This window comes from Streptomyces antarcticus (assembly GCF_026627255.1).
In the GTDB taxonomy this organism is placed as follows: domain Bacteria; phylum Actinomycetota; class Actinomycetes; order Streptomycetales; family Streptomycetaceae; genus Streptomyces; species Streptomyces antarcticus.
In genome coordinates this window covers 1-53945 of record NZ_JAPNLM010000038.1, presented here as the reverse complement: position 1 = coordinate 53945, position 53945 = coordinate 1, and the positions used below count along the sequence as shown (strand labels likewise).

The 53945-nt window shown below is 73.6% G+C and carries 47 protein-coding genes, 2 rRNA genes and 1 pseudogene; 13 read left to right on the top strand and 37 right to left on the bottom strand.

From position 1 onward, the window contains the following. A partial coding sequence (locus tag OTB16_RS35135) for a DUF5685 family protein (protein WP_267726454.1) occupies positions 1–1115 on the bottom strand: 1115 nt, incomplete at its 3' end. A 283-nt stretch (positions 1116–1398) separates the two neighbouring features. On the opposite strand from OTB16_RS35135, the gene OTB16_RS35130 reads away from it, so the two are divergent. Continuing rightward, a complete protein-coding gene (locus tag OTB16_RS35130) occupies positions 1399–1851 on the top strand; it encodes a cell division protein SepF (protein ID WP_267726452.1) in 453 nt (150 codons plus the stop codon). 9 nt (positions 1852–1860) lie between these two features. Here OTB16_RS35130 and OTB16_RS35125 read toward each other — a convergent pair whose 3' ends face one another. Together OTB16_RS35125 and OTB16_RS35120 are read right to left on the bottom strand one after the other, a co-directional pair. Next, positions 1861–3033 (bottom strand): acyl-CoA dehydrogenase family protein, encoded by a 1173-nt coding sequence (locus tag OTB16_RS35125; protein WP_267726450.1) that lies wholly within the window; start codon positions 3031–3033, stop codon positions 1861–1863. A gap of 270 nt (positions 3034–3303) precedes the next feature. Next, positions 3304–5004 (bottom strand): MFS transporter, encoded by a 1701-nt coding sequence (locus OTB16_RS35120; RefSeq protein WP_267726448.1) that lies wholly within the window; start codon positions 5002–5004, stop codon positions 3304–3306. Between the two features lie 281 nt (positions 5005–5285). On the opposite strand from OTB16_RS35120, the gene OTB16_RS35115 reads away from it, so the two are divergent. Further along, entirely contained in the window at positions 5286–6419 is a 1134-nt protein-coding gene (locus OTB16_RS35115; protein ID WP_267726447.1) for a glycosyltransferase family protein, read from the top strand. Between the two features lie 295 nt (positions 6420–6714). Continuing rightward, a complete protein-coding gene (locus OTB16_RS35110; RefSeq protein WP_267726444.1) occupies positions 6715–7839 on the top strand; it encodes a phosphatase PAP2 family protein in 1125 nt (374 codons plus the stop codon). A gap of 306 nt (positions 7840–8145) precedes the next feature. On the opposite strand, the gene OTB16_RS35105 is transcribed toward OTB16_RS35110, so the two are convergent. Both OTB16_RS35105 and OTB16_RS35100 read right to left on the bottom strand, forming a co-directional pair. Beyond that, positions 8146–9126, bottom strand: coding sequence for a helix-turn-helix transcriptional regulator (locus OTB16_RS35105; protein WP_267726442.1), 981 nt, complete (start codon positions 9124–9126; stop codon positions 8146–8148). 67 nt (positions 9127–9193) lie between these two features. Further along, positions 9194–10072 (bottom strand): LysM peptidoglycan-binding domain-containing protein, encoded by an 879-nt coding sequence (locus OTB16_RS35100; protein ID WP_420717863.1) that lies wholly within the window; start codon positions 10070–10072, stop codon positions 9194–9196. Positions 10073–10368: 296 nt separating this feature from the next. On the opposite strand from OTB16_RS35100, the gene OTB16_RS35095 reads away from it, so the two are divergent. Both OTB16_RS35095 and OTB16_RS35090 read left to right on the top strand, forming a co-directional pair. After that, positions 10369–11172, top strand: a complete 804-nt coding sequence (locus OTB16_RS35095; protein WP_383906624.1) for a hypothetical protein — start codon at positions 10369–10371, stop codon at positions 11170–11172. A gap of 156 nt (positions 11173–11328) precedes the next feature. Continuing rightward, positions 11329–11742 (top strand): hypothetical protein, encoded by a 414-nt coding sequence (locus OTB16_RS35090; RefSeq protein ID WP_267726440.1) that lies wholly within the window; start codon positions 11329–11331, stop codon positions 11740–11742. A 31-nt stretch (positions 11743–11773) separates the two neighbouring features. Here the strand turns inward: OTB16_RS35090 and der are convergent, their stop codons facing one another. From der to OTB16_RS35065, 5 genes are all read right to left on the bottom strand, one after another. Beyond that, a complete protein-coding gene (gene der, locus OTB16_RS35085) occupies positions 11774–13231 on the bottom strand; it encodes a ribosome biogenesis GTPase Der (protein ID WP_267726438.1) in 1458 nt (485 codons plus the stop codon). Between the two features lie 75 nt (positions 13232–13306). Then, positions 13307–13894, bottom strand: a complete 588-nt coding sequence (locus OTB16_RS35080; protein ID WP_384130113.1) for a lysophospholipid acyltransferase family protein — start codon at positions 13892–13894, stop codon at positions 13307–13309. Between the two features lie 52 nt (positions 13895–13946). After that, entirely contained in the window at positions 13947–14681 is a 735-nt protein-coding gene (gene cmk, locus OTB16_RS35075; protein WP_267726435.1) for a (d)CMP kinase, read from the bottom strand. A 188-nt stretch (positions 14682–14869) separates the two neighbouring features. Next, positions 14870–15958: a prephenate dehydrogenase gene (locus OTB16_RS35070; protein ID WP_267726433.1), complete on the bottom strand. Its 1089-nt coding sequence runs from the start codon at positions 15956–15958 to the stop codon at positions 14870–14872. 126 nt (positions 15959–16084) lie between these two features. Then, positions 16085–16546 carry a YidB family protein gene (locus OTB16_RS35065; protein WP_267726430.1) on the bottom strand — a complete coding sequence of 154 codons (462 nt, stop codon included), beginning with the start codon at positions 16544–16546 and terminating at the stop codon, positions 16085–16087. A gap of 149 nt (positions 16547–16695) precedes the next feature. On the opposite strand from OTB16_RS35065, the gene OTB16_RS35060 reads away from it, so the two are divergent. The 3 genes from OTB16_RS35060 (at position 16696) to OTB16_RS35050 (ending at position 18316) form a co-directional block, all read left to right on the top strand. Next, complete coding sequence (locus tag OTB16_RS35060; protein ID WP_267726428.1) at positions 16696–17034, top strand: DUF952 domain-containing protein; 339 nt, start codon at positions 16696–16698, stop codon at positions 17032–17034. Between the two features lie 82 nt (positions 17035–17116). Then, the gene (locus OTB16_RS35055; RefSeq protein WP_267726426.1) at positions 17117–17575 is read left to right on the top strand and encodes a Rieske (2Fe-2S) protein; all 459 of its coding nucleotides are present in this window, start codon (positions 17117–17119) and stop codon (positions 17573–17575) included. A gap of 27 nt (positions 17576–17602) precedes the next feature. Then, positions 17603–18316 (top strand): nucleotidyltransferase domain-containing protein, encoded by a 714-nt coding sequence (locus OTB16_RS35050; protein ID WP_267726424.1) that lies wholly within the window; start codon positions 17603–17605, stop codon positions 18314–18316. Positions 18317–18430: 114 nt separating this feature from the next. Here OTB16_RS35050 and OTB16_RS35045 read toward each other — a convergent pair whose 3' ends face one another. From OTB16_RS35045 to OTB16_RS34980, 14 genes are all read right to left on the bottom strand, one after another. Further along, positions 18431–19201: a nucleotidyltransferase domain-containing protein gene (locus OTB16_RS35045; RefSeq protein ID WP_420717864.1), complete on the bottom strand. Its 771-nt coding sequence runs from the start codon at positions 19199–19201 to the stop codon at positions 18431–18433. Positions 19202–19208: 7 nt separating this feature from the next. Continuing rightward, complete coding sequence (locus OTB16_RS35040; RefSeq protein ID WP_267726420.1) at positions 19209–20228, bottom strand: ADP-ribosylglycohydrolase family protein; 1020 nt, start codon at positions 20226–20228, stop codon at positions 19209–19211. Continuing rightward, entirely contained in the window at positions 20225–20968 is a 744-nt protein-coding gene (locus tag OTB16_RS35035) for an NUDIX hydrolase (protein WP_267726418.1), read from the bottom strand. The genes OTB16_RS35040 and OTB16_RS35035 overlap by 4 nt, the downstream gene beginning before the upstream one ends. Beyond that, a complete protein-coding gene (locus tag OTB16_RS35030; protein ID WP_267726416.1) occupies positions 20965–22044 on the bottom strand; it encodes an AAA family ATPase in 1080 nt (359 codons plus the stop codon). The genes OTB16_RS35035 and OTB16_RS35030 overlap by 4 nt, the downstream gene beginning before the upstream one ends. Continuing rightward, complete coding sequence (gene pnuC / locus OTB16_RS35025; RefSeq protein WP_267726414.1) at positions 22041–22649, bottom strand: nicotinamide riboside transporter PnuC; 609 nt, start codon at positions 22647–22649, stop codon at positions 22041–22043. The genes OTB16_RS35030 and pnuC overlap by 4 nt, the downstream gene beginning before the upstream one ends. Before the next feature lie 126 nt (positions 22650–22775). Then, positions 22776–24197, bottom strand: a complete 1422-nt coding sequence (locus OTB16_RS35020; RefSeq protein ID WP_267726412.1) for a pseudouridine synthase — start codon at positions 24195–24197, stop codon at positions 22776–22778. A gap of 27 nt (positions 24198–24224) precedes the next feature. Continuing rightward, positions 24225–24869 (bottom strand): SMC-Scp complex subunit ScpB, encoded by a 645-nt coding sequence (gene scpB / locus OTB16_RS35015; protein ID WP_267726410.1) that lies wholly within the window; start codon positions 24867–24869, stop codon positions 24225–24227. Continuing rightward, complete coding sequence (locus OTB16_RS35010) at positions 24866–25993, bottom strand: segregation and condensation protein A (protein ID WP_267726408.1); 1128 nt, start codon at positions 25991–25993, stop codon at positions 24866–24868. The genes scpB and OTB16_RS35010 overlap by 4 nt, the downstream gene beginning before the upstream one ends. Before the next feature lie 62 nt (positions 25994–26055). Beyond that, on the bottom strand, positions 26056–26565 hold the full coding sequence (locus OTB16_RS35005) for a hypothetical protein (protein WP_267726406.1): 510 nt from the start codon (positions 26563–26565) through the stop codon (positions 26056–26058). Next, positions 26550–27710: a ParA family protein gene (locus OTB16_RS35000; protein ID WP_267726404.1), complete on the bottom strand. Its 1161-nt coding sequence runs from the start codon at positions 27708–27710 to the stop codon at positions 26550–26552. Before OTB16_RS35000 ends, OTB16_RS35005 begins: the two co-directional genes overlap by 16 nt. A 326-nt stretch (positions 27711–28036) precedes the next feature. Next, positions 28037–29152, bottom strand: coding sequence for an alanine dehydrogenase (gene ald, locus OTB16_RS34995; protein WP_267726402.1), 1116 nt, complete (start codon positions 29150–29152; stop codon positions 28037–28039). 152 nt (positions 29153–29304) lie between these two features. Further along, on the bottom strand, positions 29305–31278 hold the full coding sequence (locus OTB16_RS34990; RefSeq protein ID WP_267726400.1) for a tetratricopeptide repeat protein: 1974 nt from the start codon (positions 31276–31278) through the stop codon (positions 29305–29307). A gap of 323 nt (positions 31279–31601) precedes the next feature. Then, positions 31602–32234 carry an NUDIX domain-containing protein gene (locus OTB16_RS34985; RefSeq protein ID WP_267726463.1) on the bottom strand — a complete coding sequence of 211 codons (633 nt, stop codon included), beginning with the start codon at positions 32232–32234 and terminating at the stop codon, positions 31602–31604. Positions 32235–32317: 83 nt separating this feature from the next. Beyond that, on the bottom strand, positions 32318–33955 hold the full coding sequence (locus OTB16_RS34980) for a CTP synthase (protein WP_267726398.1): 1638 nt from the start codon (positions 33953–33955) through the stop codon (positions 32318–32320). Between the two features lie 489 nt (positions 33956–34444). Between OTB16_RS34980 and OTB16_RS34975 the strand changes: the two genes are divergently transcribed. The 3 genes from OTB16_RS34975 to OTB16_RS34965 all read left to right on the top strand — a co-directional run bounded on the left by OTB16_RS34975 (position 34445) and on the right by OTB16_RS34965 (position 39470). Beyond that, positions 34445–36256 carry a glycoside hydrolase family 15 protein gene (locus OTB16_RS34975; protein ID WP_267726462.1) on the top strand — a complete coding sequence of 604 codons (1812 nt, stop codon included), beginning with the start codon at positions 34445–34447 and terminating at the stop codon, positions 36254–36256. A 183-nt stretch (positions 36257–36439) separates the two neighbouring features. Next, a complete protein-coding gene (locus OTB16_RS34970) occupies positions 36440–37822 on the top strand; it encodes an FAD-binding oxidoreductase (RefSeq protein ID WP_267726396.1) in 1383 nt (460 codons plus the stop codon). Between the two features lie 22 nt (positions 37823–37844). Continuing rightward, positions 37845–39470 (top strand): PucR family transcriptional regulator, encoded by a 1626-nt coding sequence (locus OTB16_RS34965; RefSeq protein ID WP_267726394.1) that lies wholly within the window; start codon positions 37845–37847, stop codon positions 39468–39470. Positions 39471–39721: 251 nt separating this feature from the next. On the opposite strand, the gene OTB16_RS34960 is transcribed toward OTB16_RS34965, so the two are convergent. The 5 genes from OTB16_RS34960 to OTB16_RS34940 all read right to left on the bottom strand — a co-directional run bounded on the left by OTB16_RS34960 (position 39722) and on the right by OTB16_RS34940 (position 44911). Then, complete coding sequence (locus OTB16_RS34960) at positions 39722–40840, bottom strand: glycosyltransferase family 4 protein (RefSeq protein WP_267726393.1); 1119 nt, start codon at positions 40838–40840, stop codon at positions 39722–39724. A 208-nt stretch (positions 40841–41048) separates the two neighbouring features. Then, entirely contained in the window at positions 41049–42767 is a 1719-nt protein-coding gene (gene recN, locus OTB16_RS34955) for a DNA repair protein RecN (RefSeq protein ID WP_267726460.1), read from the bottom strand. 104 nt (positions 42768–42871) lie between these two features. Further along, the gene (locus OTB16_RS34950) at positions 42872–43789 is read right to left on the bottom strand and encodes an NAD kinase (RefSeq protein WP_267726391.1); all 918 of its coding nucleotides are present in this window, start codon (positions 43787–43789) and stop codon (positions 42872–42874) included. After that, positions 43786–44601 (bottom strand): TlyA family RNA methyltransferase, encoded by an 816-nt coding sequence (locus tag OTB16_RS34945; protein ID WP_267726389.1) that lies wholly within the window; start codon positions 44599–44601, stop codon positions 43786–43788. Before OTB16_RS34945 ends, OTB16_RS34950 begins: the two co-directional genes overlap by 4 nt. A 7-nt stretch (positions 44602–44608) precedes the next feature. Then, a complete protein-coding gene (locus OTB16_RS34940) occupies positions 44609–44911 on the bottom strand; it encodes a hypothetical protein (RefSeq protein ID WP_267726387.1) in 303 nt (100 codons plus the stop codon). A 64-nt stretch (positions 44912–44975) separates the two neighbouring features. Here OTB16_RS34940 and OTB16_RS34935 point away from each other — a divergent pair, with 64 nt between their 5' ends. Beyond that, positions 44976–45323: an SCP2 sterol-binding domain-containing protein gene (locus OTB16_RS34935; RefSeq protein ID WP_267726385.1), complete on the top strand. Its 348-nt coding sequence runs from the start codon at positions 44976–44978 to the stop codon at positions 45321–45323. On the opposite strand, the gene OTB16_RS34930 is transcribed toward OTB16_RS34935, so the two are convergent. The 4 genes from OTB16_RS34930 to OTB16_RS34915 all read right to left on the bottom strand — a co-directional run bounded on the left by OTB16_RS34930 (position 45307) and on the right by OTB16_RS34915 (position 49492). Then, positions 45307–46227 (bottom strand): ABC transporter ATP-binding protein, encoded by a 921-nt coding sequence (locus OTB16_RS34930; RefSeq protein WP_267726383.1) that lies wholly within the window; start codon positions 46225–46227, stop codon positions 45307–45309. The genes OTB16_RS34935 and OTB16_RS34930 overlap by 17 nt on opposite strands. Beyond that, a complete protein-coding gene (locus OTB16_RS34925; RefSeq protein WP_267726458.1) occupies positions 46224–47225 on the bottom strand; it encodes a FecCD family ABC transporter permease in 1002 nt (333 codons plus the stop codon). The genes OTB16_RS34930 and OTB16_RS34925 overlap by 4 nt, the downstream gene beginning before the upstream one ends. 68 nt (positions 47226–47293) lie before the next feature. Beyond that, positions 47294–48358 carry a FecCD family ABC transporter permease gene (locus OTB16_RS34920; protein WP_267726381.1) on the bottom strand — a complete coding sequence of 355 codons (1065 nt, stop codon included), beginning with the start codon at positions 48356–48358 and terminating at the stop codon, positions 47294–47296. Positions 48359–48394: 36 nt separating this feature from the next. Further along, complete coding sequence (locus OTB16_RS34915) at positions 48395–49492, bottom strand: HAD-IIA family hydrolase (protein WP_267726379.1); 1098 nt, start codon at positions 49490–49492, stop codon at positions 48395–48397. A gap of 88 nt (positions 49493–49580) precedes the next feature. Here OTB16_RS34915 and OTB16_RS34910 point away from each other — a divergent pair, with 88 nt between their 5' ends. Continuing rightward, entirely contained in the window at positions 49581–50852 is a 1272-nt protein-coding gene (locus OTB16_RS34910) for a DUF1015 domain-containing protein (RefSeq protein WP_267726377.1), read from the top strand. 73 nt (positions 50853–50925) lie between these two features. On the opposite strand, the gene OTB16_RS34905 is transcribed toward OTB16_RS34910, so the two are convergent. The 4 genes and pseudogenes from OTB16_RS34905 to OTB16_RS34890 form a co-directional block, all read right to left on the bottom strand. Next, positions 50926–51843, bottom strand: coding sequence for a tetratricopeptide repeat protein (locus OTB16_RS34905; RefSeq protein WP_267726456.1), 918 nt, complete (start codon positions 51841–51843; stop codon positions 50926–50928). Between the two features lie 681 nt (positions 51844–52524). Beyond that, positions 52525–53253, bottom strand: a pseudogene (locus OTB16_RS39850) (DEAD/DEAH box helicase); the annotation flags it as partial. A gap of 372 nt (positions 53254–53625) precedes the next feature. Then, positions 53626–53742 (bottom strand): 5S ribosomal RNA (gene rrf / locus OTB16_RS34895). Positions 53743–53849: 107 nt separating this feature from the next. Continuing rightward, positions 53850–53945, bottom strand: a 23S ribosomal RNA gene (locus tag OTB16_RS34890); the annotation flags it as partial.

Sequence of the window (53945 nt, the reverse complement as noted above, 5' to 3'; positions counted from 1 at the left end):
GGGGGGGGCGCCCCGCCGAAGCCGCCGCCACCGAAACCACCGCCACCGCCGCCGCCCGGGCCCGAGGGCGGCAGGCCGGGACCGCCGGGCGCTCCCCCGCCGTACGGGGCGCCGCCTTGGGGCGGGCCGCCGTAGGGGTGCTGCGCGTACGGGTTGCCGGCGCCCTGGCCGCCGTACGGCTGGCCCCCGTACGGCTGGCCCCCGTACGGGCTGCCGCCCTGCCCGGCGGATGCCGTGCCGGTGTGGTCGTGCCCGCAGCCCCGGGTCCCGAAGGCCCGGTCCACGGAAGTCCGCAGCTCGTGCACGAGCAGCCGGTGGGCGAGGCCCGCGTCGGTGAACTCGACCTCCTCCAGCGCCAGCCTGATGCCCCGGAGGGCGTCGTCGCACAGCCGCCGGGCCTCGGCGAGCGGGGTCCCGGTGGCGGTGAGCGGGTTCCAGGCACCGGCCTCGGCGTCCGCGCCCCGGTCCTCCACCGCGTCCAGCAGGTGCGCGAGCCGCCCGAAGTACCGGCCGGCCTCGGCGAGCGCGGGGGCGTTGCCTGGCCGTCCGGCCAGCAGCGCGGTATGCGCGAAGGCGGCGGCGGTGGCGGTCTCCGTCGGCTCGGTCACCACGAGCACGGGCGTGCCGGGGCCGGCCAGGGTCTCGATGCCCCCCTGCCGGTCCACGGCGTCGACGAGCACCGCCGTGTCGAAGCCGAGCGAGGCTCCGGTGCGGGCGCCGGCCCGGTCCCAGCCGCGGGCGACCTTGCGGGCGGCCAGGGCGAGGGGCGCCCGGGCCAACAACCCGTCCCGGTCGGCCACGTGGTCCCGTATCTTCGCGGAGGCCAGCACGAGCGAGACGGCGGCCGCGAGCCGCGCCCCCTCGCCCTGGGCGACCGCGGCCGTGCGCATCCCGCGCAGGGGACAGGGTCCCGCGGTGCGCCGGGCGCCGGGGGCGGGCCCGGACTGAGCCTCCGTCAGAACGGAGACCAGCAAACCGTCATAGTTCGTGACGATCCGGGCGAACTGGCCGTGGTCCCCGCGAAGTGCCAGGCACAGCCCGCACAGATGGGCCGTCCACTCGGCCTTGAACCGCTCCCCCAGCCGGTGCGCGCAAGGTCTGACGATGCCGAACAATCTGCTCCCCCGTGGGTCGTACGTGTGCCTGCCGGGCATCGTAGCGAGCCCCCCGCGTCACCCGTACGTCCGCACCGGTCACCCGTAAGGGCGCAGCAATCGTATTTTCACTCAGTCAGCAGCGGTAGGCGCCTGGATCCTTGACCGTGCAACGGATGTTCTGCACCAGTACCGTCACGAAACCCGTGCGCGCCGACTATCCACTTGGCGCGTTGTCAGCATCATGGACGACCATAGGGGCAGCGGAGAGAAGACAGACTGACCGCGGTGAAAGGAGGCGTCCATGGGTTCGGTGCGCAAGGCGAGTGCCTGGCTGGGTCTCGTGGAAGACAGCGACGACGAGCGTTACTACGACGACGACTACGCGGAGGCCGCCCAGGGTGGTTCGGTTTCCGGCCCCGGCGACGCGTGGGTCACCGACCCCCGGGTCAAGGTGGTCTCGGAGTCGGCCGTCGACCAGGGACGCCGGATCGCCACGGTCACCCCGGACGGCTTCCGTGACGCACGGGGCATCGGCGAGCTGTTCCGCGAGGGCGTCCCGGTGATCGTCAACCTGTCGTCGATGGACCCGGGCGACGCGAAGCGCGTGGTCGACTTCGCGGCCGGACTGACCTTCGGGCTGCGCGGATCGATCGAGCGGGTGGCGACCAGGGTCTTCCTGCTGACCCCGGCCGACACCCAGATCGTGAGCGGCGAGTCCGGCGGCCGTTCGCGCGACTTCTTCAACCAGAGCTAGGCAGGGCCCTCACCGGAAGGCGTCGAGCCCGGTGAGCGCCTTGCCCAGCACCAGTTGGTGCATCTCGGCGGTGCCCTCGTAGGTGAGGACCGACTCGAGGTTGGTGGCGTGCCGCATGACGGGGTATTCGAGGGAGATCCCGTTGGCACCCAGGATGGTCCGCGCGGTCCGGCAGATTTCGATGGCCTCGCGGACATTGTTGAGCTTGCCGAAGCTGATCTGCTCCGGCCGCAGGGTCCCCGCGTCCATGCGCCGGCCCAGGTGGTGGGCCAGCAGGATGCCCTTGTGGAGCTCCAGGGCCATGTCCGCGAGTTTGGCCTGCGTGAGCTGGAAGCCACCGATCGGCTTGCCGAACTGCTCCCGGGTCCTGGAGTAGTCGAGCGCGGACTCGAAGCTGGAGCGCGCCGCGCCCATGGAGCCCCAGATGATCCCGTACCGCGCGTGGCTGAGGCAGCCGAGCGGACCCTTGAGCCCGGTGACGTTCGGAAGGACCGCGTCCGCCGGCAGCCGTACGTCGTCCATGACCAGCTCGCTCGTCACCGAGGCGCGCAGCGACCACTTGTGCCTGATCTCGGGGGCGGAGAACCCGGCGCTGCCGGTGGGCACCGCGAAGCCGCGGATCCCCTCGTCGGTCTGCGCCCACACCACGGCGACCGCGGCCACCGATCCGTTGGTGATCCACATCTTGCGCCCGTTCAGCACCCAGTCGGCGCCGTCGCGCTTCGCGTACGTCCGCATGCCCGCGGGGTCGGAGCCGTGGTCCGGCTCGGTCAGGCCGAAGCAGCCGATCAGCTCGCCGGCGGCCATGCCGGGCAGCCAGCGCTGCTTCTGCTCCTCGGAGCCGTACTTCCAGATCGCGTACATGGCCAGCGAGCCCTGTACGGACACCAGCGAGCGGATCCCGGAGTCGGCGGCCTCCAGCTCCAGGCAGGCGAGGCCGTACTGGACGGCGTTGGCGCCGGCGCAGCCGTAGCCGGTCAGCGACATCCCGAGGGCGCCGAGCGAGCCGAGCTCGCGGGCGATCTCGCGGATTTCCGGCAGCTCGCCCTTCTCGTACCACTCGGCGACGTGCGGCAGCACCCGGTCGGCGGCCCAGCCGCGGACGGTGTCGCGGATGGCGAGGTCCTCCGGACCGAGGAGCTCGTCGAGCCCGAGCGGATCGTGGGGCTGGAACGCGGACACGGGGCCTCCCGGCGGCCTGAGTCAGAACCTAGCAGCGCAAGTTTTCGCGCGCCCCCCGACGCTAGACGCCCCCTTCCCCACCCGTCCACCCCCTCCACGATCAGCCCCGCCGGCGTTCGAGGCGCACCCCCACCAGCCCCGCCGACGTTCGAGGCGCGGGGGTCCGGGGGCAGCGCCCCCGGCAACGGCGCCGCACGCGAGCACGCACCCGGGCCTGGCCCACAGCGGCACCGCGGCCCGGCAGCCCGGCGGCCCAGCGGCCCAGCACGATCAGCCCGCGCGCTCAGCAGGAGCCGGATACGACTCACCGGCGGACGGCGAAGGCACCCCGCCGACCCGCTGCCCGCCCCCCTGGGCAGGCAGTCGCACCGCCACGTCCCCGCCCGGCTCGCCGCCAGGCGCCCCGCACTCCATCACCCGCGGCAGCCTCAGCGCCATCACCGCGCCCGCCAGCAGCAGCCCCGCGCTGACCAACAGGGTCACGTGCAGCCCGTGCACGAAGGAGTGCCGGGCGGCGGCGTACAGCGACGCCCCCGCGGGCCCGCCGAGCTGCGCGGCGATCTGGTAGGCCTCGCCCAGGGAATGGGCGGCGCCCTCCGACTGCGCCGCCGAGACCCCCGGCACCCGCGCGAGCCCCGGTGCGTACGCGGCGTTCATCACGCTGCCCAGCAGCGCGATGCCCATGCCCGCGCCCAGCTGGTACGAGGTCTCGCCGATGGAGGCCGCGCCGCCCGCGGTGTCCGCGGGGGCCTCGCTCAGCATGGACTCGTACGCGGCGAACAGGGTGGTCTGGAGCCCGAAGCCGAGCAGGATGAAGCCCACCGTGAGCAGGACGGGCCGGTCCTGCTGCCCCATGAAGGTCAGCAGCAGCACGGCGAAGGCCGTGAGCACGAAGCCCAGCGAGACCATGGTCCGCGGGCCGATCCGGGTCAGGGTGTAAGACCCGGTGGCGCCGGCGGCCATGGCGGCGAAGGTGAGCGGCAGCAGCCGCAGGCCGGTCTCCAGCGGGCTGAGGTGCAGCACCAGCTGGAGGTACTGGACGGCGATCAGCTCCAGGCCGACCAGCGCCAGCATGGCGAGCACGATGCAGCCGACGGAGGTCGTGAAGGCGGCGCGGGAGAACAGCCGCATGTCGATCAGCGGGTGCGTACGCCGCTTCTGTCGCCGTACGAACAGCACGAGCAGCGCCGCCCCGAGGAACAGCGGGACCATCGCCTCGGCGTCGAGCAGCTGCCGCTCGGCGCCCAGCCGCTTGACGCCGAGCACGGAGCCGAGCACCCCGGCGGCGGCCATCAGCGCGCCGAGCACGTCCCAGGGCCCGTCGGAGGAGCCCTTCGACTCGGGGAGCAGCCAGCGGCCCAGCGGGAGGATCAGCGCCATCAGCGGGATGTTGATGAGGAAGACGGAGCCCCACCAGAAGTGCTGGACGAGGAAGCCGCCGAGCACCGGTCCGCTGGCGGCGCCGACGGCGGCGACGGCGGTCCAGATGCCGATGGCGAGGGCCCGCTCGCGCCGGTCGGGGAAGACCTGGCGCAGGATCGACAGCGTGGCGGGCATGATCATCGCGCCGCCGATGCCGAGCAGCGCGCGGGCGGCGATGAGCACTTGGGCGTTGTCGGCGAGGGCGGCCAGCGCGGAGGCCGCGCCGAAGAGCCCGTAGCCGAGGAGCAGGATGCGGCGGCGGCCGACGCGGTCGCCCAGGGTGCCGAAGAGGATCAGCAGGGCGGCGCAGACGAGCGGGTAGGCGTCGACGATCCAGAGGAGTTCGATCGAGCCGGGGCGCAGGTCCTCGGTGACGGAGGGGACGGCGACGTGCAGGATCGTCGCGTCGAGCGCGACGAGGACCAGGCTGACGCAGAGCACCGCCAGGACGACCCAGCGGTTGGCCCCGCCGGAGGCGGCGCGGAGCCGCTGCCAGGGGGTAGGGGTTCCGCGGTCGGTCCTGCGGTCGGCCGTGTTCGTCCCCGACATGCATGTACCTCCCAGGTGATCCCCCCGCACTCGGCGGACCAGCGTCTGTGGGGCCGCGGGGATGGTGCGCTGTGCGGCTTCCGACGGGTCCGGCATCGACACGCGAGTGAACGGTCAGCGTACGCGAGTTCGCTTGTCGCTCACGTGGTCAAGCTCTCATCCCGGAGGCGGCCGCCGTGTGGCGTACGCCACTCGCCGAACGGGTCTTCCTCCCCCGCGTACACGCGCGCTCACGGCTCGTGGTGCTCGGCCGCGCCCACAGGGCGCCGCCACCGATAATCATGCCCGTGGAAGATCTTGGATTTCGCCGGGCCGCGCCCGCGCTGGCCGTCTTCGCGGCGGTCAGAGTGCTCGCGCTGACCGTGCTCGCCGGCTGGAGCGCGGCCGCGGGAAGCAGCCCGCACACGCTGCTGTCGGCCCGCTGGGACTCGCTCTGGTACGCCCGCACCGCGGCCGGGGGGTACGGGTACGAGGTGGTCCTCCCGAACGGGGACGTCCACTCGAACCTGGCCTTCTTCCCGCTCCTGCCCTGGCTGGAGCGGCTGGTGTCGGCCGCGACCGGGCTCTCCTACGGCTCCTCGGGCCTGGTGGTGTCGGCGTTCGCGGGACTCGCGGCGGCCTGGGGGATCTTCGCCGTCGCCGACCTGCTGCACGGCCGCCGGGCCGGGGTGCTGGCCGTGGCGCTGTGGGCGGTGCTGCCGGTCGGGATCGTGCAGTCCATGGCGTACAGCGAGGCCCTGTTCACCGCGCTGGCCGCCTGGGCGCTGTACGGGGCCCTGCGCGGCCGGTGGCTGACCGCGGGGCTCCTCGCGGCGGGGGCGGGGCTGACCCGCCCGGTCGGGGCCGCGGTGGTCGCGGCGGTGTGGGTGGCGGTCGCCCTGGCCTGGCGGCGCGGGGAGCGGTCGTGGCGGATGGCGGCGGGCGCCGTACTGGCCCCGCTGGGGGCCGCGGCGTACGTGCTGTGGGTCGGCGCGCGCACCGGGGGCGGGCTGTTCGGCTACCTGGACGTCCAGGCCGGCTGGGGCAACGGCTTCGACGGCGGCTGGGCCTTCGCCCGTTTCGTCGGGGCGAAGCTGGCCTCCCCTGGCTCCCCGGCCTCGGCGGGCTTCGCGGCCGGGGCCGGGCTGATCGCCGGGGTCGCGCTGGTGCTGTGGCTGTACGTGCGGTGCGTACGGCAGCGGCAGCCGGTGCCGCTGCTCGTGTACGGCGGGATCGTGGTGGCGCTGGCCCTGTGCGCGTCGGGGTACTTCGGCTCCAAGCCGCGGCTGTTGCTGCCCGCCTTCCCGCTGCTGCTGCCCGTCGCGGTGGCGCTGGCCCGGTGGCGGACGCGGTGGGCGGCCCTGGTGCTGGGGGCGGCCGCCCTGGCCTCGGCGGTCTACGGGGCGTTCTGGCTGAACGGCTCGGGGCCTCCGTAGCCTCCGCGGGCCCGTGCGGACTGCGTGCCGACCCCGCGCGGATCCCGCCGGCCGGGGCCCCGCCGATAACGGAATGGAACATTCCGATACATCTTTCAGCAAAAGACTTGAGCTGCGGCGATAGAGCACAGATAAGTGTGCGAAACAATTCCCGTGACCGTGGATCAAGTGGGCTCCAACAGCGCTCGAAATAGCGCCGATTAAGTCCCGCGTGAGACCAACTCCACATCACATGGTCATCACAAAGCGCGTGATTCGCCCGGGGTGCCCGGCAACGCGCGGTAACGTCGATTGAGTGCGTACCGACCTAATCCTGCCCCGTCTGGAGCGGGTGTTCGCCCGGCTGGACCGGGAACCAGAGCGACCGGCTCATCTGCAAACTCCGCGGATGAGCCGGCACCGCGTCGTGCTCCTGGGATCGACCCTCGCCTTCTACCTCGCGATCGTGGTGGCCGTACTGACCACGTCCTGGCTCGTCCGGCTGGACTGGCAGGTCATGTTCTTCCGCCCCTACGAGCAGTGGCCGCAGCTGCACGCCTTCCTCGACTACCTCGTCGTGCTCGGCCAGCGCGGACCCACCGCGGTGATGGTCGCCGCCTGGCTCGGCTGGCGCTCCTGGCGCCAGCACACCCTCCGCCCGCTGATCACCCTCGGCGTGGCCCTGCTGCTGCTCAACGTCACCGTCGGGGCCGTCAAGATCGGCCTCGGCCGCCTCGGTCCGCACTACGCCACCGAGATCGGCTCCGCCGAGCTCTTCGCGGGCGGCGATATATTCCCTTCCGGCCACACCGCCAACGCCGTCGTGACCTGGGGAATCCTGGCCTACCTGGCCTCCACCGTGGTCACCCGGCGGGTGCTGTCCGTGGTGTCGGCCGTCGTCTCGCTGAGCGTCGGCGCCACCACCGTGTACCTCGGGACCCACTGGATCAGCGACGTCCTGCTCGGCTGGACCGCGGGGCTGCTGATCCTGTTGGCGCTCCCCTGGTTCGAGCCGCTCATCGCCCGCGTCGAGGCCTACGTCTTCGAGCTGCGCGAGCTGCTGCGCCGCCGCGCCGAGACCGGGCGGATGCCCGCGCCGGTCGCCGTCGCGCTCACCCCGCTGCTCTCCGCGGGCGGCAAATGGCAGCTCACCCTGGACACGGACACGGCTGCGGTGGTGGCCACGGCCGCGGCCACCACCGCGGAGCAGGCACCGGCGCCCGCCGCGCCCGCGACGGCCACCGCACCCCCCGCCCTCCCCGCCGCGGCCCCGTCCGCCGGGCACTCGCCGGCACCCCGGCCCGCCGCGCACGCGGCGACGAGGCCGCACGTGATCCGCTCCGAGCGGACGCCGGTCACCCCCGTCGGCAGCCGCCGTCCGGCGCACACCGAGCGGTCCGCCGCACGGGGCGCCACGGCGCGTCCGGTGGCCGGCGGCTGACGACCGCGGAGCGGTACGCACCACCTCCTCCGCGACACCGAGGCGGGCCGGGTCGACGACCCGGCCCGCCTCCGCCGTTCCCGCCGCGGGACCGCCGGATACCGCCGGCCCGTCAGCGGCGCACCGGGACGTTAGTCCGTCCCGGGTCACGCTTGTGTCACAGAATATCGACAGCTCCCAATTGTTTTCCCGTGCGCGACACGCCCGCCGGGAAGACCGCACGGAATTCCTGCCGGAAGCAGGGTAATTCCCCCCGGAGATTCCGCGCCCTCTTGGACCAGACCAGGTGATCACCCCTCAGTTCCCTTACATTTTCTCCACGTGAGCGGAGTCGACGGCCCGCCCCAGGAGATCCCGCGCGGCCCTGATCCGGTCCGTCAGCTCCGGCGGCTCGACGACTTCGAACTCACAGCCGAGCAACATGACGTGAATCACCAGAACGGTCAGGTTCACCGCCCCGGTGCGCAGCAGGCAGCTCTCCGCGTCGACCGGTTCGAGGGTCCCGTCGCTCGGCCCGACGACCAGTGCCGCCTGTTCGGCCGGGACCTTCAGCCGGATGAGGGCCCGGGCCGCGTACACGCCCTGCGACACGCCCTGGGAGACGTACGCGGCGAGGTCCTCGGCCGGGGGCGGGCGCGGGGTGAACCGGGGCCCGTGCGGGGGCCTGGGCTCGATCCGGTCGGCCCGGAAGGTCCGCCAGGCCTCCCGGTCCAGGTCCCAGGCGACGAGGTACCAGCGGCGCTCGGTGCACACCAGCCGGTGCGGCTCGACGGTACGGCGGCTCACGTTGCCGCCGTGGTCCCGGTACCCGAAGCGCAGCCGTTCGGCGTCCCGGCAGACGGCGGCCAGCTCCGTCAGGACGGAGGGGTCGACGGTGGAGCCCTGGGGGTCGCGCAGCATGGAGACGGTGAACTCGTTGAGCGCCGAGACCCGGCGCCGCAGCCGCGACGGCAGCACCTGCTCCAGCTTCGCGAGCGCCCGTACGGATGCCTCCCCGATCCCCTCGACCCCGTTCCCGGCGGCGGTGCGCAGTCCGACGGCGACCGCCACGGCCTCCTCGTCGTCCAGCAGCAGCGGCGGCATCTCGGCCCCCGCCCCCAACTGGTAGCCACCGCCGGTCCCGGGACTTGCGTTGACCGGGTACCCCAGCTCCCGCAGCCGGTCGACGTCCCGCCGCACCGTGCGCGGGGTCACCCCGAGCCGGACGGCGAGATCGGCCCCGGTCCATTCCCGGTGGGCTTGCAGCAGGGACAGCAGGCGCAGCAGTCGTGCGGAGGCATCAAGCATGCGGAGCAGTCTGCCGGTCGCCCGTCCGGCGGCCCCACCCGAACCCCGCGTCGCGCGGACGCCGTGCTCAGCGCGAGCGCGAGCGCAAGCGCGACGGCGCGGGCGGGGAAAGGGGCGCGGACGAAGGCGAGGGCCCGGCGGCGGCCGGCGGCGCCACCGGCACGGCCTGCCCCGGCGCGGGAGCCGGCACGGCCGGGCCGGGCACTGGAGCCGGAGCGGCCGAAACCGCCGACGACCGGCCCGACGGGCCGCCCGGGGCCGGGACCGGGGCCTTGGCCGGGGCCGGGGCCGGGACCGGGGCCGGGACCGGGGCCGGGACCGGGACCGGCGGGGCGGCGGCGGCCGGGGGCAGGGCCAGCAGCGTGCCCACGGCGAGCCGTTCCGGCCGCTCCCCGATCACCCCCCGGTTCGCCTCGTACAGCGCGCGCCAGCCGCCCGCCACCCGACGCCTCGCCGCGATCGACACCAGCGTGTCCCCGCCACGCACCACGTGCATCCGCCCCGCCAGCCCGTACCGCTTCGCGCACACGGGCCACGCGTCCCACCCCTGCGCGCCGAGCACGTCCTCCGCGATCCGGACCTGCTGCTCGCGGGTCGCCAGGTCGGCCCGGGCCGCGAAGACCAGGCCCCCGTACTCCTCCCACGTCGGCTGCCAGAACTGCAGCCCGCCGTAGAAGCCATTGCCGGTGTTGACCGCCCAGCGGCCGCCGCTCTCGCAGTCGGCGACGCAGTCCCAGGGCCACTGCCCGCCCGGCCCGCAGTCCCCCGGCCCGTGACCGACGCCCCCCGGCGAGCCGGGGTGCGCCGCGCCGGCCGGGCCGGGCGCGGGCGGCGGCGGGGCCCCGGCCAAGGCCGGGGCGACCGAGGCGGTGGCGTCCCACGGGAGTACGAGCACCAGCGCGGCCACAGCCGCGGGAGCGGCCCGCCGGATCCGGAGGTTGGGCATCGGGTCACGCTACGCAGGAGCGCCCGGACGCCCCGCGCGCCACACCGCGCGCCCCTGCGCCCCACCCGGTCGGCCGACGCGCCCCACGCCCCGAAACGAACAGCATCGCCCACCAACTGCGCACAACCGGGAAAGAGTTGCCACGGATACGAAGCGCCCGGCGGCTGGTTCACCCCTCCGGGGGCCGGGTTCGAATCCGTTCCCTCCAATGGCGTGACCCCGGCCGCCGCTCGGCCGTTGAGCCCGGCGAGCCGGGAACTCCCCGGCCCGCCGCACCTATGCCGAGGAGCCACCCCGTGCCGCCCATGCTCGACGTCAGTGATGAGGTACGTGCCGAGATCGGTGACGAAGAAGCCGACAGGCTGCTCGTCGGCGACGATGCGCCGCGCAGTTACGACTGCACCTCCTGCCGCACCCCGGGAGACCCGCAGAGCGACCCCACCAGCACGGTGCTGTTCGTCGGCGAGGAGACGGCCGTCCTGGCCTTCGCGCACGCCACCTGCATCCCCTCTCAGGTCGTCACCGTCTCCGAGGAGCAGCTCCAGGGCGCGGTCGCCAGCATCACCGGTGACAGCCCGGCCCCCGCCCCCGCGGGCGTCCCGCAGAACGCCCCGGGCGGACAGGCCGTCCTCGGCATCACCAGCGGCCTGGTCCTGATCGGCGGCGAGCTACACCCGGCCCTGGTCGTCGAGCCCACCGCGCCGATCGCCCGCCCCGGCAGCGACGGCCCCGGCGACGACTTCCTCCCGCTCCTCATCGAGCAGGGCTTCATCCCGGTCACGGACACCTCCGAGCTCCCCGCCGGACTCGCCGGCTGGTCGGTCCTGCTCGCCGCGGGCCAGCTGCACGCCGTGCTGCAGCCGGGCCTCGACGGCGGCCGTCCGGTCTCCTGGTGGCAGGCGCACCAGGCCCTGTCGGTCACCGACGGCTGGCGGGCCGCCGTCAACAAGACGCAGCGCGTGCTCATCTACGCGGCCCCGGTCGGCTCCATCGGGCAGCAGCCCCGCGAGGACCTGCTGCGCGACGCGCTGGACAAGGCCGCCGCCGCGGGCAAGCTGGTGGCCGCCTCGATGCCCCTGGCCGGTACCCCGGGCGCCTGACGCCCTCCCTGCCGCCGGAACGGCCACCGGACTCCCGCCGAGGGGGCCGGGCGGCGTGCGCCGGGGGTGCGCGGTCCGTCCCGCGCACCCCCGGCGATCTGCGTTTTCGCGCCCCTCACCCCGCATCCGCAGGGCGCCGGTTTCGTTGGCTGATACGTGCATTCATACGACTCCTCCCGCGCCCCGTCCTATCCGAGCACCGTCTCCCCGATGCGCCCCGTATGGGACCGGGACAGCGCTCCGGCCGCCTCGCACACCCCGATCTACGACGCGCTGTACTCCGAGTACCTGCGCTCCTTCCGGGCCCTTCCGGGCGACCGCACGGGCGAGGAGGACCTCGGCTTCACGGCGTTCTCGTACGGCGGCGGGTACACGGGCGGCAGCTCGTACGGCGGCTGGAGCGGGTCCGCCTGGCAGCAGACGGACGGCTGGCAGCCCCCGTCCGTCCCCCAGCCGCAGCCCGCGTACTCGTACGCCGGCGGCCCCGCCTACACGAACGGGCGGCAGCACCAGACCGGAATGACGCACATCCCGGCGGCCCTGCCGCCCGCTCCGCGCCGGGGCTACTGACCCCGGCGGCACTCAGCGCTCCGCGGCGCTGTTACTTCTTCTTGTGCTGGGCGCCGCGCTTCTCGCGCACCCGCACCGAGATGTGGATCGGGGTGCCCTCGAAGCCGAACTCCTCGCGCAGACGGCGCTCGACGAAGCGCCGGTAGCCGTGCTCCAGGAAGCCGGAGGCGAAGAGGACGAACCGCGGGGGCTTGCTGCCCGCCTGCGTACCGAACAGGATGCGGGGCTGCTTGCCGCCGCGGACCGGGTGCGGGTGGGCGGCGACGATCTCGCCGAGGAAGGCGTTCAGGCGGCCCGTCGGGACGCGCGTCTCCCAGCCCGCGAGGGCGGTCTCGATCGCCGGGACCAGCTTCTCCATGTGGCGGCCGGTGAGCGCCGAGACGTTCACCCGGGGCGCCCAGGCGACCTGCTGCATCTCGGTCTCGATCTCGCGCTCGAGGTAGTAGCGGCGCTCCTCGTCGAGGTCGTCCCACTTGTTGTAGGCGATGACGATCGCGCGGCCCGCCTCGACGGCCATGGTGATGATGCGCTGGTCCTGGACGCTGATGTTCTCGGTCGAGTCGATCAGGATGACCGCGACCTCCGCCTTCTCCACGGCGGCGGCCGTGCGCAGGGAGGCGTAGTAGTCGGCGCCCTGCTGGAGGTGCACCTTCTTGCGGATGCCCGCCGTGTCGATGAACTTCCAGGTGACGCCGCCGAGCTGGATCAGCTCGTCGACCGGGTCGCGGGTGGTGCCGGCCATCTCGTTGACGACGACACGGTCCTCCTTCGCGACCTTGTTGAGCAGCGAGGACTTGCCGACGTTCGGGCGGCCGATCAGCGCGATGCGGCGCGGGCCGCCGACCGGGGTGCCGAAGGTCTGCGCGGGCGCGTCCGGGAGCGCCTCCAGGACGGCGTCGAGCATGTCGCCCGTACCGCGGCCGTGCAGCGAGGAGACCGGGTGCGGCAGGCCGAGGCCCAGCGACCACAGGGAGGCCGCGTCGGACTCGCCGCTCTGGCCGTCGACCTTGTTGGCGCACAGCACGACGGGCTTGCCGGCCTTGCGCAGCAGCCGGACGACGGCCTCGTCGGTGTCGGTGGCGCCGACCTTGGCGTCGACGACGAAGACGACGGCGTCGCAGGCCTCGATGGCGTACTCGGCCTGGGCGGCGACGGAGGCGTCGATGCCGAGGACGTCCTGCTCCCAGCCGCCGGTGTCGACGACCTTGAAGCGGCGGCCGGCCCATTCGGCCTCGTACGTGACGCGGTCACGGGTGACGCCGGGCTTGTCCTCCACGACCGCCTCGCGGCGGCCGATGATCCGGTTCACCAGGGTCGACTTGCCGACATTGGGCCGGCCCACGACGGCGAGGACGGGGAGGGGGCCGGAAGCGGCCTCCTCGAGCGCGCCTTCGACGTCCTCGATGTCGAAGCCCTCTTCCGCGGCGAGCTCCATGAACTCCGCGTACTCGGCGTCGCCAAGTGCTCCTTGGTCTTGCTGGTCGTTCATGAAGTCCGTTCCTCGTCGTTCGTGGTGATCGGTGGCCCCCGCGCAGCGCGGTTCCACTACTGGGTCAAGTCTCGCTCAGCGCCCGGTGAGGCGCTTGGCATCCGCCAGGTGGGCGGTCAGCCGGTCCTGGATGCGTACGGTGGCCTCGTCCAGCGCGCCACGGGTCCGGCGGCCACTGCCGTCCCCCGCGTCGAAGGCCGAGCCGAAGACGACGTCGACCCGGCTCTTCAAGGCCGGGAGCCCCTTGACGAGGCGTCCCGGGGTGTCGCCGCTGCCGAGGACGGCCACCGGCACGACGGGGGCGCCGCTGCGGACCGCGAAGTACGCGAGTCCCGCGCGCAGCGAGGCGAAGTCGCCCTCGCCCCGGGAGCCCTCGGGGAAGATCCCCAGTGCTCCGCCCTGGTCCAGCACGCCGAGGGCGCGCCCTATCGCGGTGCGGTCGGCTCCGCCGCGGTCGACCCTGACCTGCCCGATCCCGTTGAGGAAGGGGCCGAGGGGGCCGACGTAGGCCTCCTTCTTGATCAGGAAGTGCAGCGGCCGCGGCGCGGTGCCCATCACCATCGGGCCGTCGATGTTGTGGGAGTGGTTCACGGCGAGGATGACGGGGCCCGAGACGGGCACCTTCCAGGCCCCCAGGACGCGCGGCTTCCACAGCCCGTACATGAGCCCGATGCCGATGCGCCTGCCGACCGCCGCACCCTTGGGGGAGGGCGCTTCACTCACTTGCGGACCGCCCGTTCCCGGCGTTGGCGGCGGTGTACCGGTGCTGCCGCTCCGCCACCAGCGTGACGACGCATTCGATGACCTGGTCGAGCGTGAGGTCGGTGGTGTCCACCTCGACGGCGTCGTCGGCCTTGGCCAGCGGAGAGGTCTTGCGGCCGGAGTCGGCGGCGTCGCGCTTGATCAGCGCCTCCTTGGTGGCCGCGAGGTCCGCGGCCTCCTTGCCGCGGAGCTCGCCGCTGCGGCGCGCGGCGCGCGCCTCGGCGGAGGCGGTCAGGAAGATCTTGAGGTCGGCGTCGGGCAGGACGGTGGTGCCGATGTCCCGGCCTTCGACGACGATCCCCGTCGCCGCCGCGGCGGCGATGGAGCGCTGGAGCGCGGTGATCAGGGTGCGCACCTCGGGGACGGCGCTGACGGCGCTGACCTTGGAGGTGACCTCCTTGGTGCGGATGGGGCCGGCGGCGTCCAGGCCGTCCACGGTGATCGTGGGGGCGTGCGGGTCGGTGCCCGAGAGTATGGCGGGCTTGCCCGCGGCGACCGCGATGGCCTGCGGGTCGTCGGTGTCGACGCCGTTGGTGATCATCCACCAGGTGATGGCCCGGTACTGGGCGCCGGTGTCCAGGTAGCGCAGCCCGAGCTTGGCGGCCACGGCCTTGGAGGTGCTGGACTTGCCCGTGCCGGAGGGACCGTCGATGGCGACGATCACGGCGGACGGAGCTACGGTTTCCACGGTGCGGGCACCTTCCTGGTTGCTGGTGCTGTCCGGGCGCGCCAAAAGCGCCCCTCCCCAGGTTACCGGGCCCCGGCACCCCCCGTCCCCGCCCGGCGGATCCGGACCCTCCGGGCGGCCCTTCAGGGCGGCCGCGGGCCGGTGGTACGGGCCGGTGGACCGTACCCGGGCGGCCGCGGCCCGGCCGCCTACTGCTGGCGCAGGGCCCAGCCGCGGTCCCGCAGCTCGGCCGTCAGCCCGGCCACCGCCCGCGGCTCCACCATCAGCTGGACGAGCCCGGCCTGCTGGCCCGTCGCGTGCTCGATCCGTACGTCCTCGATGTTGACCCCCGCCCGCCCGGCGTCGGCGAAGATGCGGGCCAGCTCGCCCGGCTGGTCGCTGATCAGGACGGCCACGGTCTCGTACACCGTCGGCGCCGCGCCGTGCTTGCCCGGCACCCGTACCCGGCCGGCGTTCCCGCGCCGCAGCACGTCCTCGATGCCCGCGGCTCCGCCGCGCCGCTTCTCCTCGTCGGCCGACTGCAGGCCCCGCAGGGCCTCCACGGTCTCCGCGAGGTCGGCGGCGATCCCGGAGAGGACGTCGGCGACCGGTCCCGGGTTCGCGGAGAGGATCTCCAGCCACATCCGCGGATCGGAGGCCGCGATCCGCGTCACGTCCCGGATCCCCTGCCCGCAGAGCCGGACGGCCGTCTCGTCGGCGTCCTCCAGGCGGGCCGCGACCATGCTCGACACCAGCTGCGGGGTGTGCGAGACCAGGGCCACCGCCCGGTCGTGCGCGTCCGCGTCCATCACCACCGGCACGGCCCGGCACAGCGCCACCAGTTCCAGCGCCAGGTTGAGCACCTCGTGGTCGGTGTCCCGGGTCGGGGTGAGCACCCACGGGCGCCCCTCGAAGAGGTCGGCCGTCGCGGCGAGGGGCCCGGAGCGCTCCTTGCCGGCCATCGGGTGGGTGCCGATGTACGCGGTCACGTCCACGCCCAGCCCGGCCAGCTCCCGGCGCGGCCCGCCCTTGACGCTTGCCACGTCCACGTACGCCCGCGCGACCCCGCGTCCGATCACGTCCGCCAGGGTCGTGGCGACGTGGGCCGGCGGCACCGCGACGACGGCGAGGTCCACCTGGCCGTCGAGGGCCTCGTCGGTGCCGGCGCCGAGCGCGGCCGCGGTACGGGCCTGGGCCGGATCGTGGTCGACGAGGTGGACGGTGATCCCGCGGGCGGTCAGGGCGAGCGCCGCCGAGGTGCCGATCAGTCCGGTTCCGATGACGACGGCGGTTCTCACGGGGCGCTCCAGGGTTGCGTACGGCACGGCGGGGGCACTGCCCGGCCAGGGTAGCCACCGCCCGCCGAGCGAGGGCCCGGCGCCCGTCCCTCGGGACGGCGGCCGGGCCCTCGCGGCCGGCGCCGGTCAGAGCTTCTGCTGCCGGATGATGTCCTCCAGCGAGCCCGAGGGCACCTGTCCGTCCGGGGTCAGCTTGTCGACGGCCTGGGGCAGCGACTTGGCGATCTCGTCGGCGGCCTTCTCCGGGGTGACGCCCGCCTGCTCGGCGACCTTCTGGAGGGTCTCGTCGGGCAGCGCCTCGGCGATCTGGGCGCCGCTGACCGCCTTGTTCTCGCCGGTGCCGACCCAGGACTGGGCCTGGTCGGCCAGTCCCGACTTGGTCAGCATGTCCATCAGGCCGCCCAGCGGGTTGTTCCCGCCGCCCGCCTGGGCGCCCGCCGCGCCGCCCGCGCCGCCGCCGCCGAGGGCGCCGAGGGCGCCGAGCAGCGATCCGAGGATGTTGCCGCCACCTCTGCCACCGCCCTGGCCGCCGCCGCTGCCGCCGCCGAGGAGGCCGCCGAGAAGAGAGCCGAGGTCGTTACCCGCCATGGTGGTGCCTTTCGAAGAGGGACCGGGTCGCGCGGACAGCGGCGTACCCGGCTTCGAGACACCGACAATGTCACCCGGCGAGGACGGCGCCGCCACTTGGCGCACGCCCCCGCGACGGCTCCGGCCACCGCTCCGGTAGAACGGTGGACATGATCTTCCACATCGTCCCGCTCGCCGACTGGGCGGCCGCGCCCGGCCTTGCGTACGCCCCGCCCTCGCTCGCCTCCGAGGGTTTCGTGCACTGTTCGGCGGACCGCCCGACCGTGCTGGCGATCGCCGACGCGCACTACCGCGGGGTGCGGGGGACTCTGCTCGCGGTGGAGCTCGACGAAGCGGCCCTGACGGCGGACGTCCGGGAGGGTGATTCCGAGGGCCGCTACCCGCACGTCCACGGCCCGTTGAACCGGGAGGCCGTGATCCGCGTGTGGGAAGTCATACGCACTCCCGGCAGTCCTGCCTCACTGGCCCCATGGCAGCCGGGTACCTGAATCGGCGCGGCGGACTCCGCCCCGGAGCCCGCCACAGGCCAGGATGCTGCACGCCATCCGGCCACAGAGCGAGGAGACAGTCATGAGCGACCCCACGCGTACCGCCCGGCGCACCGTGTTGGCGGCAGGCGCGGCCACCCTGGCAGGAGGCGCGCTCGCCGCCTGCGGCGGCGACTCCGAGCCGAAGCCCGTCAGCGAGCCCGGCAGCGCCGCCGCGCCGTCCGCGGCGGCCTCCGCACCCGCCGGGGCCGTCAAGGCGCTCGCCAAGGCGACGGAGGTTCCCGTCGGCGGCGGCAAGGTGCTCAAGGACGAGAAGCTGGTGATCACCCAGCCCACGGCCGGCGAGTACCGCTGCTTCTCGGCGGTCTGCACCCACTCGGGCTGCCTGGTGAACAAGGTGGCGGACGGCACCATCGACTGCCCCTGCCACGACAGCAAGTTCAAGGACACGGACGGCGCGGTGACGAAGGGCCCCGCCACCCACTCGCTGACCGAGAAGAAGATCACCGTGGCGGCGGACGGCAACATCTCGCTCGCCTGAGCGCAGGCCCCCGCCTAGGCTCCCCGGATGGACGATCTGACGCTGGTGCGGGACCACACGGTCTACCGCTGTGTGATGGGCTCCCGGGCGTTCGGACTGGCGACCGAGGCGAGCGACACCGACCTGCGCGGTGTCTACCTCGCCCCGACGCCGCTGTTCTGGCGCTTCGACAAGCCCCCCACGCACGTGGAGGGCCCCCGGGACGAGGAGTTCTCCTGGGAGCTGGAGCGCTTCTGCGAGCTCGCACTGCGCGCCAACCCGAACATCCTGGAGTGCCTGCACTCCCCCCTGGTGGAAGAGGTCACCCCGGTCGGAGAGGAACTCCTCTCCCTCCGGGGCGCCTTCCTCTCCCGCCGGGCCCACACCAGCTTCAGCCGGTACGCCGAATCCCAGCGCGGCAAGCTCCTCGCGGACGTCCGCGTCCACGGCGCCCCGCGCTGGAAGCACGCCATGCACCTGCTGCGCCTGCTCCTGTCCTGCCGGGACCTGCTGCGCACGGGACGCCTGACCATCGACGCGGGGCCGCGGCGGGACCGCCTCCTGGCGGTCCGCCGCGGGGAGCTCACCTGGGACGAGGTCGACGCCTGGATGGCCCGCCTCACCGAGGAGACCGCGTCCGCCCTGGCCGGCACGCCGCTGCCCGGGGAACCGGACGAGGCCCGCGTCGCGGACTTCCTGCTCCGCACCCGCCGCGCCTCGGCCGCCCGGTACGGCACCGACGGGCCCGCACCGCCCCGCTGAACCCGACGCCGCCCTGTCTCACCCCTGCGCCCCCTCACCCCTGCGCCCCCTCACCCCTGCGCCCCCTCACCCCTGCGCCCCCTCACCCCTGCGCCCCCTCACCTCTGCGCCCCGTCACCCCTCCGGCGCGGCCACCCGTCGGCGTACGACGAACTCGTCCAGCGCGTCGTACGCCGTCGGCTGCTCCGGCAGGGCGCAAGCACCCCGGGCCGCGTCCAGCACCGCGTGGAGCGCCTCGAAGTCCCGGCGCAGCGTCTCCGGGGCCGGGCCTCCACAGCTCCCGTAGTCCCCGTGCTCGGCGGCCGCCTTGGCGTCGATCAGCGCGACCGGGTAGCCGGGGGCCTCCGGCACCTCGTCGAGCAGGGTCGGCAGGTGCGCCTGGACCTCGCCCGAGCGCATCAGGTGGATGCCGGTGAGCAGGGCCCGGAAGGAGTAGAGCAGCGGTTTGAGTTCGGCCGTCTTCTCGAACAGCCGCCACTGGGTGTTGGCGAAACCCCGGTAGTGGTGGGCGTGGTGGGAGGTGAGCACCCCGGGGGCCAGGGACACCAGCTCCTCGTGCGCCGGGGTCGTGTGCACCACCAGCGGGGACAGCAGCTGCTCCAGGACGTAGCCGTTGCGGTTCAGCATCAGGCGGACGAACTTGCGCAGGTCGTGCGTGACGAGGTCCATCTCCACGCCGTCGTCGTCCCACATGCGGGTGCGGGTCTCCTCCGGCTCCCGCAGGCCGAGCAGGGCGCGGGGCGGCAGGACGTGGACGCCGCGCAGGTCGACGTCGGAGTCCCGGGAGGGGAATCCGTACAGGTGGGCGCCCGACACGGTGGCGAAGAGCAGCGGATCGGGCTGCTCGGCCACGACGGGGGCCAGGTCGAGGCCGGTCGTGTCCATCACCGGGTCACGCGTCCCAGAGGGTGCCGAAGGCCAGGAGCTCGTCGCGGTACTCGATGCGGCCCTCCCACTCGCTCGGCCAGGCGTCCGCGCCGAGGTGGGCGCCCGCGAAGGCGCCGGCCAGGCAGGCGATGGAGTCGGAGTCGCCGGCCGTGCAAGCCGCACGGCGCAGGGCCGTGAGCGGCTCGTCCGGGAAGAGCAGGAAGCACTGCAGGGCCGTGGCGAAGGCCTCCTCGGCGATCCAGCCGTCGCCCGTCGTCAGGCAGGGGTCGGTCTCCGGGGAGGGGGTGCGCAGGGCGGCCGCCACGCGGTCCAGGACGCCCAGGCACTCGTCCCAGCCCCGGGCGATGAAGGACTCCGCGGAGGTGTCCGAGGAGGTCCGCGTCCAGAGGTCGCCGAGCCAGCGCTCGTGGTAGCGGGTGCGGTTCTCCAGGGCGTACGAGCGCAGTTGCCCGACCAGCCCGGTCACCTCGATGCCCCGGGCCAGCAGGTACACCGTCCGCGCGGTCAGGTCGGAGGCGGCCAGCGCCGTCGGGTGGCCGTGGGTCAGGGCCGACTGGAGCTGGGCCGCGCCGGCCCGCTCCTCCTCGGTCCAGCCGGGCACCAGCCCGACCGGGGCCACGCGCATGTTCGCGCCGCAGCCTTTGGAGCCGAGCTGGCTGGCCTCGCGCCAGTCCCGGTCGGGGTGGTCGAGCAGCCGGCAGGCCGTCAGGCAGGTCCGGCCGGGGGCGCGGTTGTTCTCCGGGGAGTGGTACCAGTCGACGAACTCCTCGCGGACCGGCCGCGCCAGGCGCAGCGGGCCGACGCGGCCGCGTTCGGCGGCGGTCCGTATGCCGCGGGCCAGGGCGAGGGTCATCTGGGTGTCGTCGGTGACGATCGCCGGGCGGGGCAGCTTCATCTCGCGCCACGGGCCGGTCTTCGCGAGGATCGACGGGACGTCGTTGAACTCGGTGGGGAAGCCCAGGGCGTCGCCCAGCGCGAGGCCGATGAGGGCGCCCGTCGCCGCTCGTTTCGTGGTCGTCGTCATCGGGGGTGTCCTTCCGAGGGGCGGAGCAGGGGCGGGTGCAGGGTGGTCGCCGGTCCGGGCCGGTAGAGCGCGGCGGGCTTGCCGCGGCCGCCGGTGAGCCGGGCGGCGCCGGGTACGGCCTCCACGAAGCCGGGGGTGGCCAGGACCTTGCGGCGGAAGTTCGGGCGGTCGACGGTGGCGTCCCAGACGGTCTCGTAGACGGCCTGGAGCTCGCCGAGGGTGAACTCGGGCGGGCAGAAGGCGGTGGCCAGGCAGGTGTACTCCAGTTTCGCGCCGACCCGCTCCCGCGCGTCCGCCAGGATCACGGCGTGGTCGAAGGCCAGTCCGGCGGCCTCCCCCACCGGCACCCAGCGGGCGTGGGCCGCGTCTCCGCCGCCTCCGGCCGCCGGCTCCGGCAGGTCCGGGACCAGTCCCGTGAAGGCGACCGAGACCACCCGCATCCGGGGGTCGCGGTCCGGTTCGCTGTAGGTGCGCAGCTGTTCGAGGTGCAGGGCCGCGACCACCGCCTCCGGCAGGCCGGTCTCCTCGGCCAGCTCCCGGCGGGCGGCCGTCTCGGCGGACTCGCGCGGCAGGACGAAGCCGCCGGGCAGCGCCCAGGAGCCCTCGTACGGCTCCTGCCCGCGCCGGATCAGCAGCACGTGCATCCGGCCTCCCCGGACGGTGAAGACCGCGAGGTCCACGGTCACCGCGAACGGCTCGAAGGCGTACGGGTCGTAGCCCTGCGGCGCTCCCCCGCTCATCGTGCCTCCGGCAGCGGGTCGGCGAAGTGCCGGCCCTCGGCGAGGAGTCCGTCCACGGCGGCCACGGCCGTCGCGAGCCGCTCCCGCGGGTCGCCGCGTACGACGAGGAACCGCCTCCCGGTGGCTTCGAGCTCCTCCCGGAACCGGCCGGTCATCCACGGTCTCAGGTGCGGCCCGTCGCGCAGTCCGTCGTCCTCGAAGGGCACGTCGGCGTGGTCGGTCAGCAGGTAGAGGTCCCGGCGGGTCAGCGCGGCGGTCTCCTCGACCTCCTCGTTGCGGCCGCCGAGGTAGCGCTCGTGCCAGATCCCGGTGGCGAAGGAGTCGGTGTCGCAGATCAGGACCGGGGAGCCCAGCCGGGCGGCCCGCTCCTCCTCCGCGTCCTGGCGCCGGGCGATCACCGCGAACTCCTCCGAGGCGAAGGAGACGTCCGTCCAGGAGGCGTCCGGGTCGGCGGCGCGGGCGGCCGCGAGCTTCTCCTCGCTGTACCGGCGGCCGTACTCGGCGACCCAGCCGGTGCCCGCCCAGACCCCGCCGCGCCGCCGGTAGTGCGCGGCCAGGGCCCTGGACAGCGTCGTCGTCCCGGTGGACTCGGCGCCGAGCACGACGACCCTGCGGACGAGCGAGGCCCGTACGGCCGGCCCGAGGAAGTCCCAGCAGGCCGCGGGGTCCGCCCGTACGGCCGTCCCCGACACCGGGAACAGCGTCCGGCCGGGGTCCACGCAGACCTCCTCGGCGCCGAACCGGCGGGCGAGTTCGGCCCCGTATCCCTCCGAGGTGAACACGGCGTCCACGGGACCGGGCACCGCGCCGCGGAAGACGGCCATGTGGGCCTCCCAGACCGCCGGGTCGTTCAGGTCGACGGGGATGTCGTCCACCGCGCCGACCACCTCCGCCCCGGGGTGCGCCTCGCGCATCCAGGCGACCCGGTCGGCCAGCGGCACCGACTCCACGGAGGCGGCGCAGACCAGTACGGTCAGCCGCTCGCAGCGGTCCTGGGCGGTGCGCACCAGGTGGTGGTGGCCGGCGTGCGGCGGGTAGAACTTGCCGAGCACCAGCCCGTGCCCGAAGCGCCTCACGCCTTCGCCCCCAGGGCCGTACGGGCGGCCGGCGCGGGCAGCGACCGGCGCCAGCCGGCCAGGCCGGCCACGCACAGGGCGAGGAAGCCGACGTACAGGAGGGCGGTCAGGTACAGCTCCTTGTACGCGTACAGGGGGATGTAGATCAGGTCGGCGGCGATCCACAGCCACCAGGACTCGACGAGCTTGCGGCACTGGCCGTAGGTGGCGGCGAGGGAGAGTCCGGTCGTGGCCGCGTCCCAGAAGGGGACGGTCGAGTCGGTGGCCCGTGAGAGCAGCAGGGTCAGGCCGAGCACCCCCACCGCCCCCGCCGCGGCCAGCCAGACCCATTCGGCGCGCGTGGTGCGGCGCACCGGCAGGGCCCCCTCGGTTCCCGGTCCACCCCCGTGGGTCCAGGACCACCAGCCGTACGCGGCGAGGGCGATGAAGACGATCTGCAGCCCGGCGTCGGCGTACAGGCCGGCCTGGGTGAAGAGCGCGATGAAGAAGATGTTGTTGGCGATGCCGATCGGCCAGTTGGCGACGTGCTGCCGGGCGACCAGCCAGACGCACAGGGCGCCGGTGGCGAAGCCGAGCACCTCGGTCCAGCTCAAGGTCCAGTTCATTCCGGGCCCCCTCCCTTTAATAGTCAACTTGACTATAAAGGACGGACGGGCCCCGGACAAGGGAAAAGCCCGCGGCGCCGTGGGGCGCTGCGGGCTTCTCCGTGAGCCGGTGGGAGCGGGCGGTCCTTACAGACCGACCTCGCGCATCAGCATGCCGACCTCGGTGTTGGTCAGGCGGCGCAGCCAGCCGGACTTCTGGTCGCCCAGTTCGATCGGGCCGAAGGAGGTGCGCACGAGCTTCTCGACCGGGAAGCCGGCCTCCGCCATCATGCGGCGCACGATGTGCTTGCGGCCCTCGTGGAGGGTGACCTCGACCAGGTAGTTCTTGCCGACCTGGTCGACGACGCGGAAGTGGTCGGCGCGGGCGTACCCGTCCTCCAGCTCGATGCCGTCCTTCAGGCGCTTGCCGATCTCGCGCGGCAGCGGGCCGGTGATGGCGGCGACGTACGTCTTCTTCACGCCGTACTTCGGGTGCGTGAGGCGGTGGGCCAGCTCACCGTGGTTGGTGAGCAGGATGATGCCCTCGGTCTCGGTGTCGAGGCGGCCGACGTGGAACAGGCGCGTCTCACGGTTGGTCACGTAGTCACCGAGGCACTGGCGGCCGTCCGGGTCCTCCATGGTGGAGACGACGCCGGCCGGCTTGTTCAGCGCGAAGAACAGGTACGACTGGGTGGCGACGGTCAGGCCGTCCACCTTGATCTCGTCCTTCGGCAGGACGCGCTTGCCCTGCTCCAGCACGATCTCGCCGTTGACCTCGACGCGGGCCTGCTCGATCAGTTCCTCGCAGGCGCGGCGCGAGCCCATGCCGGCACGGGCGAGCACCTTCTGCAGGCGCTCACCCTCCTCCTCGGCGCCCGGGAAGGTCTTCGGGGTCTTGATGACCGGCTTGTCGGCGTACCGGTCGCGCACGCGCTCCTCGATCCGCGCGTCCAGCTCGCGCGGACGGGACTGGCCGCTGCGGCTGCCCGGGCCGCGGCGCGGGCCGCCGGCCCCGCCGATGCCGGGGGTCTTGGAGGTCTTGGGGCCGCCCTTGGCGCCACCGCGCGCCGCGGCGCCACGGGCACCGGAGCCGCCGCGGGGGCCGTCGGCCGCGCCGCGGGCGCCGCCGCCGCCGGCCTTCGCCCCGCCGCGGCCGTTGCGCTCGCCCTCGGGGCCCACGTCGTAGCGGCGCTCCTCGGGGCGCGGGTTGCGGGGACGCTGGGGGGCCTGGTCGCGGTCGCGGTCCTGCGAGCCGCCCGCGCCGCGGTAGCCGCCGCCGGAGGAGCCGGAGGAGCCGGAGGAGCCACCCCGGTAGCCGCCGCCGGAGCCGGAGCCGCCGCCGCTGGAGCCCCCGCGGTAGCCACCGCTGGAGCCGCTGGAGCCGCTGGAGCCCCCGCGGTAGCCGCCGCCGGAGCCGCTGCCCCCGCCCGAGCCGCCGCCGCGGTAGCCGCCGCCGGAGCCGCTGCCCCCGCCGGAGCCGCTGCCGGAGCCGCGGGCGCTACCACGCCCGCCGCCGCCGCTGCCGCTGTTCCTGTTGCCGCCACCGTTGCCGTTGCCGCTGCTTCGCATCAAAGTTCCGTCGTCTTGTCGTCGTCTTCACATTTCTGGGGCGTACGGTGCCTCCAGATCGAACGACGGCACACCTTCCTGCGTCTCGGCTTCGATCGCGTCCGCCTCGGGGAGGAAGGGCGCGAGTTCCGGGAGCTCGTCCAGGCCGCGTAGGCCCATCCGCTCCAAAAAGTGGTTCGTCGTCCTGTACAGGATCGCACCTGTTTCGGGTTCCGTCCCCGCCTCGGCCACCAGACCCCGCTGGAGGAGGGTCCGCATGACCCCGTCGCAGTTGACTCCGCGGACCGCGGAGACCCTCGACCGGCTCACCGGCTGCCGGTACGCGACGACCGCCAGGGTCTCCAGGGCCGCCTGGGTGAGCCGGACCTGCTGGCCGTCCAGTACGAAGGCCTCCACGGCCGGCGCGTAGTCCGCGCGGGTGTAGAAGCGCCACCCTCCGGCGACGAGCCGGAGCTCGAAGCCCCTGCGGGCGGCCGTGTACTCCTCGGCGAGCTCGCGCAGGGCGCGCGCGACCTCCCCCGGGGCGCGCTCCAGCACCTTGGCGAGGTGCGCCTCGGTGGCCGGCTCGTCCACCACCATCAGGACGGCCTCCAGGGCGGGCTTCAGCTCCAGTGCCGCCACCGCGCCCGTACCGCCCGCCGGGGCCTGCGGGCCCGCGTCGCTGCTGCTCAATCCTTCGCCTCCACGATCCGGTCGAACTCGTCGGTCACCGTCGGCATGCCGTCGCCGTCCCCGCCGGTCCAGCGCACGGTCAGGGTGTCCAGGGCCTCCTCCTGGTCCAGGACCACGGCCTTCTCCCGGTAGAGCTCCAGGAGGGCCAGGAACCGCGCGACGACGGTCAGGGTGTCCCCGGCGTCCTCGGTGAGCTCCTGGAAGGTGGCCTCGCCGCGGGCCTTCAGGATCCGCACCACGAGCCCGGCCTGTTCGCGCACGCTGACCAGCGGCGCGTGGATGTGGTCCACGTACACCTGGGGCTCCGCCCTCGGCTGCATGGCGCGGGCGGCGATGCGGGCGAAGCCCTCCGCGCCGATGCCGATGACCACCTCGGGCAGCAGTTCGGCGTGGTGCGGCTCCAGGCCCACGGTGCGCGGGTAACGCCTGCCCTCGGCTTCCGCCCGCGCCTCGAAGATCTCCGCGATCCGCTTGTACGCCCGGTACTGGAGCAGGCGCGCGAAGAGCAGGTCGCGGGCCTCCAGCAGGGCGAGGTCACCCTCGTCCTCCACCTCGGCGGCCGGCAGCAGCCGGGCGGTCTTCAGATCGAGGAGGGTGGCGGCGACCACGAGGAACTCGGTGGTCTGGTCGAGGTCCCAGTCGGGGCCCATGGCCCGGATGTGGGCCATGAACTCGTCGGTGACCCGGGACAGCGCGACCTCGGTGACGTCCAGCTTGTGCCGGGAGATCAGCTGGAGCAGCAGGTCGAAGGGGCCCTCGAAGTTGGCCAGCCGCAGGGTGAACCTGCCGTCGCCCGCCGCCCCGGACCCGCCGCCGGATCCCGTACGGCCCTCAGGAGGCGCTGGGGCGGCGTCTGCGGCCTCCGCGGCCGCCGGGGCTCCCGGCCCGCCCGGGGCCGGTTCGCGGGCCGCAGCGGGCGCCTCGGGGGCTTCCGGAGCCCGGTCGGCCTCATCCGGCAGGTCGGCGGGCGGCTCGGCGGGCGGGCCGGTGGGCGGCTCGTCCGGCGGCTCGGCGGCGGGCTCCCGTACGGCTTCGGCCGCGAGATCCCCCGCGGGCGGCCCGGCTCCGGGACCGCGCCCCAGGGGGCGGCGGGTCGGCTGGCCGGGTTCGGCGGGGAGGTGCATCGCGGTCCAGGCTGGTGCGGAGGGGGGGCGGGGTGCGGGTGGGGCGCGCCCGGAGGACCGGGTCAGCGCCCGCGCAGCCGCCGTACGAGGATGCTCGCGTCCCCGCGGGACTCGAGATCCGCGAGGACGACCGCCACCGCCTCACGGACGATACGGCCACGGTCGACCGCGAGCCCGTGCTCGCCGCGCAGCACCAGCCGCGCGTGTTCCAGGTCCATGAGCTCTTCGGCGGAGACGTAGACCGTGATCTTCTCGTCGTGCCGCTCGCGCCCGCTGGGGCGCCGGTTGGCGCCCCGTCCCTGCCCCTTGCCGCGGCCGCCCGGCTGGGCGGGTCCGTTCGAGGAGCTGGCAGAACCTTCCTGCGGCCGCCTGGGTGCACCCACCACGGGGTCGGTTCCGGCCGCCGCCTCCCGGCTGCGCCCCTCCCCCGCCGTGCCCTCCGCCGAAGCCGCCGCGTGCTCCGTTCCGGGCGCCTCCTCGGCCCCCCGCCGCGGCGAGGACGACTGGAGGGCCATCCCCCCGGTCGTACGGAACAGTTCGTCGGCTCCGGGCAGACTCACTCGGCGTGACACCGGGCGAGCACCTCCCTGGCGAGCTGGCGGTAGGCGGCGGCGCCGACGGAGTTGGAGGCGTACGTCGTGATCGGCTCACCGGCGACCGTGGTCTCCGGGAAGCGCACCGTGCGGCCGATGACCGTGTGGTAGACGTGGTCGTCGAAGGCTTCGACGACGCGCGCCAGCACCTCGCGGCTGTGCACCGTGCGGGAGTCGTACATCGTGGCGAGGATGCCGTCGAGCTCCAGCTCGGGGTTGAGCCGCTCCTGCACCTTCTCAATGGTCTCGGTCAGCAGCGCCACGCCGCGCAGCGCGAAGAACTCGCACTCCAGCGGGACGATGACCTTGTGAGCCGCCGTCAGGGCGTTCACGGTCAGCAGGCCGAGCGAGGGCTGACAGTCGATCACCATGTAGTCGTAGTCGGCCATCAGGGGCTTCAGGGCCCGCTGGAGGGTCGACTCGCGCGCGACCTCGCTGACGAGCTGTACTTCCGCGGCGGACAGGTCGATGTTGCTCGGCAGCAGGTCCATGTTGGGGACCGCCGTCTTCAGCAGCACCTCGTCGGCCGACATGCCCCGCTCCATGAGCAGGTTGTAGACCGTCAGGTCGAGTTCCATCGGGTTCACGCCGAGGCCCACGGACAGCGCGCCCTGCGGGTCGAAGTCGACGAGCAGCACGCGGCGCCCGTACTCGGCGAGCGCGGCACCCAGGTTGATGGTCGACGTGGTCTTGCCCACGCCGCCCTTCTGGTTGCACATCGCGATGATCTTCGCCGGACCGTGGTCGGTCAGCGGACCTGGGATCGGGAAGTACGGGAGCGGGCGTCCGGTCGGGCCGATCCGCTCACGGCGCTGGCGGGCAGCGTCGGGGGCGAGGGTGGCCGCGTACTCGGGGTCCGGTTCGTACTCCGCGTCGGGGTCGTAGAAGTGCCCCTCGGGCACGTTTTCGTAGTCGGCGAAACCCACGGGCTTGTCGCCGCTCGGGTCGCCGGCCCTGGAGTTCACGTCTAGGCCGTCCATGCTGTTTCGGGGCGTCTGCATGTGCTGGTGGTTTGCGAAGGTGCGGACTGCGACGGAGCCGACAGCCTCGAGCCCGGCGGGGCCTTGGCCCCGCTCCGGCGTCCCTGCGCGACCACCCCCAGGAGCAAATGTCGACTCATTCACAAGTCGTCTTACCTCCTCGGACGTGACCAGGACACTTATCGATAGGTCAGCGTTGCACCATGCCGACGGTTGGCGACTCTATGGCGTGTCACCGCCCAGCGGCAACACAATCCGTCGGACCCGGCACGATGTGTCGGCAACCGAACACCTCTCTGTCAAGGGCGTCCGAGCTGTCGCCGCGAAGTTTCGCGGGTGTGCGAAAGGGTTAAAGGGTTACGTTCGAGGCGAGTTGAGCGAGGTCGCGAGACCTGCCGCGAACGCCTCCGGCCGGACCTCGCGAGCAAGGTCCGGCCGGATACGTGAGATTGACGTCAGTCGTTGACGACTCAGCCGAGCAGGGTGCTCAGCTCGAGGGTCGGGAGGCCGTGCGCGTCGGCGACCGGACCGTAAACGACCTGGCCGTCATGGGTGTTGAGGCCCAGACCGAGCGCCGGGTCGCGACGGAGCGCCTCGACCCAGCCGAGGTTCGCGAGCTGCACGATGTAGGGCAGCGTGGCGTTCGTCAGCGCGTAGGTGGAGGTGTTCGGAACCGCGCCCGGCATGTTGGCGACGCAGTAGAAGACCGAGTTGTGGACCTGGAAGGTCGGCTCGGCGTGGGTGGTCGGACGGGAGTCCTCGAAGCAGCCGCCCTGGTCGATCGCGATGTCGACAAGGACACTTCCGGGCTTCATCCGGGAGACCAGCTCGTTGGTGACCAGCTTCGGGGCCTTCGCACCCGGGATCAGCACCGCGCCGATGACGAGGTCGGCCGCGAGGACGGCCTTCTCGAGCTCGTAGGCGTTGGAGACGATCGTCTGGATCTTCGTGCCGAAGATCTTGTCGGCCTCGCGGAGCTTGTTGATGTCGCGGTCCAGCAGGGTCACGTGGAAGCCCATGCCGATGGCGATCTGCGCCGCGTTCCAGCCGGAGACGCCGCCGCCGATGACCACGGCCTCGCCGGCCGAGGTGCCGGGGACGCCGCCCGGGAGGACGCCGCGGCCGCCGGCCGAGCGCATCAGGTGGTACGCGCCGACCTGGGGGGCCAGGCGGCCCGCGACCTCGGACATCGGGGCGAGCAGCGGGAGCGCGCGGTTGGCGAGCTCGACCGTCTCGTACGCGATGGCGGTGGTGCCGGACTCCAGCAGGGCGTCCGTGCACTCGCGGGAGGCCGCCAGGTGCAGGTACGTGAAGAGGGTCTGGTCCTTGCGGAGGCGGTGGTACTCCTCGGCGATGGGCTCCTTGACCTTCAGCAGCAGGTCGGCGGTGGCCCAGACCTCGTCGGCGGTGCCGAGGATCTCGGCACCGGCCGCGACGTACTCGGCGTCCGTGATCGAGGAACCCACACCGGCGTTCTGCTCGACGAAGACCTGGTGGCCGCCCCGGACCAGCTCATGCACGCCGGCGGGCGTGATGGCGACCCGGAACTCGTTGTTCTTGACCTCGCGGGGGATGCCGACCTTCATCGTCGATCACGGTCCTTGGCTCAGGGGATTTTTCGGGTCACTTCCATACATACCCGCCCACAAGAACGCGCAACGGGATGCACCACAGGATGACGTGGTGGAGCCAGTCTAATGAAGGATGAGTCGCTGTCTAGCCTTGCAAACGAATAATCTTAGTCGGAAGCACTACGGATTTCGCAGGCTGCGGGGTCATCTCCCAGCAATCTGTCGGCTGCGGACCGGTGCAGCCTGGCGGCGGCGGGGTCGCCGAGGCGGTCCAGCGTGTCGGCCAGCCGGACCTGGAGTGCGGCCTGAAGTCGCTGGTCCTCGGCCTTGCGCGCCAGCTCCACCGCTTCCCGGCAGGTGTGCAGCGACTCCTCGGGCCGCCCCGCGTATTCCTGGACCCGCGCCATCTCGCTCAACGCCTTGGCCTGGCCCGGGACATCGGCCAGCTTCCGGTAGCCCGCCGCGGCGGCCCGCCAGCTGCGCAGCGCGTCCCCGTAGCGGCCCGCGTAGGTGTGGACGTTTCCGAGCCGCCCGTAGAGCCGGGCCTCGTCCGCGCGCTCCCCCCGGGCGAGGGCCTGGGACAGCGCCCGGCCGAACCAGTCGGCGGCCCGGTGCCAGTCCGTGAGCTCCTGGTACGCGCCGCCTACGGATTCCATCGCGCGGCCGGTCGCGTACGGGTCGTTCGCCGCCTTCCCGGCGGCCAGCGCGGCCCGGTAGCGCTCCAGGGCCTCCTGGGTCCGGCCGGTCTCGGCGTCCAGATCGGCCAGGTTCAGCAGGGCGGCGGCCTGCTCGCGGTGCAGTTCGCGGCGCTCGGCGACGTCCAGGACCAGCCGGTGCAGCCCGTACAGCTCGGGGGCGGCCTCGGCGGTGCCGCGGTGGTCGACCAGGGCACGTACGAGCCCGGAGACCAGCCGGCGGGCCAGGGTGTCCAGCCCGCCGTCGGCCACGGCCACCGTGGCGGCCGCCGACAGGGCGGGCAGCCGGGTGTCCAGCCAGGTCGCGGCGGCCCGGCGGTCGGGGAACCGCAGGGCGCGCGGCAGCCCGTCCAGCTTCTCCGGGCCGCCGACGGGCCCGTCCTCGTCCGTATCGGCCATGGCCCGGCAGGAGTGCAGCAGCCGTACGGTGCGCTCCAGCATCCGGGCCCTGGCCAGCTGGACCTCGGCGGGGCGCTCCTTGGCCTCCAGCAGGGCCTGGAGCAGCGGGGCGAGGCAGCCGGGCACCAGGAACAGCCCGTCGCGGGAGGAGTGCAGGAGGCCCAGCCCGGCGAAGTCGTCCAGGGTGGACTGGGCGGCGGCCACCGAGCACCCGGCGAGGGCGGAGGCGGTGTGCGAGTCGACCACGCCGGCGGGGGCGAGCGGCAGCAGCCGCAGCGTCCGCTGGGCGGGCTGCGGCAGGGACTCGTAGACGAGCCGGAAGCCGCGGGCGAGCGGGCCGCCGGTGCTGGGCGGCATGTCGTGCAGCTGCTTGGACACGTCGACGACGGAGGCCTTGGGGTGGGCGGCGAGCCAGCCGCCGATGAGGCGGAGCGCGGCCGGCTGTCCCCCGCACTCCTCGGCGAGGGCCTCGGCCGCGCGGGGGTCGACGGTGACCCGGATGTCGCCGATGTGCTGGGCGAGCATGGTCACGGCGGAGGGGGTGTCGAGTCCGCCGAGGGTGCAGGGCCGCACGTCGGGGATGCCCGTGAGCGGGCCCTCGGCGGTGACCACGACCAGGCACTCCGGGGTGTCCGGCAGCAGGGCGTCGACCTGGTTCGGGTCGGCCGCGTCGTCGACCAGGACAATCGCCCGGCGCCCGGCGAGCGCGGTCCGCAGGGCGGAGCTGAGGTCGTCCTCGCCCGCCCCGGCCGGGGCGGCGTGCCCCAGCCCCTCCAGGAGGTCCCTGACGGCGCGCTCGGTGGGTACGGTCTCCCCTCCGGGCGCGGTCAGCCGGGTCCGGAGCACGCCGTCGGGGTACTGCTCGGCGATCTCGCGCACGAAGGCCTCGGCGAGGGCCGTGCGCCCGGAGCCGGGCCGCCCGGCGACGAGCAGCACCCGCGCCCGGGGGGCCTTGGCCTTCCGGCCCGAGAGGGTGTCGAGCCCGGTCCGTGCGATGTCCTCGCGCAGCTCCTTGAGCTCACGCCGCCGCCCGACGAAATCCGTCACGGATCCGCTCCTCTCGCTGCCTTCGGATTGCGAGCGTAGTTCACGCAGAGCGACGACAAGGGTGGAGCGCGGCGGACAAATCCCCCAATCGGATCAGCGGATGGTCACACCACTGGGCCGTACCGCCCACCCGCGGCCCACTCCGGCCGGCCCTGGGGCTCCGGCCGGCCGGAGCCCCGGCACCCCGCGGGGCCCCGTGCGGCGCCGCCCCGTGCGGCGCCGCACGGGGCGAACGGCCCGTACGGCGGCCTGTGCCCCGTACGGGAGCCGCACCCTCACGGGCGCCGCACGCCGTGTGGGAGCCGCACCCCGTACGGCGCGTCCTACGCCTCGTACGGGCGGGCCGGCCACGGGGCGAGGGCCGGGCGCAGCGCGTCCAGGCCCTCGCCCGCCAGGGCGGCGGTCACGGCCAGCACGCCCGTCACCAGCCCCGGGTTCGCGAGCCGCCCGGCCAGCACGCCGGCCACCAGGTCCGCGAGCGGGACCCGCGCGACCTCCATGTCGGCCTCCTCGTCGGAGACCTCGAACCGCTCTCCCTCGGCCTCCGCGAGGTTCCGCGCCAGGAAGATCCGTACCGCCTCGTCCGAGCCGCCCGGCGAGGAGAAGAAGTCGGCCAGCACGTGCCACTGCTCGGCCTTGACGTGGGCCTCCTCGTACAGCTCGCGCCGCGCCGCGTGCAGCGGGTTCTCCCCCGCCACGTCCAGCAGCCCCGCCGGCAGCTCCCACAGCCGGTGCCGCACCGGGTGGCGGAACTGCTTCAGGACCAGCACCCGGTGGTCCTCGTCGAGGGCGAGGACGCACACCGAGCCGGGGTGTGCCTGGTAGTCGCGGCGGACCACCATCCGGTCCGGCATCCGCACCTGGTCGGAGCGGACCGCCGTCTTGGCTCCCTGGAACGGGGTGCGCGAGGCGACGACCTCCCACGACTCCGGTGTGTCCTCGATCTCGTTGCCCATGGCCATGGCCGTACCTTCCGGAGAAACGCGACAGCCGGGGCACGAACCCGTGCCCCGGCTGTCTACGTTATGCGGTCAGGCCGTCACTTCGCGGACTGCTGCCGCTCCACGGCCGCCTTGACCAGACCCGCGAAGAGCGGGTGGGGGCGCGTGGGGCGGGAGCGGAGCTCCGGGTGGGCCTGGGTTGCCACCAGGTAGGGGTGGACCTCGCGCGGGTACTCGACGTACTCGACGAGCTTGTTGTCCGGGGAGGTGCCGGAGAAGACGAGGCCGGCCTTCTTCTCGAGTTCGCCGCGGTAGGCGTTGTTGACCTCGTAGCGGTGGCGGTGGCGCTCGTCCACGTACGCCTCGTCGCCGTAGGCCTCGCGCACGACGGAGCCCTCGGCCAGCTTCGCCGTGTACATGCCCAGACGCATGGTGCCGCCCAGGTCGCCCGCACCCTCGACGAAGGCCAGCTGCTCCTCCATGGTGGAGATGACCGGGTGCGGGGTGGAGGCGTCGAACTCGGTGGAGTTCGCGTCCTCGATGCCGGCCAGGTTGCGCGCGGCCTCGATGACCACGCACTGGAGGCCGAGGCACAGGCCGAGCAGCGGGATCCGGTTCTCGCGGGCGTAGGTGATCGCCCCGACCTTGCCGTTCACACCGCGGTCGCCGAAACCGCCGGGCACGCAGACCGCGTCCACGTCGCCGAGCTGGGCGGCGGCGCCCGCCGGGGTCTTGCAGTCGTCGGAGGCGACCCACTTGATCTGCACCCGGGCCTTGTTGGCGAACCCGCCCGCGCGCAGCGCCTCGGTCACCGACAGATAGGCGTCGGGCAGGTCGATGTACTTGCCGACCAGCGCGACCTTGACCTCGTGGTCGGGGTTGTGGACCCGGTCCAGCAGGTCTTCCCAGACGGTCCAGTTGACGTCCCGGAAGGGCAGGTCGAGCTTGCGGACGACGTAGGCGTCCAGACCCTCGGTGTGCAGGACCTTGGGAATGTCGTAGATCGACTTGGCGTCGATCGCGGCGACGACGGCGGCCTCGTCGACGTCGCACATCAGGGAGATCTTGCGCTTGATGGAGGTGGGAACCTCGCGGTCGGCGCGCAGCACGATGGCGTCGGGCTGGATGCCGATGTTGCGCAGGGCCGCGACCGAGTGCTGGGTCGGCTTGGTCTTCAGCTCACCGGAGGGGCCGATGTAGGGCAGCAGGGAGATGTGCACGACGAAGACGTTGTCGCGGCCGACCTCGTGACGGACCTGGCGGACGGTCTCCAGGAACGGCAGCGACTCGATGTCGCCCACGGTGCCGCCGACCTCGGTGATGACGACGTCGACGTCCGCGGTCGCCATGCGGCGGATGCGGTGCTTGATCTCGTTGGTGATGTGCGGGATGACCTGCACGGTGTCGCCGAGGTACTCGCCGCGCCGCTCCTTGGCGATGACCGTCGAGTAGACCTGGCCGGTGGTGACGTTGGCCGAGCCGTCGAGGTCGACGTCGAGGAAGCGCTCGTAGTGGCCGATGTCCAGGTCGGTCTCGGCGCCGTCGTTGGTGACGAACACCTCGCCGTGCTGGAACGGGTTCATCGTGCCGGGGTCGACGTTCAGGTAGGGGTCGAGCTTCTGCATCGTGACCCGCAGGCCGCGCGCCTTCAGCAGCGCACCCAGGCTGGAGGCCGTCAGGCCCTTGCCGAGGGAGGAAGCGACACCCCCGGTGACGAAGATGTGCTTGGTCGTCATGGCTGTGCTGTTTCGAAAAGCAGCGGGCGGCGTCGCCAAGAGGGGGCTCCCGTGGTCGCGAGGTGAGGGTGCGTCCGGCGCCGGCCTCCGTCGATCCGGAAGGGTCTCAGGGGGCGCCGAAGCTGCGGTTTCGGGGTTCCTGATTCGCACAGGCAGACCACCGGTCCACGGGATACCAGCCTATCAGCGCCCGGGCCGGTCCGCCTCCGGCGACGCCCGGCGACCCGGCTCCGGAGGGTGCCGCGGGGAAGTTCCCCCTGCTCACCCGTTTGGCCGTGTCACATTCTTCGCAGGCTTAGGTGGATCACTAGGGTGCCGTCATATCCTGCTCGGATATTGCGAACATCGCCGCCGGGCAGACCGTCAGACGGCCGACCCGAGCCGATATGCGGAATCATTGGCTCAACGCGGCGTTCCCCACCCATGGGAGACCGCGCAAACCGCGCAATGCAAGCGCCCTTCGGGGCGGACGTGGCCGTTCGACTGGAGATGCACGTGTCCGGGCGCATCGAGGATTACGCACTGATCGGGGACATGCAGACAGCGGCGCTGGTCTGTCGGGACGGGGCGGTGGACTGGTTGTGTCTGCCCCGGTTCGACTCCCATGCCGTGTTCGCGAGCATTCTCGGCACCGAGGATCACGGCTTCTGGCGGATCGGCCCGGCCTTCCCGGCGGGCGTGGACGCCCCCCGCGCCACGCGGCGCCGTTACCGCGGCGACTCGCTGGTGCTGGAGTCGGAGTGGGACACCCCCCGCGGAACGGTCCGGGTCATCGACTTCATGCCGCCCCGCGAGGACCACGCCCCGCAGCTGATCCGCATCGTGGAGGGCGTCAGCGGCCGGGTGCCGATGCGCTCGGCCCTGCGCATGCGCTTCAGCTACGGACGGATCGTGCCGTGGGTGCACAAGGTCGACGGCCGCACGGTGGCCGTCGCCGGCCCGGACTCCGTCTGGCTGGACACCGACGCGCAGACGTACGGCAAGGACCTGACGACGTACTCCGACTTCACCGTCGGGCCCGGCGACCGGATGGCGTTCAGCATCAGCTGGCAGCCCTCCCACAAGGGCGCGCCGGAGACCCCGGACGCCGGGGAGGCCCTGGAGGCCACCGCCGAGTTCTGGCGCGAGTGGGTCGAGCAGTGCACGTACCACGGGCCCTACCGGGAGGCGGTGGTCCGCTCGCTGATCACCCTCAAGGCCCTGACGTACGGCCCCACGGGCGGCATCGTCGCTGCGCCGACCACCTCCCTGCCGGAGGAGATCGGCGGGGTCCGGAACTGGGACTACCGCTACACCTGGCTGCGGGACGCGGCCATCACCCTGTCCTCGCTGCTGCGCACCGGCTACCGCGAGGAGGCCCGCGCCTGGCGCGAGTGGCTGCTGCGCGCGGTGGCCGGGGACCCGGAGAACCTCCAGATCATGTACGGGATCGCGGGCGAGCGCGAGCTCGGCGAGACCGAGCTGGACTGGCTCCCGGGCTACGAGGGCTCCACTCCGGTCCGGGTCGGCAACGGCGCCGCCGGCCAGCTCCAGCTGGACGTGTACGGCGAAGTCACCGAGGCCCTGCACCTGGGGCACATGACGGGGCTGGCGCGCAGCGACTACGCCTCGCTGCTCCAGCTCAAGCTGATCCGCTACCTGGAGACCCACTGGGACCAGCCGGACGAGGGCATCTGGGAGGTGCGCGGCCCGCGCCGCCACTTCGTGCACTCCAAGGTGATGGCCTGGGTGGCCGTGGACCGCACGATCAAGCTGATCGAGAGCGGTGACGCGGACGGCCCGCTGGAGCGCTGGCGCGAGCTGCGCGACGAGATCCACCAGGACGTGTGCGAGAAGGGCTACGACAAGGAGCGCAACACCTTCACCCAGTCGTACGGGTCGAAGGAGCTCGACGCCTCCCTGCTGCTGATCCCGCAGATGGGCTTCCTGCCACCGGACGACAAGCGGGTCATCGGAACCATCGAGGCGATCCAGCGCGAGCTGTCCACGCCCGACGGGTTCATCCTGCGCTACCCGACGTCGGGCGGCGAGGCCGGCGTCGACGGACTGGAGGGCGACGAGGGCGCGTTCCTCGCCTGCTCGTTCTGGATGGCCGACGACCTGGCGATGATCGGCCGCGTCGACGAGGCGCGGCGGCTCTTCGAGCGGCTGCTGGCGCTCCGCAACGACCTGGGGCTGCTGGCGGAGGAGTGGGATTCGCGGCTCCAGCGGCAGGTCGGGAACTTCCCGCAGGCCTTCAGCCACGTCCCGCTGATCGACACGGCGCTGCGGCTGACCGCGAGCGGGGCGTACGGGGGCTAGCCCCGGACCGGACGACGCGGCGCCGGGCCCGCACGCGGGTCCGGCGCCGCCCGGCTGTCCGGACCCGGCCGGGCCGGGCGGTCGTACGGGCCGGGCGGGGCGCTGCGTTCCCGGCGCGCCCCGGTCCACGGGGCCGCCTACGCTGGAAGGGTCCTATGCCCTCCCCGGTGGAAGGGGGCAGCCATGGCTCCCCTCTCGAAGGCGGGCGCGGCACTGACCGCGCTCCGCGAGGATCTGGCCGGCGAGGTGTTCGCCCCGGGGGATCCCGGGTACGACGAGGCCCGGGCCGTCTTCAACTCCATGATCGACCGCCGTCCGGCCGCCATCGCGCGGTGCGAGAGCGAGGCCGACGTGGTCACCGCCGTACGGTTCGCCCGCGGGCTGGACCTGCCGGTCGCGGTGCGCGGCGGCGGACACAGCGTCGCCGGCAACGCCAGCGGGGACGGCGCCCTCGTGATCGACCTGCGCCGGATGAGCGACGTGACGGTCCATCCGGCGGCCAAGGCGGTCCGCGTCGCGGGCGGCGCCACCATGAGCCACCTGGACCGGGCCTGCCAGCCCCACGCGCTCGCGACCACCGGCGGCCGCGCCTCCACCACCGGCGTCGGCGGCTTCGTGCTCGGCGGCGGTTCCGGCTGGCTGGACCGCAAGTGCGGCCTGGCCGTCGACAACCTGCTGGGCGTGGACCTCGTCACCGCCGACGCGGAGATCGTCACGGCGACCTCCGAGGACAACCCCGAGCTGTTCTGGGCCCTGCACGGCGGCGGCGGGAACTTCGGCGTCGCGACCTCCCTGACCCTGCGCCTGCACGACCTGCCCGACATGTCGATGGCCCTGCTCATGTACGCGCCGGAGCGCGGGCCGGAGGCGGCCCGTCTGTTCCGGGACCTCGTCGAGGGCGGCCCGGTCGAGGCGAGCGGGGGCATCATCTACCTGACGGCGCCGCCCGAGCCGTTCGTTCCGCCGCACCTGGTCGGCACCCTGCTGTGCGGTGTCCTGCTGACGTACGCCGGGCCCGAGGACCGGATGCGGGAGCTGGCCGCTCCGCTGCTGGACCTCCCCCACGAGGCGGAGATGGTCACCGGCCTCCCGTACGCGGACCTCCAGTGCATGATCGACGACCCGCCGGGGATGCGGAACTACTGGTCCGCCGAGTACCTGACCGGGCTGCCGGACGAGCTCGTCGACGTGTTCTGCGCCCGGGCGCACTCCATGCCGGTCCCGACCGGCACCCAGCACATCCTGTTCCCGCTGGGCGGGGCCATCGCCGACGGCCCGGCCGGGTTCCCCGTCCCGTACCGGGACTCGCCCTGGGCGGTGCACCCGTTCGGCATCTGGGAGGACCCCGCGGACGACGAGCGGTGCCGGGCGTGGGTGAAGGACGTACGGGCCGACGTACAGCCGTGGAGCACCGGCGCCGTCTACCTCAACTTCACCGGCGACGAGGGGTCGGAGCGCGTCGCGGCGGGACTCGGCGAGGACAATCTGCGCCGGCTGGGAGCCGTGAAACGGCAGTACGACCCGGACAACGTCTTCCGTTTCAACCACAACATCCAGCCCACCTGACCCCCTGATAGCGTCCCGCGATATGGACAACCAGGGCGGGATCACGGTTCAGCGGGCACTGGAGCTGCCGGGACTGCGCAGCGGGCTGCCGGAGGTGGTGGCCTGCGCCGACCGGCTCGGGCGTACCGTCCGCTGGGTGCACGCGGGCGAGGTCCCCAACATCGCCTCCCTGCTCAAGGGCGGCGAGCTGCTGCTGACCACCGGCCTCGGCCTCGGTACCCGGCCCGCCGAGCAGCGCGCGTTCGTACGGCGTCTCGCGGACCGGGGGATCGCCGCGCTCGTGGTCGAGCTGGGCCCGCGCTTCACCCGGCTGCCGGCGACCATCGTGGAGACCGCGCGCACGGCCGGCCTGCCCCTGGTCCAACTGCACCGGGAGGTGCCCTTCGTGACGGTCACGGAGGAGGTCCACACCGAGATCGTGAACGGCCACTACGCCCTCCTCCAGCGGGCCGAGGAGGTCCACCGGCGCTGTACGGAGGCCCTGCTGGGCGGCGGCGGGATCCAGCAGGTGCTGCGCATCCTGGCCGACTTCACGGCGAACCCGGTCTTCCTGGAGACCCCCGACGGCCAGCTGTTGTACGCGGCCGGCAGCTCGGCCGGGGACGCGGGCGCCGATCCGCTCCAGGTCTGGGAGGGCCTGCGCGGCCAGCGCGAGGTCGAGGCGTCCGCGAACACGGTGGTGATCGACGTTCCGGGCGGCGGCCACGGCACGGGCTCGGTCCGCGCCCGGGTCGTCCTGGTCGGTGTCTCGGCCCCGCTGGCCCCCGTGCACCGGATGGCGGCGGAGCGCACGGCGGGCGTCCTGGCGGTGGTCCTCATGCAGGCCCGGCAGGAGGACGAGCTGGCGGCGCGCGGCCGCGGCGACTTCCTGACGGACCTGGCCGAGGGCCGCATTCCGGCGGAGGAGGCCCCGGCGCAGGCACGGGTGCTCGGCTTCAAGCCGGGCCCGGGCCCGCTGCTGCCGGTGGTGATGCGGCTGGCCTCCGACCTGGGGCCGTCCGGGAACTGGGCGGTTCTGGCCCGCGCGGTGCTGGAGGAGCTGGCGTCCGTCGGGGTCCCGGTGCTGCTGGGCGTACGCCCGGTCGAGGGCCGGGTGCCGCTGCTGGTCTCCCTGCGCGCGGAGTCGGAGCGCACGGCGGTGGCCGACCGGGTCGCGCTCGCGCTGCGGGCGGGCGTGGAGCGGGCGGGTCTGGACCGCGCCGTCGCCCCGCCGGCGGTGGTCGTGGGCGTCGCGGGCGGCTGGGCGGCCGCCTCGGCGGGCCTGCGCCACGCGGCGGAGACCGCCACGGCGGCCCACGGACTGCCGGCCCGCCCCTGGTACGACGCCCGGCGCCTGGACATCGACCTGCTGCTGTGGCGGCTGCGCGAACACCCCGACCTGGCGGCCTTCGTGGACCGCGCGATCGGCCCGCTCCGGGCGCACGACGTGACGTCGCGGCCGCCGCTGCTGCCGACCCTGGAGACGTACCTGGCCCACGCGGGCCGCAAGGCGGAGACGGCCCGCGAGCTGCACCTGAACCGGCAGACGCTGTACAACCGCTTGGCCCGCATCTCGGACCTGCTGGGCACGGACCTGGACGACCCGGAGACCGTCCTGTCCCTGAGCCTGGCCCTGCGCGCCCGCCGCCACACCACCACCCCGTCCTGACGCGCCGCTCGCACGGCTCGGCCCGGGCGGGCCTCTCCGGCTCCGCGCCGCTGCGCCGGACTCCGTCCGTCGGGCCCCGGGCGGGGCCCCCACCGTCGCCGGCCGGGTTCGGGTGGGTGGCCCTGTGGGGCCGTTCCCCTACCCGCCCTTCCCCGGGGCTCCGCCCCGGCCCCGTCGGCGTCCGGGTCGCGGCGTCCGGGTCGCGGGGTCCGGGGCCCAGCCCCGGCAGCGGCGCCGCGCCCGCCCGCCCGCTACCGGCGGCCCCGCTCCGTCAGCTCGTCGTAGACCGACAGGACCTGCGCCACGGTGTCATCCTCAGACGGCCACGTCGCGGCCTGCAGCCGCCCCGCCTCGGCGAGCGCCACCCGCCGTGCGGGATCCCCCAACAGCCCGGTAACGGCGCCGGCCAGCGCCTCCGGGTTCCCGTACGGCACCAGTGCCGCGCCCTCGCCGACCAGTTCGGGCAGGCCGCCGACCGCCGTGGCCACCAGCGGCACCCCGACCCGCAGCGCCTCCTGCGCCAGCGGCGCCCGCGCCTCCCACCGGCTCGGCAGCACCGCCAGGTCCGCCGCCGCGAGCAGCTGGACGGCGTCCCGGCGGCGCCCGAGCAGCCGTACGGGCAGGCCTTCGGCCTCGATCCGCCGGGACAGTTCCGCCCGCAGCGGCCCCTCCCCCGCGATCACCAGCAGCGGTACGGGGTCCAGGGCCCGCCACGCGCGCGCCGCGTCGAGCAGGACGGAGTACCCCCGGTGCGGCACCAGGCTCCCGACCGTGACCAGCAACGGCCGGCCCACCGCGCCGAGTTCCGCGCGCACCTTGCCCGGATCGGGCGGCTCCGGGCCCTCCGGGCCGGCCGGTACCGCCACCGGCGCCAGCCGGGCGTCCCGCGCCCCGCGCAGCCGGGCCAGGTCCACCTGGTTCGAGGAGGCCCCCAGGACCACCGCCGCGGCGCGGGCCACGTGCCGTTCCAGCAGCCGGCCGAGCCGCCCGGGCGCACCGCCCGCCGCGGGGCCGTCGCCGTGCCAGCTCACCACCAGCGGCACCCGGCGCCCGCGCAGGGCCAGCGCCGCCCGCATGCCGGCCCGTACCCCGTGGGCGTGCACGACGTCGGCCCCCGCGCACGCGGCGCGCAGGGCGCTCGACGCGTCGGGCTCGAACAGCGCTCCCGCGCCGGTGAAGTCGTACTCGCCCTCGGAGGCGACGGGGGCGCACACCGTGACCCGTACCCCGCGCGCGGCGAGCCCGGTCGCGAGCGAGCGGACGTGCGCGCCGCTGCCCGCGGCACTCGCGCCGAGTACGTGGAGGGCGCGCAGGGGCGGCCGCCCGTAGGGCTGGGCGGGGACCGGGGAGGAGACCGGGGAGCTGCTCACGGGCCGAAGCTCCAGGGTGAGGGAGTCAGAGACGTCGCCCAGGATGCCAGCCCGTACGCGCGTTCCGGGACCATACGGGTGCGTATTCCGTACGAGATACCGCCGGATGCCCCCCAGCCTCACCCACACGGGCTATCCCCGGCTCCCCAGGGGGCGCGAAAAGGGGGCCCGAGCCGCATCGCGCGCCCCGGGCCCCGTCCTCACGCGCTCAGGCGTCCGCGCGGGCCGCGGCGAGGAGTTCCTCGGCGTGCGCCCGTGCCGAGGCCGAGTCCTCGTGGCCCGCCAGCATGCGGGACAGCTCGCGGATGCGGGCCTCGCCCTCCAGGACGGTGACGCCGCTGCGCGTCACCGATCCGTCGCTGGTCTTCTCCACCAGCAGCTGCCGGTCCGCGAAGGCGGCCACCTGCGGCAGGTGCGTGACGACGACGACCTGGGCGGACTTGGCGAGCTTCGCCAGCCGGCGCCCCACCTCGACGGCCGCCTTGCCGCCGACGCCCGCGTCCACCTCGTCGAAGAGGTAGGTGGGCACCGGATCGGAGCCGGCGAAGACGACCTCGACCGCCAGCATCACCCGGGACAGCTCACCGCCCGAGGCGCCCTTCGCGATCGGCCGCGGCTGGGCTCCGGGGTGCGGGGCCAGCAGCAGTTCGACCTCGTCGGCGCCCGACGGGCCGTATGCCACGGTCCGGCCGCCGACCTCCACCCCCTCGGGGTCGTCGGCCTGCCGGATGTCGATCGTGACCCGCGCGTGCGGCATCGCCAGCGAGGCCAGCTCCTCCGTCACCGCGGAGGCGAAGAGCGTGGCCGCCTCCACCCGTGCGTCCGTCAACGCCTGCGCCAGCTGGGAGAGTTCGGCGCGCAGCCCGTCGCGCTCGGCGGTCAGTTCGCCGATCCGCTCGTCGTCGCCGTCGAGTTCCAGCAGCCGCGCCGAGCCCTGCTCGGCCCACTCCAGTACGGTTTCCACCGAGTCGCCGTACTTGCGGGTCAGCTGGGTCAGGGCCGCACGGCGCTCCTCCACCGCGGCCAGCCGCAGCGGATCGGCGTCCAGGTCGTCGGCGTAGCCCGCCAGTTCCCCGGCCACGTCGGCCAGCAGGATGCCCAGCTCTCCGATCCGCTCGGCGAGCACGCCGAGCGCCGGGTCGTGGGAGCGTACGGACTCCAGGGCCCGGTGCGCGCCCGCGACGAGCATGTTGGCGTCGATGGCCTCCGGGTCCTCGGGGTTGCCCCCGAGCGCCGCGTGGGCCACCTGGGCCGCCGACGCCAGGGATTCGGCGTGGCCGAGCCGCTCCGCCTCGGCCGCCAGTTCGACGTCCTCGCCGGGCAGCGGCTCCACGCCCGCGATCTCGTCCAGCCCGAAGCGGAGCAGGTCCGCCTCCTGGGCGCGTTCCCGGGCCCGGGTGGTGAGGGTGTCCAGTTCGACGGCGACGGCGCGCAGCCGCCGGTAGGCGGCGGCGTACTTCTCCAGCGGTACGGCGACGGCGTCCCCGGCGTACCGGTCGAGCGCCTGCCGCTGCCGGGCCGGGCGCAGCAGCCCCTGCTGGTCGGTCTGTCCGTGGACGGCGACCAGGTCGTCGGCGAGCTCGCCGAGCAGGCCGACGGGCACGGAGCGGCCGCCGACGTGGGCGCGCGAACGCCCCTCGGCGGACACGGTCCGGCTGATCAGGAGGGCGCCGTCGTCGAGCTCGGCGCCGGCCTCCTCCGCGCGCAGCGCGGCGGGCGCGTCCGGGCTCATGACGATGCGGCCCTCGACCACCGCCGCCTTGGCCCCGACCCGCACCAGGGCGGGGTCGGCGCGACCGCCGAGCAGCAGCCCGAGGCTGGTGACGACCATCGTCTTGCCCGCGCCGGTCTCGCCGGTCACCGCGGTGAATCCGGGCGACAGCTCGACCACCGCGTCGTCGATGACTCCGAGCGACCGTATCCGCATCTCCTCAAGCACGGGACGACGATACCGAGGTTTCACTGGTGCCATGTGACGTCACCCGCCCAGGGTTCTGCGAACGGACGTGCTATTACGCGAGGGGTACGGGCTCAGTGGGGAGCCCCGCGCCATCCGGACACCGGCAACGCGAACTTCGCGACGAGCCGGTCCGTGAAGGACGCGTGGTGCAGCCGGGCCAGCCGTACGGGCACCGCTCCCCGCCGGACCTCCACCCGCGCCCCGGCCGGCAGCTCCAGCATCCGCCGGCCGTCGCACCACAGCACCCCGGGCGGGGTCCCGGGCTGCACCTCGACCGCCAGCACCGAGTCCGGCGAGGTCACCAGCGGCTTCGCGAACAGCGCGTGCGCGCTGATCGGCACCATCAGCAGCGCCTCCACCTCGGGCCAGACCACCGGCCCGCCCGCGGAGAAGGCGTACGCCGTGGAGCCCGTCGGGGTGGCGCAGACGATCCCGTCACACCCGAAGCCGGTCACCGGGCGCCCGTCGATCTCCAGGACCACCTCCAGCATCCGTTCCGGGGACACCTTCTGGACCGCGGCCTCGTTCAGCGCCCAGTCCTGGTGGACCACGTCGCCGTTCGTGCGCACGGTCACGTCGAGGGTCATCCGCTCCTCGACCTCGTACTCCCGGGTCACCACCCGGTCCACGACCTTGTCCAGGTCGTCCCGCTCGGCCTCGGCGAGGAACCCCACCCGGCCCAGGTTGACGCCCAGCATCGGCACCCCCGAGCCGCGCGCGAACTCCGCACCGCGCAGCAGGGTCCCGTCCCCGCCCAGCACGATCAGCAGCTCGCAGCCCGCCAGCACCTCCGGGGTGCACTCGGCCACGAGCTCCACCTCGGGCGGCAGCGGCAGGTCCACCGCCTCGTCCTGGAGTACCCGTACCCCCAGACCGCACCGCAGCAGACCCTGCACGACCAGCTCGGCACTGCGGATGGCCGCGGGCCGCCCGGTGTGCGCGAGCAGGAAGACGGTCCGCCCCACCCCTGAAGCCGATGAATCTGTCACTGAGGCCCCTCCGCCACTGCCCTGTCGACATCCCCCGGGTCGAGGGCCGGTGCCCCCGCCCGCAGCCAGAGAAAATACTCGACGTTGCCCGAGGGACCGGGCAACGGACTCGCGGTCACCCCGAGCACGCCCAGCCCCAGCTTCCCGGCCCGCGCCGCGACGTCGCGCACCGCCTCGGCCCGCAGCTCCGCGCTGCGCACCACCCCGCCGCTCCCGAGGCGGTCCTTGCCCACCTCGAACTGCGGCTTGACCATCAGCACCAGGTCCGCGTCCGGGGCCGTGCAGCGCACCAGCGCCGGAAGCACAAGGCCGATCGAGATGAAGGAGAGGTCGCTCACGACCAGGTCCGCGGGGACGCCGTCGATCTCCTCGAGCGTCAGCTCGCGCACGTTCGTACGGTCCTTCACGGTGACCCGGTCGTCGCTCTGCAGCGACCAGGCGAGCTGCCCGTACCCCACGTCCACGGCGACCACGTGGGCCACGCCCGCCCGCAGCAGCACGTCGGTGAACCCGCCGGTGGACGCGCCCGCGTCGAGCGCCCGGCGGCCCTCGACCCGCAGCCCCCGCGGCCCGAAGGCCGCCAGCGCCCCGGCGAGCTTGTGGCCGCCGCGGGACACGTAGTCGGGGTCGTCGTCGTCCTTCAGGACCACCAGGGCCGCGCTGGTCTCGACCTGCGTCGCGGCCTTGGTGGCGGCGGTCCCGCCCACGGTCACCCGGCCCGCGGCGATCAGCTGCGCGGCGTGCTCGCGCGAGCGGGCCATGCTGCGGCGTACCAGTTCGGCGTCCAGGCGGCGGCGTGCCACTCCTGCCACGTTCGGTTCAGCTCCTGTTTTCGTACGGACCAGGGACGGGTGGTGCGTCCAGCGCGGTCAGCGCCTCGCGCAGCCCCCTGTGCACATCCTCGTACACCGCGACGTGTCCGTCCGCCGTGAGGCCGTCGGCGTCCGCCAGCCGCGCCAGCTCCGCGTCGACCCCGGCGTGGCCGGTGGGGGTGCGTACGACACCCAGCGCCACGGGCCCGGCGGGCGCGGCGGCGCGGTCACCGGCCCCGGGCCCGTCGTCGGCCCCGGCCACTCCGTCGCCCTCGGCCACTCCGTCGGCCTCGGCCGCTTCGTCGGTCATGCCCCGACGCTACCCCGAAGCGCCCCGCGACCACGTACGGCTCTGCGGTACCGTCGTGATCACGATGGCTACGACCGAAGAGTGCCGCGAAGCACTCGACCGACTCTCCGGCGACCTCGCGGGCGCCGACGGCGGTGTGCGCGGCGCGGCCGCGCTCGACCGCTCCCTCAGCTGCCACATCACGGACCTGGACCGGACCTTCACCGGCCGCCTCGACGGCGGCCGGATCAGGGTCGACGCGGTCTCCCCGGGTCCCCCGGCCACCAAGGCCGAGATCCGGCTGGCGATGACCGGTGACGACCTGGTCGCGATGGTCGCGGGCCGGCTGAAGTTCGCCAAGGCCTGGGCCTCGGGCCGGGTCAGGCTGGAGGCCGGGTTCCGCGACCTCCTGCGCCTCAAGAGCCTGCTCTGAGGCCCGCCGCGGCCCCCTGTGATCCGGGCCCCCAAAGCCCGTCAAGCCCCTGAACCGCCGTCGCCGCCGCGCGGGCCTTCGTACGGGCCCTGCGCGCCGCCGGGATCACCAGCGGCGTGCCCGTCGCGGGGTCGTCGATGACCTGGCAGTTCAGCCCGAACACCCGCTCCACCAGCTCGGCGGTGACCACCTCGGCCGGCGGCCCCTCGGCGACGACCTCCCCGGCGCGCATCGCGATCAGGTAGGTGGCGTAGCGGGCGGCGTGGTTGAGGTCGTGCAGGACGGCGACCAGGGTGCGCCCCTGGTTCTCGTGCAGTTCGGCGCACAGGTCCAGCACGTCGAGCTGGTGCTGGATGTCCAGGAAGGTCGTCGGCTCGTCGAGCAGCAGCAGCGGCGTCTGCTGGGCCAGCGCCATCGCGATCCACACGCGCTGCCGCTGCCCGCCGGACAGCTCGTCGACGGAGCGGTCGGCGAGTTCGGCCACCCCGGTCGACGTCATCGACTCGACCACGATCCGCTCGTCCTCGGGCGACCACTGCCGCAGCAGCCCCTGGTGCGGGTACCGGCCGCGCGCGACCAGGTCGGCCACGGTGATCCCGTCCGGCGCGATCGAGGACTGCGGCAGCAGGCCCAGCGTCTTGGCCACCTTCTTGGCCGGCATCGACCCGATGGCCTGCCCGTCGAGCAGCACCCGGCCGGCCGACGGCTTCAGCATCCGCGACAGGGCGCGCAGCAGCGTGGACTTGCCGCAGGCGTTGGGGCCGACGATCACCGTGAAGGAGTGGTCGGGGATCTCCACCGACAGGTTCTCGGCGATGACCCGCTGGTCGTAGCCGAGGGTCACGTTCTCCGCGGTCAGCCGCTGCACTTGCCCACTCCTCACGTTCCTGGTTGTCGCGGTCATATACGTCCCGCCTTGCGTTCGGTGACGAGCAGCCAGAGCAGGTAGACGCCGCCGACCAGCCCGGTCACCACGCCCACCGGCAGCTGGTCGGCGCCGAAGGCGCGCTGCGAGGCCCAGTCGGACACCAGCAGCAGTACGGAGCCCATCAGCCCGGCCGTCAGCAGGTTCCCCCCGGGCGAACGCGTGAGCCGCCGGGCCAGCTGCGGCGCGGCCAGCGCGATGAAGCTGATCGGCCCGGCCGCCGCGCTCGCCGCGGTGGTGAGCAGGATCGCCGCCAGCATCAGCAGCAGCCGGGTCCGCTCCACCGGTACGCCCAGCGCGTACGCGGCGTCGTCGCCCATCTCCATCATCCGCAGGGCCCGGCCGTGTCCGAGGATCACCGGGAACAGCACGGCGCACACCGCGAGCAGCGGCCACACCTGCGCCCAGTCCCGGCCGGCCAGCGATCCGGTCAGCCAGACCAGCGCGCGGCTGGCCTCGACCAGCTGGGCCTTGGTGATCAGGTACTGGATGACGGCGACGAGCACGGCGGAGGCGCCGATGCCGACCAGGACCAGCCGGTAGCCCTGGATGCCCTTCTTGTACGCCAGCAGGTAGACGGCGATGCCGGCCAGCAGGCCGCCGACCAGGGCGCCGACGGCCACCGCACCGGCGCTGCCGTTGAACAGGATGATGACGACGAGCGCGCCGACCGCCGAGCCGTACCCGAAGCCGAGCAGGTCGGGCGAGCCGAGCGGGTTGCGGGACACCGACTGGAAGACGGCCCCGGACATGCCGAGGGCGGCGCCCACGAGCAGCGCGACCAGCACGCGCGGCATCCGCAGGTCGTTGACGATGAAGTCGTCAGCCGGGCTGCCGTTGCCCAGCACGGTCCGTACGACGTCCCACGGCGCGATCGGGAAGTCGCCGGTGCCGATGAGCAGGACCGCCAGGACGAAGGCCGAGGCGGTGAGCAGTACCGCGACGGACACCGCCCGCCGGTCGACCCGCAGCGACATCCCGCCGGGCGACCGCACCGCACGGGGCCCCGCCGACCGAACGGGCTGGTCGGTCGGGAGCTTCGCGGTCACAGCTGGGCCATCCTCTTGCGCCGGACGAGGTGGATGAAGACGGGGCCGCCGATGAGCGCGGTCACGATGCCGACCTGGAGTTCCGCGGGCCGGGTGATCACCCGGCCGAAGACGTCGGCGCCGAGCAGCAGCACGGGCGACAGGACGGCCGAGTAGGCGAGCACCCAGCGCATGTCGGGGCCGGTGAAGGCCCGTACGAGGTGCGGGACCATGAGGCCGACGAACGCGATGGGCCCGCAGGCCGCCGTCGCCGCACCGCAGAGCAGGGTGATGGCGGCCATCGCCGCGATCCGGGTCCGCGTCAGGCTGGCCCCGAGCGCCCGCGCGGTGTCGTCGCCCATCGCCATCGCGTTCAGCGGCCGCCCCAGGGTCAGCGCGACGACGGCGCCGACGAGCAGGAAGGGCGCCACCTGCCGGACGGTGTCCGCGTTCGCCGAGGCCAGCGAACCCACCGTCCAGAAGCGCAGCTTGTCCAGCGCCTTGCTGTCCATCAGCTGTACGGCGTTGATGTAGCCGACGAGCGCCGCACTGGCCGCCGTACCGGCGAGCGCGAGGCGCACCGGGGTCGCGCTGCGGCTCCCGCCGAGTACGTACACGAGGACGGAGACGGCGGCGGCGCCGAGGAAGGCCCACCACACGAACTCGTCGAGGGAGCTCGCGCCGAAGAAGCTGATCGCGGAGACCACGGCGGCCGCGGCGCCGGCGTTCACGCCGAGGATGCCGGGCTCGGCCAGCGGGTTGCGGGTCAGCGCCTGCATCACCGCGCCCGACAGGCCCAGCGCCAGCCCGACCATCAGCCCGAGCACCGTGCGCGGGACCCGCAGGTCCCGGACCACCACGTCGGAGGGCGTCCCCGTGAAGTGGAAGAGGCCGTGCCAGACCTCGTCGAGGGGCATCTGCCGGGCGCCCACCGCGATGCTCACCACCGCGATCAGCGCCAGCACCACGAGGGCGGCCAGCAGGCCGGCGGCGCGGGCGCCGTGGCGCGGACGGGCCGCGGCGGCGGCCTGCCCGCTCGCCGCGCGGCCCGGTTCTGGTTCTGGGGGACTCTCGACCAACACGCGAGTTAGGTTAGCCTACCCTGCCTCCCTCACCGTTCAGAGGCCCAGCCGGGCCAGCGCCTTCTCCGCGTCGAGCGTGCAGGACCCGTCCCCGGCCGCGCTCCAGGCCGCCGCGCACAGCGCCCGCAGCCCGTCGATCGGATCCCCGTCCGGCTCCCCGGATCCGCCCAGTTCCTCGGGCCCGCCCTGTTCCTCCGGCCCGCCGGCCTCACGGACGGTCCGCAGCTCCAGCACGTCGGCTCCCGCCGCGCAGACCCAGTCGCCGCAGCGCCACGCGCCGTCGTCCCCGGTGACCTCCGGCTGTCCGGTCAGCAGGCCGCGCAGGTCCCGGTCCACGTACGTCGGCCGGTGCCGGGGCTCGGCCCGCAGCAGCTGCGCGGCGTCCGTCACCCCGGTCAGCACCAGGAGCGAGTCCACGTCCCCGTTGAACGCGCCCTCGATGTCGGTGTCCAGCCGGTCCCCGACCACCAGCGGCCGCTTCGCCCCGGTCCGCAGCACGGTCTCGCGGTGCATCGGGGGCAGCGGCTTGCCCGCCACCTGCGGCTCGGCGCCGGTGGCGATCCGTACGACCTCCACCGCCGCCCCGTTGCCCGGCCCGATCCCGCGTGCCCCGGGGATCGTCAGGTCGGTGTTGGACGCGAACCACGGCACCCCGCGGTTGACCGCGTAGGCCGCCTCGGCGAACCGCGACCACTGCAGCTCCGGGCCCCCGTACCCCTGGACGACCGCCGCGAGACCCTCCTCGTCGGAGGACTCCACCGGCACCAGCCCGCGCTCGCGCAGGGCGACCCGCAGCCCCTCGCCGCCGATCACCAGCACCTTCGACCCCGGCTCCACCTGCTCCGAGATCAGCCGGGCCACCGCCTGCGCCGAGGTGATCACCTCGTCCGCCTCGGTGGGGATGCCCAGCTCGCCCAGGTGTTCGGCGACCGCGTCCGGCGTCCGCAGGGCGTTGTTGGTGACGTACGCGAGGTGCATCCCGTCGGCCCGGGCGGCGGCGAGGGACTCCACGGCGTGTGCGATGGCCTGCCCGCCCGCGTACACCACCCCGTCGAGGTCGAGCAGGGCCGTGTCGTACGCCTGGTGCAGACTCCGGTCGCTCGCCCCGGGACTGTTCCTGCTCACGCTGGTCATCCTGTCCGCTCCCGATGTGTTCGATCTGTGTGATTCCTCGGTCACCCCCGATCATCCCGCATCGCGAGACGGGTCTTACCATGCACCAATGACCACACCTGGCACCGCTGACCACGGGCTTCGTCTGATCCCGTTCCACGGCCTGCGCTACGTTCCGGAGCGGGTCGGCAGCCTCGCCGCCGTCACCTCACCCCCGTACGACGTGGTCGTACGCCCGGACGGAGTCGATCACCTCGAGTCCGCCGATCCGCACAACATCGTGCGCCTGATCCTGCCCCAGGCCGGTACCCCGGCCGCCCGCAACGAACAGGCCGCGCGCACCCTCCACGACTGGCTCGCCGAGGGCGTCCTCAGCGCCGACCCCGAGCCCGCCCTGTACGTGTACGAGCAGCGCAGGGCCGGGCTGCTCCAGCGCGGCATCATCGGCGCCCTCGCCCTGTCCGCCGCCGACGCGGGCATCGTCCTCCCGCACGAGGACGTCATGCCGGACGTCGTCACCGACCGCGCCGGCCTGATGCGGGCCACCTCGGCGAACCTCGAACCGCTCCTGCTGACCTACCGGGGCGACGACCCCCGCGCGGGCGCGACGGCGGTCGTCGAGCGGACGGCGGGGCGTGCGCCCCTCCTGTCCACGACGACCGAGGACGGTTTCCAGCACCGCCTGTGGGCCATCACCGACCCGGACGAGCTGGCGGCCGTCACCGCCGACCTGGGCCACCGCCAGGCCCTGATCGCCGACGGCCACCACCGCTGGGCGACCTACCTGCGCCTCCAGCAGGAGCACGGCTCCCCGTCGCCGTGGGACTTCGGCCTGGTCCTCCTGGTGGACACCGTCCGCTACCCCCTGGAGGTCCGCGCCATCCACCGGATGCTGCGCCGCCTGCCGGTCGCCGACGCCCTCGCGGCGCTCGACGGCCTCTTCCGGGTGCGCACGGTCGACGGGCCGCTCCCGCTCGCCCTGGAGGCCCTGGCGGACGCCTCGGAGCGCGGCAACGCCTTCCTGCTCACCGGCGACGGCCGCTTCCACCTGGTCACCGACCCCGACCAGGCGCTCCTCGACCGTACGGTCCGCCACGACCGCCCGGAGGCCTGGCGCCGGCTGGACGCGACCGTGCTGCACGCCACACTGCTCGACGCCATGTGGAACGTCCCGGACACCCCGGAGCACATCACGTACATACATGACACCCCGTCGACGGTGGCCATGGCGGAACGCCACGGCGGCACCGCGGTCCTGCTGCACCCGGTCCGGGAGGACGTCGTACGGAACCTGGCCCGCCAGGGCGTGACGATGCCCCGCAAGTCGACCTCCTTCGGCCCGAAGCCGGCGACGGGGCTGGTCCTGCGCGGCCTGACCTGACACGCGCCTTCGAACCCCGGAGACGCAGAAGGGCGGTACCCCGGCCGGGGTACCGCCCTTCTCACGTCAGACCTCAGGCCTTGTCGCGGTCCGCGTCCGGCTCGTCGGTGGCGACGTCCTCGTCGGTGACGTCGAACTCGTCGTCACGGTCGTCGGGCTCGTCATCGGCTTCAGCGTCGGCTTCGGCGTCGGCGTCGGCCTCGTCATCGGCGCGGACGGCGGCCGCGGGCCGCTCCTGCGGCTCGTACTCGTCGTCGTCCTCGTCGTAGTACTCGGCGACGTCGGAGGCACGCTCGGCCGCGGCGACCTCGGCATCGTCGTCGTCATCCTCGTCGTCGACATCGACATCGACGTCCTCGGCCGACGCGTCCACGAACTCGACGCCGTCGAGCTCCGCGAGGCGGTCGGAGGCGTCCGTGGCCCCGTCCTTGTCCGCTTCGAGCGTCTTGGCGAACCACTCGCGCGCCTCGTCCTCGCGGTCGGCCGCCAGCAGCGCGTCGGCGTAGGCGTACCGCAGGCGCGCCGTCCAGGGCTGGACGGTGCTGGAGGCCAGCTCCGGGCTCTGCAGGGTGACGATGGCGGCTTCCAGCTGCCCCTGGTCACGGCGGGCACCGGCGGCGACCAGACGCATCTCGACCTGGCCGGCCTTGTCCAGCTTCTGCACCTCGGGCTCGCCGGCCATGGCCAGCGCCCGCTCGGGGCGGCCGAGGCCGCGCTCGCAGTCGGCCATGACGGGCCACAGCTCGACGGAGCCGGTCATGCGCTTGGCGGCGCGGAACTCGGCGAGCGCCTCGCTGTACTTCTGCGTGGCGTACGCGGCGAAACCGGCGGCCTCGCGGACGGCGGCGACGCGGGAGGCCAGACGCAGGGCGATGCGCGAGTAGGCGTACGCCCGCTCGGGGTCCTCGTCGATCAGGCGCGCGACCATGACCAGGTTCTTGGAGACCTCCTCGGCCAGCCCCTTGGGCAGGCTCAGCAGCTCCTGGCGCACGTCGGAGTCGATCTCGAAGCCGGTGACGTCGTCGTCGATCGGGAGCCGCTTGACCGGGTCACGGTCGGAGCGGAAGTCACGGTCGCCGCCACGGTCATCGCGACCACGGTAGCCACCACGGTCACCACCGCGATCGTCACGCCCACCACGGAACCCACCGCGGTCGTCATCCCGACGCGGGTAGGACGGACGGTCGCCACCGCGGTCGTCACGACGCGGGAAGCTCGGACGGTCGCCACCACCGCTGGAGGACGGACGGCCACCACGGTCATCGTCACGACGCGGGTACGACGGACGGTCGCCACCGCGGTCGTCACGACGCGGGAAGCTCGGACGGTCGCCACCACCGCTGGAGGACGGACGGCCACCACGGTCATCGTCACGACGCGGGTACGACGGACGGTCCCCGCCACCACTACGGTCATCGCGACGGAACCCACCGCCGGCACTGCCACCACCGGAGGGACGGTCATCCCGACGCGGGTAGGACGGACGGTCCCCGCCACGGTCGTCACGACGCGGGAAGCTGGGACGGTCGCCACCACCGCTGGAGGACGGACGGCCACCACGGTCATCGTCACGACGCGGGTACGACGGACGGTCCCCGCCACCACTGCGATCGTCACGGCCGCCGCGGAACCCACCGCGGTCGTCATCACGACGCGGGTACGAGGGACGGTCGCCACCACGGTCGTCACGACGCGGGAAGCTCGGACGGTCCCCACCACCGCTACGGTCGTCACGACGGAAACCGCCGCCACCACCGGAGGGACGGTCATCCCGACGCGGGTAGGACGGACGGTCGCCACCGCGGTCGTCACGACGCGGGAAGCTCGGACGGTCCCCGCCACCACTGCGGTCATCACGGCCGCCGCGGAACCCACCGCGGTCGTCATCACGACGCGGGTACGAGGGACGGTCGCCACCACGGTCGTCACGACGCGGGAAGCTCGGACGGTCCCCACCGCCACTGCGGTCGTCACGACGGAAACCGCCGCCGCCACCACCGCTGGAGGGACGGCCACCACGGTCATCGTCACGACGCGGGTACGACGGACGGTCCCCGCCACCACTACGGTCATCGCGACGGAAACCGCCGCCACCACCGGAGGACGGACGGCCACCACGGTCATCGTCACGACGCGGGTACGACGGACGGTCCCCGCCACCACTACGGTCGTCACGACGGAAACCGCCGCCACCACCGGAGGGACGGTCATCCCGACGCGGGTAGGACGGACGGTCGCCACCGCGGTCGTCACGACGCGGGAAGCTCGGACGGTCGCCACCACCACTGCGGTCGTCACGACGGAACCCACCGCCGCCACCGCTGGAGGACGGACGGCCACCACGGTCATCGTCACGACGCGGGTACGACGGACGGTCCCCGCCACCACTACGGTCATCGCGACGGAACCCACCGCCACCGGCGCCCGAGGCGGGGCGCCCACCACTGCGGTCGTCACGACGGAAACCGCCGCCGGCGCTGCCGCCGCCGGCCGGACGGCCACCGCGGTCGTCACGACGGAACGGGGGTCGGTCGCCGCCACGGTCGTCACGGCCCCCGCGGTAGCCGCCCCTGTCACCGCCGTCGTTGCGCCGAGGCTCGCGCTCCGGACGATCGTCGGGAGAGTTGGACATGGGTGTGACTCCTGTCTTCGGGGTACCGCTAGTCATTCTTGCGCAACCAACCCATGGCCGCGCTTCGGCGTAAAGATGTGGAAAAACAAAAAGACCCTTGGTCCAGCGTTGAACGCTGGACCAAGGGTCCTTTGAAAGATTGTTCGGCGGCGTCCTACTCTCCCACAGGGTCCCCCCTGCAGTACCATCGGCGCTGAAAGGCTTAGCTTCCGGGTTCGAAATGTAACCGGGCGTTTCCCTAACGCTATGACCACCGAAACCCTATCGGTTTCGAGCGAACAAGCACACTTTGTAGTTTTTGTTCTAGCTCCAGAAACCAGCAACTGTTCGTTGCTTCAGAACTAACACAGTGGACGCGAGCAACTGAGGACAAGCCCTCGGCCTATTAGTACCAGTCAGCTTCACCCGTTACCGGGCTTCCACATCTGGCCTATCAACCCAGTCGTCTACTGGGAGCCTTA

What these genes read in the sequence shown, in the direction of transcription:
- OTB16_RS34980 (WP_267726398.1), bottom strand. Translation starts at nt 33,955, where the DNA reads ATGACGACCAAGCACATCTTCGTCACCGGGGGTGTCGCTTCCTCCCTC.
- OTB16_RS35035 (WP_267726418.1), bottom strand. Translation starts at nt 20,968, where the DNA reads ATGAGCGGGGGAGCGCCGCAGGGCTACGACCCGTACGCCTTCGAGCCG.
- OTB16_RS35080 (WP_384130113.1), bottom strand. Translation starts at nt 13,894, where the DNA reads ATGTACGGGCTGTGGAAGCCGCGCGTCCTGGGGGCCTGGAAGGTGCCC.
- OTB16_RS34930 (WP_267726383.1), bottom strand. Translation starts at nt 46,227, where the DNA reads ATGACCGCGACAACCAGGAACGTGAGGAGTGGGCAAGTGCAGCGGCTG.
- OTB16_RS34965 (WP_267726394.1), top strand. Translation starts at nt 37,845, where the DNA reads ATGGACAACCAGGGCGGGATCACGGTTCAGCGGGCACTGGAGCTGCCG.
- OTB16_RS34940 (WP_267726387.1), bottom strand. Translation starts at nt 44,911, where the DNA reads ATGACCGACGAAGCGGCCGAGGCCGACGGAGTGGCCGAGGGCGACGGA.
- OTB16_RS35040 (WP_267726420.1), bottom strand. Translation starts at nt 20,228, where the DNA reads ATGACGACGACCACGAAACGAGCGGCGACGGGCGCCCTCATCGGCCTC.
- OTB16_RS35065 (WP_267726430.1), bottom strand. Translation starts at nt 16,546, where the DNA reads ATGGCGGGTAACGACCTCGGCTCTCTTCTCGGCGGCCTCCTCGGCGGC.
- OTB16_RS34925 (WP_267726458.1), bottom strand. Translation starts at nt 47,225, where the DNA reads ATGTCGCTGCGGGTCGACCGGCGGGCGGTGTCCGTCGCGGTACTGCTC.
- OTB16_RS35100 (WP_420717863.1), bottom strand. Translation starts at nt 10,072, where the DNA reads ATGCCCAACCTCCGGATCCGGCGGGCCGCTCCCGCGGCTGTGGCCGCG.
- der (WP_267726438.1), bottom strand. Translation starts at nt 13,231, where the DNA reads ATGAACGACCAGCAAGACCAAGGAGCACTTGGCGACGCCGAGTACGCG.
- OTB16_RS35045 (WP_420717864.1), bottom strand. Translation starts at nt 19,201, where the DNA reads ATGGACACGACCGGCCTCGACCTGGCCCCCGTCGTGGCCGAGCAGCCC.
- OTB16_RS35130 (WP_267726452.1), top strand. Translation starts at nt 1,399, where the DNA reads ATGGGTTCGGTGCGCAAGGCGAGTGCCTGGCTGGGTCTCGTGGAAGAC.
- OTB16_RS35120 (WP_267726448.1), bottom strand. Translation starts at nt 5,004, where the DNA reads ATGTCGGGGACGAACACGGCCGACCGCAGGACCGACCGCGGAACCCCT.
- OTB16_RS35010 (WP_267726408.1), bottom strand. Translation starts at nt 25,993, where the DNA reads ATGCACCTCCCCGCCGAACCCGGCCAGCCGACCCGCCGCCCCCTGGGG.
- OTB16_RS35115 (WP_267726447.1), top strand. Translation starts at nt 5,286, where the DNA reads ATGCCCGTGGAAGATCTTGGATTTCGCCGGGCCGCGCCCGCGCTGGCC.
- OTB16_RS35055 (WP_267726426.1), top strand. Translation starts at nt 17,117, where the DNA reads ATGAGCGACCCCACGCGTACCGCCCGGCGCACCGTGTTGGCGGCAGGC.
- OTB16_RS34970 (WP_267726396.1), top strand. Translation starts at nt 36,440, where the DNA reads ATGGCTCCCCTCTCGAAGGCGGGCGCGGCACTGACCGCGCTCCGCGAG.
- OTB16_RS34915 (WP_267726379.1), bottom strand. Translation starts at nt 49,492, where the DNA reads ATGACCAGCGTGAGCAGGAACAGTCCCGGGGCGAGCGACCGGAGTCTG.
- OTB16_RS35105 (WP_267726442.1), bottom strand. Translation starts at nt 9,126, where the DNA reads ATGCTTGATGCCTCCGCACGACTGCTGCGCCTGCTGTCCCTGCTGCAA.
- recN (WP_267726460.1), bottom strand. Translation starts at nt 42,767, where the DNA reads ATGCGGATACGGTCGCTCGGAGTCATCGACGACGCGGTGGTCGAGCTG.
- OTB16_RS34935 (WP_267726385.1), top strand. Translation starts at nt 44,976, where the DNA reads ATGGCTACGACCGAAGAGTGCCGCGAAGCACTCGACCGACTCTCCGGC.
- ald (WP_267726402.1), bottom strand. Translation starts at nt 29,152, where the DNA reads ATGAAGGTCGGCATCCCCCGCGAGGTCAAGAACAACGAGTTCCGGGTC.
- OTB16_RS34910 (WP_267726377.1), top strand. Translation starts at nt 49,581, where the DNA reads ATGACCACACCTGGCACCGCTGACCACGGGCTTCGTCTGATCCCGTTC.
- OTB16_RS35050 (WP_267726424.1), top strand. Translation starts at nt 17,603, where the DNA reads ATGGACGATCTGACGCTGGTGCGGGACCACACGGTCTACCGCTGTGTG.
- OTB16_RS35060 (WP_267726428.1), top strand. Translation starts at nt 16,696, where the DNA reads ATGATCTTCCACATCGTCCCGCTCGCCGACTGGGCGGCCGCGCCCGGC.
- OTB16_RS34975 (WP_267726462.1), top strand. Translation starts at nt 34,445, where the DNA reads ATGCACGTGTCCGGGCGCATCGAGGATTACGCACTGATCGGGGACATG.
- OTB16_RS35020 (WP_267726412.1), bottom strand. Translation starts at nt 24,197, where the DNA reads ATGCGAAGCAGCGGCAACGGCAACGGTGGCGGCAACAGGAACAGCGGC.
- OTB16_RS34985 (WP_267726463.1), bottom strand. Translation starts at nt 32,234, where the DNA reads ATGGGCAACGAGATCGAGGACACACCGGAGTCGTGGGAGGTCGTCGCC.
- pnuC (WP_267726414.1), bottom strand. Translation starts at nt 22,649, where the DNA reads ATGAACTGGACCTTGAGCTGGACCGAGGTGCTCGGCTTCGCCACCGGC.